The following is a 55,813-nucleotide window of genomic DNA, read 5'->3' as shown; positions in this document are numbered from 1 at the left end:
TACCTTGAACGGGAATTTGCAGGGAAACTCCAGCAGTTCATCAAACTTGGTATTCATTTACTCACCTTTTGCGTCATCACCGGGATGACTTCATCTTGGATGGCTAGTGGCCGATGGCCCGTGGAGGCCGCCATTTCAAGTCTATATGGGCACGGCTCATAACTATATGGGCGCTGCCCGGACCGGGATCAAGGCCAGGATCGGTCAGACAAGGATGGAAGTGCTGCTTTTTACCACAAATCAGGGTAAGGCGGAACCTGCAGTTTACAGGGTTATTCACTGCCTTTGCCGGTCACAGACAGCAGCGGCGCCTGTTGGCGCCGCTGTTTGGTGAGGATCGTGCGTTGGATTACTTGAACCAGCTGGTGACCAGCAGTACCAGGTAGTCCCACAGACGGCTCATCAAGCCACCTTCCTGCACCTCTTCCAGGGCAACCAGCGGCACCTGCTTGATCTCTTTGTCGCCCTGTTTCAGGAACACGGTACCGACGCGCTGCCCCTTGGCCAGCGGCGCTTTCAGTTCGCTGTCGAGCTGGAAATCAGCCTTCAGGTTGTTACCCTGACCGCGGGTGACCAGCACGGAGACATCTTTGTCGACGCCCAGTTTCACTTCCGGTTTGTCGCCCATCCAGATCTTCTGGGTGACCAGCTCGGTGCCTGCCTTGTACGGGGTCAGGCTCTGGAAGAAGCGGAAGCCGTAGGTGAGCAGTTTTTTGCTCTCGGCGGCGCGGGAGGCTTCGCTGCTGGCGCCCAGTACCACGGCGATCAGGCGCATGCCTTCGTTGTTGGTGGCAGAGGAGACCAGGTTATAGCCGACCTGGCTGACGTGGCCGGTCTTGATGCCATCCACCTGCAGGGATTGATCCCACAGCAGGCGGTTGCGGTTGTGCTGGGTGATGCCGTTGAAGACGAAGGATTTCTGGGAGTAGATCTTGTACTCCTCCGGCAGGTCGCGGATCAGCGCCTGACCCAGACGGGCCATGTCGTGAGCGGTACTGTAGTGACCTTCCGCATCCAGACCGTGCGGGTTCATGAAGTGGCTGTCGTTCATACCGAGCTTGGCGGCCCAGCTGTTCATCAGGCTGGCGAAGGAGTCGGTGCTGCCCGCCAAGAACTCGGCCATGGCGACGCAGGCGTCGTTGCCGGACTGGATGATGATGCCCTTGTTGAGGTCATCGACGGAGACCTGCTTGCCCACCTCGATAAACATCTTGGAGGAGTCGGAGTAGTTCTTGGACCAGGCGTTCTGGCTGATGGTCACCATGTCGGTGCGCTTGATGTTCCCCTTCAGCAGCTCCTGGCCGATGATGTAGGAGGTCATCATCTTGGTCAGACTGGCGGGCGGCAGACGCTCTTCGGCGTTCTGCTCGGCCAGCACCTGACCGGAGTAGTAGTCGATCAGAATATGGGCCTTGGCGGAGATCTCCGGCGCGGCGGGAACCACCATGGGCATGGCATTCGGGGTCGGTGTCGGCACCGGCGTATTGGCCTGGGCGGTTACGCTGATCAGTGAGGCCAGAAGAACTGAACGGGCAAATTTGGACATCTTGAAATTCCTGCGAGCCAGATGGGGATAAAATGCGGGCCTAACTATACCAGATGCGCCCGCAGGTTATAGCCCGAGATGGCGATCAGAACTGGTTTTTTATCCATCACTCCCTGTCATCACGCCATAAAACGACGTGATGACAGTGAGTAAGCGGTTAGTCACATCCGCAGCAAAAGGGGGTGATCAGGGCACGATAAAGGCCTGTTCCAGCCCGCCCTGACGCACTTTTTCCAGCACACTTGCCTGCTGGTCGGCGGCGACCGGGCCAATCAGCACCCGGAAAATGGCGCTATGGGCATCGATCCGGTAGGGCACGCCGTAACGCTGGGTCATCACCTTGCCCATCGCCTCGGCCCGATCCCGGGAGCCGCTGGCCAGTACCTGGATCATCTTGCCATCACCACTGCTGGCAGGCGCTGCGGCCTTGGCTGGCGCTGGATTGACAGGTGCCGCTTTGGCGGGCTTGGCGGCGGGTGCCTTGACGGGAGCTGGTTCGGCAGCGGGAGTGGCCATCGCCAGTGCGGTTGGTTCACCCAGGAAGCCATCTTGCGACAGCGTGTTGGAGGCCGCAGCCGGAGTGGTCGGAGTCATTTCGATGGGTTTCATCGGCTCCATGATCACCATCTGATCCGGGGTGTCGCTGATCAGCTCCAGCCGTACTCGGGCCTCACCACTATCGACCATCTCCAGCTGCTTGGCCGCTGCGTAGGAGAGGTCGATCAGGCGCGGGCTGTTGAACGGGCCGCGGTCGTTGACCCGCACTATGGTCTCCAGCCCGTTGTCCAGATTGGTGACCCGCACATAGCTAGGGATGGGCAGGTTGCGGTGGGCGGCACTGAACAGCTTGCTGTCCAGCACATCGCCGTTGGCGGTCTTCTGGCCGTCCAGATCCGACGACAACCAGCTGGCGGTGCCCTCTTCGCTGTAGTGTTTGATGTCGCGCCACACCTCATGCTTCTGCTTGCCGATCCAGTAGTCCCGGTTGCCGCTGGCACTCAGGGGCTCGGGGCGTGGAATGGCGCCGGTGGCTTGCGGGATCTCGATAACGGGTGGCTTGCTGACCGGTGCTTGCGGCTCGACGGGGGCGCTCTGTTCCGGCTGGCTGCTACAGGCGGCCAGCAACAAGCTCAGGCTGAGCGGGAGGAGTTTGTGACGAAGATGCATACGCTTCCTGAATGGCTTGGCTAAGTTGATACACCGCCATCGCGTAGAGTGGGCTGCGATTGTAACGGGTGATCACATAAAAGTTATGCCGTGCGACCCAGTATTCCGGTCCATCGGCTTGGGCAAACGCCAGCAACTTGACCGGCGTCTGTGGGGCCAGCGGCGTGGCGAGCTCAATCCCTGCCGCCGCCAGTTCTGACCACTGTTGTGTTAACTCGGGCTCAGGCCTGAGTAGAGGTTCGACCGCCATCAACCCGATCTGGGCCGGTTCCACCACGGATTCGCCCCAGCGCCACTGGTGGCTGGCAAAATAGTTGGCCACGCTGCCGATGGCATCGACCGGGTTGGCAAACAGATCCCGCTTGCCATCCCCGTCAAAGTCGACGGCGTAGTGGCGATAGCTGGAGGGCATGAACTGCCCCATCCCCATGGCCCCGGCGTAGGAGCCCTTGAGCTGCTCCAGCGACCACCCCTCTTCCCTTGCCAGCAACACCAGCTGGGCAAACTCCTTGGCAAAGAAGTCGCTGCGCTCCGGGTAGTGGAACCCCAGGGTGTAGAGGCTATCGAGCACCGGATGACGGCCCATCTGGCGACCGTAGAAGGTTTCTACCCCTATGATGGCCACGATGAGCGAGGCGGGCACCCGATAGGTCTGCTCCGCGCGGGCCAGTGTCTCGGCATGTTGCTGCCAGAACTGCTGGCCGTCACGGATGCGATCCGGGGTAACAAACAGCGGCCGGTAGCGATGCCAGGGCTTGGCCTCCCACGGCTTGCTGATGGTGTCGAGCACCTCCTGCCGTAACTGGGCGCGGGCGACGGCGGCCTGCAGCTCCGCCAGCGGCACCTGCTGCTGGTCGGCGAGCAGGGCCAACCGATCCGGCGACACGGCGGCGGTCGCCATCGTGGTGGCGAGGGAGAGCAGCAATCCAACCCGTCTCATCAGGCGAGCAGTCTTCTATGAGTCTGGATGGACATCAGGATACCGAATCCGGCCATCAGGGTCACCATGGAGGTACCGCCATAGCTCACCAGCGGCAGGGGCACCCCCACCACCGGCAGGATGCCGCTCACCATGCCCATGTTGACGAACACATAGACGAAGAAGGTGAGGGTGATGGCGCCGCCCAGTAGTCGCTCGAAGCTGTTCTGGGCCTGCATCGAGATAAACAGACAGCGGCTGATGACGTAGAGGTAGAGCACCAGCAGCAGGGCAACCCCCACCAGACCGAACTCCTCGCTGAATACCGCGAAGATGAAGTCGGTGTGGCGCTCGGGCAGGAACTCCAGCTGGGACTGGGTCCCTTGCAGCCACCCCTTGCCAAAGACGCCGCCGGAGCCGATGGCAATCTTGGACTGGATGATGTGATAGCCGCGGCCAAGCGGGTCTTTCTCCGGGTCGAGCAGCATCAGCACCCGCTGGCGCTGGTAGTCGTGCATCAGGAAGAACCAGAGCACCGGCATAAAGGCCAGCATCAGCAGGACCGCCAAGCCGATCAGCCACCAGCTGAGCCCCGCCAGGAAGATGACGAAGAAGCCGGAGGCTGCCACCAGAATGGAGGTGCCAAGGTCAGGCTGGGCGGCGATCAGCAGGGTGGGCAGCAGCACCATGATGAGGGCGATTACCACATGGCTGAACTTGGGGGGCAGCGAGTGGCGACTGAGCCAGGCGGCCACCATGATCGGCATGGAGAGCTTCATCACCTCGGAGGGCTGGAACTTCATAAAGCCCAGATCGAGCCAGCGCTGGGCCCCCTTGCCGATGTGGCCGAATACGTCCACCGCAATCAGCATCAGCACCACCACGGCGAACAGCGGCACCGACCAGCGGGCGTAGAGGGAGGGGGGCAGCTGGGCCAGGCCGATCATCAGGGCAAAGGCGAGACCACCGCGCACCAGCTGACGCACGATGGAGTCCATATCCTGACCGGAGGCGGAGTAGAGCACCACCATGGAGAGGGTCATCACGGCCAGCAGACCGAGCAGCAGGGGCAAGTCGATATGCAGCTTGTACCAGATGCTCTGCTGGCGGGCAGAATTACTCATTGGGAGCGACCTCACTCGGTTGGGACGGCTTTTCCGGTGCCGGTGGCAGTTGCGGATCAGGGGGCAGCAGATAGGCATCCAGCATCTGGCGTGCGATGGGCGATGCAGCTCGACCACCACCACCTCCGATGGAGTTTTCCAGTACCAGAGCTACCACCGCTTTGGGTGCCTCGAAGGGGGCATAAGCCACGAACAAAGCGTTATCGCGATGCTCCGCCTTGACCGTCTTGATGTTGTAAACCTGATTTTCCTTCAAACCGACTACCTGGGCTGTGCCCGATTTGCCGCCTGAGGAGTAAGGCGCCTTGGCAAACGAGTGACGGCCACTGCCTTCACTGCCATGGTTGACTCGCCACATCCCATCTTGCGCCACTTTCCAGAAGCTGTCGTTCTTGAGCTTGAGGGCGATATTGGGGTTGATGGGGGCATCGACCACCCCCGCCTGGGAGGCTGTGCTCTTGAGCAGGTGCGGGGTGACGTCGTGACCATTCTGGGTCAGGATGCTGATCGCCTTGGCCAGTTGGAGCGGGGTGGCGCTCCAGTAGCCCTGACCGATACCGACAGAGATGGTGTCCCCCTGATACCAGGGCTGGCGCCAACGGGCCATTTTCCAGTCACGGGACGGCATGACCCCCTTGGTCTCTTCATAAAGATCGACCCCTGTGTACTGACCGAAGCCAAACTTGGTCATGTAGCTGTGGATCTTGTCGATGCCGACCCGATAGGCGAGATCGTAGAAGTAGGTATCTGCCGAGACCTCGATGGCGCGATAGACATCGAGCCAGCCATGACCCCAGCGGCGCCAGTCGCGAAACTTCTTGGTGGTACCGGGAATGGAGAAGCTCGGGCCGCCGAAATAGCGGTAGCCCGGGGTGATGGCCCCCTCGTTGAGACCCATGATGGACATCATGGGCTTGACGGTGGAGGCAGGGGCATAAATGCCCTGAGTGGTGCGGTTCACCAGTGGTCGCGCCGGATCGTTGAGGAGCGCCGAGTAGTTGGCGCTGGAGATACCGGTCACGAACAGGTTGGGGTCATAGCTGGGGCTCGACTCCAGGGCCAGGATGGCGCCGGTTTTCGGGTCCATCATCACGATGGCTCCGCGCTGGCCAGCCAGCAGTTGCTGGGCCTTGAGCTGCATCCGGACGTCGATATTGAGGTAGATATCCTTGCCCGGAATAGGTGGCTGGAACTTGAGGGTGCGGACAATCCGGCCGCGGTTGTTCACCTCGACCTCCTGATAGCCCGCCACACCGTGCAGCTCATCTTCGTAATACTTCTCCACCCCCTGCTTGCCGATATCCTTGGTGGCCGCGTAGTTGGCGAGTTTTTCTTCCTTCTCGAGGCGCTCTACGTCACGGGTGTTGATCTTGGCCACATAGCCCAAAGCATGGGTGAGGGTGTCACCAAACGGGTAGTAGCGCTTGAGGTAGGCCTCGATGCTGGCGCCCGGGTAGTTATGCTGATTGACCGAGAAGAGGGCCACCTGATATTCGGTCAGCTTCTCGTAGAGGGCGACCGGCTTGAAGCGGCGCTGGCGCTTCACTTCGGCGAGGAACTTCTCCTTGGTGCCTTCCGGCAGACCCAGCAGGGTGATCAGCTGGTCGGCAGTTTTTTCGAGATCCTTGGTCTCTTCCGGCACGATTTCCAGACTGTAGACCGGGCGGTTTTCCGCCAGCAGCACACCGTTGGTGTCATAGATGAGGCCCCGTGGCGGTGCCACCGGCACCACGCGGATTCGGTTGGAGTTGGAGCGAGTCTGGTAGGTGTCGTAGGACTCGACCTGCAGATAATAGAGATTGCCCAGCAGCACCAGCATCAGCACGACGATGCCGATGTAGGCTACCAGGGTGCGCCGGAAGAACAGATTGCCCTCGGCACTGTGATCGCGCATTTCGATGCGTTGTTTCAGCATGCCTTTACCTCAAGACCCTTGGGGGCAATAAGAGCAGGAACTGCATTGTTCACTCTCTGTTATAGGGGTGAATATGAGAGGTGAGACTCCAGAGACGCATGGCTCACTCTCTATGATACGGATGATTGGTGGTGATGCTCCAGGCCCGATAGAGGCTCTCTGCCACCAGCACCCGCACTAGCGGATGGGGCAGGGTGAGCGGTGACAGTGACCAGCTCTGTTCGGCGGCAGCCTTGCACTCGGGTGACAAGCCTTCCGGCCCGCCTATCAGCAGGGCCACATCGCGGCCATCGAGTTTCCACGCCTCCAGCTGGGTAGCCAGCTGCTCCGTGGTCCAGGGCTTGCCCGGAATGTCGAGGGTGACGATGCGCGAGCGCCCTGCAGCCGCCAGCATGGCTTCCCCTTCCTTCTGCAGGATGCGGGGAATGTCGGCATTTTTGCCCCGTTTGCCTGCGCCAATCTCGACGAGTTCAAACGGCATGTCTTTGGGGAAGCGGCGACGATACTCTTCGAAGCCATGCTCTACCCAGGCGGGCATCTTGGTGCCCACCGCAATCAACTGGATCTTCATGGTCGTTACACTTGTGCTCTTATTGCGTATTCATTTGAGCGGCACCGCTCCACAGCTTTTCCAGTTGGTAGAAGTCACGATGTTCATCCTGCATCACATGCACGATCACCGAGCCCATATCTACCAGCACCCATTCACCGCTCAGTTGTCCTTCCACGCTCAGCAGATCCAGACCCGCGTGGCGGGCTTCGCTGGCCAGATGGTGGGCAATTGCGCTGACGTGACGACTGGAGTTGCCGGAACAGATGATCATGGTGTCAGTAATGCTGGATTTGCCGCGTACATCGAGGGTGATGATGTCGCGGCCTTTCATGTCATCGATCTTGTCGATGATAAAGGCATGCAATTCTTGGCCTTGCAATGAGTCTCTCCTGTATTCCGGCGCGCAGCGTTTGCGTCAGGGCGGCGGATTATATCATGGTCACTCCCGTTTCCCATCGGGTGGGGCGGGATTACGACAGGGGCTAGCGGCGGTTGGCGCGGTAGAGCCCCTGTTGATCAATATAGTGCGCAACCGACTCGGGCAAGAGGTAGCGGGTGTCTTGCCCCCCATCCAGCAATGCCCGCAGTCGGGTGGCTGACAGTTCGATGGGCTGGTTGTCCGCCAACCAGATATGGCCGGCCAGACGCTGATGCAGCGCGTTGGCATCTGTGGTGTGATGGCGCGCCAGCAACTGCGCCACCTCGGCCGGATAATCCGGTTGCCAGCCCGGCCGCACGCTCACCACCAGATGGGCATGGTCGAGCAGCTCCTGCCAGCGGTGCCAGCTTGGCAGGCTCAGCAGGGAATCCATCCCCATCAGAAAACAGAGCGGCGTATCGGGCAGTTCATGACGCAGCTCGATCAGGGTATCGATGGTGTAAGAGGGCTTGTCCCGTCTCAGCTCCCGCTCATCCACCACAAAGTGGTGGTTCTCTGCCGCCGCCAGTTTGACCATGGCGAGACGCTGTTCGCTGGAGCAGAACGGATTGGCGCGGTGGGGCGGGATATGGTTCGGGATCAGCCGCATCTCGGCCAGCCCGAGGGCATCGCGCGCCTCGATGGCCGGGCGCAGATGGCCGATATGGATAGGATCGAACGTGCCCCCCAGCAGGCCAATGGGCGCCTTCAGCACCGGCTGCTCTCCATCACCAGCGGCAGCGGGGTGCCATCACGAAAGCCGAGGGCAATGGTCTGCAGCATCAGCCACGCCTGTTCGGTATCGAAGCGGCGCTGGGCGTCGTCCAGCTGGGCCATCAGCTGCCACAGTTGCTGCAACTTGGCAAACGGCAGGCGGGTCAGTGCTTGCTGAATGAGCTGCTGGCGGCTCTGCCAGATGCGCAGGCGGCTGAAGTGCTCCCCCAGCGGCTGGCCGTTGCGCATCGCCAGCGAGAGTTCGGTCAGCTGCTCCAGCTCGCGGCAAAGGGTCCAGGCCAGCATCCCCGGCTCGGTACCTTCGGCCCGCAGAGCTGCCAGAATGCGCTGGGCCCGGTTCACCTTGCCCTCCAGCAGGGTATCGACCAGCTGGAACGGGGTGAAGTGGGCGTGGCGGATAATGGTCTCTTGCAGATAGGTGACGCTGATGGGCTGGGGCGGCGAGAGCAGGGTCAGCTTCTCGATCTCCTGGCTGGCGGCCAGCAGGTTGCCCTCGTAGGAGTGGCACATGAAGTTGATGGCATCCGGCAGCGCCTTGAGGCCGAAACGCGCAAAACGGGCGCTCATCCAGCGCGGGAAGAACTTGGGTTCCGGATGGTTGACCGGCACATAGGTGCCAATCTGGTAGAGCTTGTCGAACCAGGCTGCCTTCATCTGGGTCTGGTTGAGGCGACCGCCACTCAGCACCAGCAGCAGGTCGGGATGAAGCTGTTTGCCGATTTCGCTGATGCGGGCGGCCAGATCCTTGTCCACCTTGGCGGGCAGCTCCAGCTCGATGATCTGGCGGGCGGAGAAGAGGCTCATGGCCTGACAGGCATCGTAGACCTGATTCCAGTCCAGCCCCTGTTCCACCACGAAGGTGTGGCGCTCATCGAAACCCTGCTTGCGGGCGACCTGACGGATGGCATCGATGGCCTCCAGTCGCAACAGGGGCTCGTCGCCAAAAACGAGATAGCAGGGCCGAAGCCCTGCTTTGAGGTGGTCACCAAATTGTTCCGGGTAGATCCGCATCAGAAGCTGACCTGACTCAACTGCCGGATCACCTGATTGGCCGCCTGCTCCTGCATTTCGCGGTTGAGCTGCTCCTGCTCACGGGAGGAGGCGAGCGCTGCATCCGGCTTGTTGAGGAAGCTGCGGTTGAAGTTGATGGGGAAGACTTGAGTTGGCTTGCCCGGCACCGAGATGGTGAACTGGGTACCAAAGCCCAGCACATACTCGGTGTCGACCCCGAGGGCGTTGACCGAGGCAACCTGACTGGTGCTGCCTACGCCACCCAGAGTGAGCACCGGAATGCCCTCCTTGTCGGCCAGGGTCACGCCAGAGGCCTTCAGGCGGGTGGTAACCATCCGGTAGAAGTCGCTCTTGTTGTCGCCCACGACCTTCATGGTCATCAGCTCGCTCGGAATGCCGTTGCCGCGCATGTGAAAGCCGCAGCCTTGCAGCAGCAGACCAGCCAGCACGATGGCCATCCAGCGGGTGAAGATGGTGCCCATAGAAAATCCTCTTTGCATTAAGGGAAAGCGGCGGGCGCAGGGCCCGCCGTTATCATCCGTTTGCTGTCACAGATTGGCAATGATCAGTTGGCAACCGATCAGTTAGCAACGATGTTGAGCAGCTTGCCCGGTACATAGATCACCTTGCGCACGGTCAGGCCGTCGGTGAACTTCTGCACGGAGGCATCGGCCATCGCCAGCTTCTCGACGTCAGCCTGGCTGATCTCGGCCGGTACGGTCAGTTTGCCGCGCATCTTGCCGTTGATCTGCACCACCACCAGCTTCTCGGTCTCGACCATGGCCGCTTCATCGGCCACCGGCCAGGCAGCGTGATCGATGTCGTCGCCCTTGCCCAGCATCTTCCACAGCTCGAAGCCGATGTGCGGAGTGATGGGGTAGAGCATGACTACCACGGCTTCCAGCGCTTCCTGCATCAGGGCGCGGTCCTGCTCGTCGTTGCCCAGCTTGGAGAGATTGTTCATCAGCTCCATGATGGCGGCGATGGCGGTGTTGAAGGTCTGACGGCGACCCACGTCATCGCTCACCTTGGCGATGGTCTTGTGCAGTTCACGGCGAACCGCTTTCTGCTCGTTGGTGAGAGCCGCTACATCCAGTGCGGCAACGGCGCCACCGGAGACGTGTTCGAAGGTGACGCGCCACAGGCGACGCAGGAAGCGCTGGGCACCCTCTACGCCGGAGTCGGACCACTCTAGGGTCATCTCGGCCGGAGAGGCGAACATCATGAACAGACGGACGGTATCGGCGCCGTAACGCTCGACCATCAGCTGCGGGTCGATGCCGTTGTTCTTGGACTTGGACATCTTGGTCATGCCGGAGTGCATTACCTCACGACCTTCGTTGTCGATGGCCTTGGTGATACGACCCTTCTCGTCACGCTCTACCTTGACGTCAGTCGGGCTGACCCAGACGTTGCCGCCCTTCTCGTCTTTGTAGTAGAAGGCGTCAGCCAGCACCATGCCCTGGCAGAGCAGGCGCTTGAACGGCTCGTCGCTGTTGACCAGACCCGCGTCACGCAGCAGCTTGTGGAAGAAGCGGGCGTAGAGCAGGTGCATACAGGCGTGCTCGATACCGCCGATGTACTGATCCACCGGCAGCCAGTGGTTGGCAGCAGCCGGATCCAGCATGCCCTTGTCGTAGTCCGGGGAGCAGTAGCGCGCGTAGTACCAGGAGGACTCCATAAAGGTGTCGAAGGTATCGGTCTCGCGGAACGCTTCCTGACCGTTGTAAGTGGTCTTGGCCCACTCGGCATCAGCTTTGATCGGGCTCTGGATACCATCCATCACCACATCTTCCGGCAGCAGCACCGGCAGTTGGTCTTCCGGCGTCGGCACCACGGAGCCGTCAGCCAGGGTCAGCATCGGGATGGGGGCACCCCAGTAACGCTGACGAGAGACACCCCAGTCACGCAGACGGTAGTTGACGGTGCGCTTGCCTTTGCCCAGCCCTTCCAGCTTGCTGGCGATGGCATCGAAGGCGCCCTGGAAGTCGAGACCGTCAAACTCGCCGGAGTTGAACAGCACGCCCTTCTCGGTGTAAGCGGCGTCGCTCACGTCGACGTCGCCATCAACCGGCTTGATCACCGCCTTGATGTCGAGGCCATATTTGGTGGCGAACTCGAAGTCACGCTGATCGTGGGCTGGAACCGCCATCACGGCGCCGGTGCCGTAGTTCATCAGCACGAAGTTGGCGACCCAGACTGGTACCTTGCGGCCATCCAGCGGGTGAATGGCATAGAGGCCGGTGGCCATGCCCTTCTTCTCCATGGTGGCCAGTTCAGCTTCGGCTACCTTGGTGTTCTTGCACTCTTCGATGAAGGCGGCCAGCTCAGGATTGTTTTGGGCTGCCTGCAGCGCCAGCGGGTGACCGGCAGCGATACCGACATAGGTGACGCCCATGAAGGTGTCCGGACGGGTGGTGTAGACCTCCAGCTGCTCAGCCTGACCCTCGATAGCGAAGCTGATGTTGACCCCTTCGGAGCGGCCAATCCAGTTGCGCTGCATGGTCTTGACCATCTCCGGCCAGCCTTCCAGATTGTCGATGTCGTTGAGCAGCTCTTCGGCGTAGTCGGTGATCTTGATGAACCACTGGGGGATCTCTTTCTGTTCCACCGGGGTGTCACAGCGCCAGCAGCAGTTGTCGACAACCTGCTCGTTGGCCAGTACGGTCATGTCGTTCGGGCACCAGTTGACGGAGGAGGTCTTCTTGTAGACCAGACCCTTCTCGTAGAGCTTGGTGAAGAACCACTGTTCCCAGCGGTAGTAATCCGGTTTGCAGGTGGCGACTTCACGATCCCAGTCATAACCCAGACCCAGCATCTTCAGCTGGTTCTTCATGTATTCGATGTTTTCGTAGGTCCAGGGCGCCGGCGCGGTATTGTTTTTGATCGCGGCGTTCTCGGCCGGCAGACCGAATGCATCCCAACCTATGGGTTGCAGCACGTTCTTGCCATTGAGGCGTTGATAACGGGAGATCACATCACCTATGGTGTAGTTACGAACGTGCCCCATGTGTAGTCGACCAGACGGATAGGGGAACATGGACAGGCAGTAGAACTTCTCCTTGTCTACCTTCTCCACGGCCTTGAAGGTTTTCTTGGCATCCCAGTGCTTTTGCACTGCTGGTTCGATTGATTGGGGAACGTATTGCTCTTGCATTGGTGACATCCGGATCTGTGAAATGAATAGATAAATCAGCTGGGAAATCGCAATAGAATACCCATATCCTGCGGCGGCAACAACCGCCAGCGTCCCTTGGGCCTTAAGCCGGGCCAGATCAGGGTTTAGTAGAGGAGTTAGAGCCATGGACAAACGTCAAAAAGGGTACGAAGCCTTCATTGCCGAGCTGCAAAAACAGTGGCAAGAGACTGAAGAGTTCCAGGGGGAGCGCCTCAACCGGATGATTGCCAAGGTGCAGGCCTATCTGGAGGCGGCCAGCGACCTGACTCAGGACGAACTGGCGCTCATCGCCGAGTACGTGAAGCGGGATCTGGGCAACTATGACGAGGGGCGCCATGACGATAGTGCGCAGGTGGAAGAGTCTGCCTTTATATTGGCCCTCAAAGACACCGCCTGGTCCTGGCTGGCGGATGTGACCGACCGCGCCCAGGTGGAGTGGCGCGAGCTGGCCGACGAGCTGGAGCACAAGGGCGTCTATGAGGCGGGTGACTGGGTGGGGCTTGGGGTCATGGTGTGCGACCAGTGTGGCTGGCGTCATACTGTGCTGCATCCCCAGCAGCTCGATACTTGCCCCGAATGCGGCTGCGCCGAGTATCACCGCGAGCCGCTCTCGCCCTGAGTCAGGCCTCAAGGCGGACGAGATAACGAGAAAAAGGCGCCATTAGGCGCCTTTTTCTTACTTGCAGGTTTCGTCGGGACGTTTACTTGCCCGCGACGGAGAGGCCGCCAAAACGGATCTGCGGGGCGTAGAAGCCCTTGCCGTCGTTGTGGTGCAGGGTATCCCCGACCGCTTCCAGCTCGCCCAGCAGGCGGTAGAAGTTGCCTGCTACCGTGATGCCGCGCACCGGCTGCAGGCGAACTCCATCGCGACAGAGGAACCCTGACGCGCCAAAGGAGAAGTCGCCGCTCACCGCATCGGCACCGGAATGCAGGCCGTCCAGCTTGACCAGCTCCAGATAGTCACCGCTCTGCACCTCCGCTTCACAGTGAGGGCCCGCACCAAACACCAGATGGCGAGCGGTCACATCGAGGGCGCTGCGAGCGCCGCGGGCGGCCGAGCCGTTGCTGGCGACGCCAAAGTGGCGGGCAGTAGCGCTGTTGTGGAGCAGGGTCTTCAGCTCCCCTTCGCCAATCAGCAGCAGATCCGAGCTGGCCGCCCCCTCGCCATCAAACGCCTTGATGTTCATACCGCCAGGCATATAGACCCGGCTCTCCAGAGTGAGCCAGCGTGACGCCACGCTCTGGCCGACCTTGCTGCGCCACGGGTTGATCCCCTGCTGGGCCCACTTACCCGACAGCACGCCCTGAAAGCAGCCAAACAGGCTGGCGAAGCAGTTGGTGCTGAAGATGACGCTGTAGCGACCGCTCGGCACCGCTTCACCGGGCAGCAGACCATCGGCGATGGCGTAGATCTGCTCGATCAGGGCCTGACTATCCAGCTCGTCGAAGCGACGGCCATACTGCCCCTGCGAGTGCATCGACTGGCGGCCATCCCGCTCCACCAGCGCCGAGGTGTAGCAGCCGACGCTGAACTCGCCGTGCTGGCAGAGGGTGCCCTGACTGTTGGCGAGCCAGAGCTGGCTCTCCCCTTCGAAGAAGCTGTTGTAGGGGGCGCCGCTCACATCGGGCATGGCCAGCATGTCAGATTCCAGACGCAGGGCCAGAGCGATCTTCTCCTCAACCGGCGTGGTATCGGGCTGGTTGATCTCGGCGCAATCTGTGGTGATCCGGCTATTGGCCACCGAGATGCGCTGATCCGGATCCACCTTGGCAAAGCGGCTGGCATCGAGCGCATCCTGCAGCATGGCATCGAGCGCCAGCTCATCGAGGGATTCCGAGTAGGCGATGCCGACCCGACCCTCTTTGATCAGGCGAATGCCGAGCTGCTGGCTGCTGGTGACCTTGTATTCACCCAGCTCGCCCTTGTCTGCCTTGAGGGAGAAGGCCTTCTCCTGATTGGCGATGATGTCTGCCTCGGCACTGAGGTCGGCCACTTTATCCAGCAGGCGGGTGAGCAGTTGGTTAATGTCGAGTTGGCTCATCAGGCGTTCCCTCCCACCAGAATATTGTCCACTTTCAGCGCCGGCTGGCCCACCGAAGTGGGGACCGAGCCCGAGACTGAGCCGCACATACCGGCGGCCAGCGCCAGATTGCGGCCCACCATGGAGATCTCTTTCAGCACCTGCGGGCCGGTACCGATCAGGGTGGCTGATTTGAGCGGTCTGGTGATTTTGCCGTGCTCGATGAGGTATGCCTCCTGCACATTGAAGTTGAACTCGCCGGTGCCGGGCTGTACCGAGCCGCCCCCCATCTTCTTGGCGTAGATGCCATGTTCGACGGTGGCTAGCATATCGTCGAGGCTGTGGTTGCCCGGCTCGATATAGGTGTTGCGCATGCGCGAGGTGGGGGCGTACTTGTAGGATTCGCGCCGCCCGGAGCCGGTGCGGGCGTAGCCCGTTTTGAGGGCACCCATTCTGTCCACCAGAAAGCCGGTCAAGACGCCGTCCTTGATGAGCTGGGTATGCTGGGTCGCCATCCCCTCGTCATCGACGTTGATGGAGCCCCAGGCGTTGCCTTGCAGTCCCTCGTCCACCGCATTGACCACCGGATTGGCGATAAGCTGGCCCATCTTGTCGTGAAACACCGACGCCTTCTTGGCCACCGAGGTGGTCTCCAGCAGATGACCGCACGCCTCGTGGAAGATGACGCCGCCAAAGCCGTTCTCCATGATGACCGGCAGGGTGCCGCTCGGGCAGGGAGCCGCGCCCAGTTTCACCAGTGCCTGACGGGTGGCGGTGAGGGCCAGCTCGCGCGGATCGATGCGATCGGCATGCTCCCAGCCCATCAGGGCGCCGGGGGCCTCGTAACCGACGCTCTGCTCGCTCCCTTCCATGGCGATGGTCTGGGCCATGATGCGGTTGTAGTGGCGGCGATCGGCCACTTGCACTCCTTCGCTGTTGAAGATTTCCACCTCTTGCTCCCAGCCCAGCACGTTGCCGGAGAACTGGCTCACCTTGTCGCTCTCAGCGCGGGCCGCCGCATCCATGGCGTGCAGATAGGCGATCTTCTGCTCCAGCAGCTTGTCGGCCGACAGGGGCAGCGCCACCGGGTTGCGATCGCTCAGGCGGGTGAAATCGAAGGCGGTGGCGGTCACCACGGGGTCGCGGCGGTCTTTGGCCGCCAGCAGGGTGACGATGCGCAGCAGTTCGTCGCGGCTGGCCAGATTGGTGTAGCCGTAGAGCACCTTGTGGCCGTAACAGAGGCGCACACCGATGCCGAAATCGAGGCCACCGCTGATGTTCTCTATCTGGCTGGAGAGCAGGCTGAGCTGGCTGCGGCGCTTGCGCTCCACAAACAGCTCGGCAAAATCGGCACCCAGTGCCAGCGCGTGATCGAGCACGTCACGGGCAATAGCGGGGGCCAACAGGGAGAATGGGGTCATAGAATATCCTTTTCTGGTCTGTCCGTTTGCTTCCGACATCCGGCTCTGATTGTTATGGGATGTCGAGTCCATTGTTGCAGACCAGCACAAAAAAGTCGCTATAGCGTCATGCGATGATACCGATTGAGAAAATCGGTGCGATAACTGCGCCCGGCGGCCAGGGCCAGGCGCTCAGGATCGTTTTGCCAAAACGTGGGAAAGATCAGAGCAGGGCGTGGATTTCGCTCAGGATCTGCTCGACCCACTGCTCGATGCGCGGATCGGTCTGGTCATATTGGTTGGCATCGTCCAGCGCCAGCCCGACGAAGTGACGACCATCGTCGATCAGTGCCTTGGAGGCATCGAATTCGTACCCTTCGTTGGGCCAGTAGCCCACCAGCTTGACCCCTTTTGGCACTAGCTGATCGTGCAGCATGCCGAGGGCGTCCTGGAACCATTCGCCATAACCGAGCTGATCGCCGAGGCCAAACAGGGCCACGATGCGTCCCTCCAGATGGAGGTCGGCGATATCTTCCCAGCGGGACTCCCAGTCCTCCTGCAGTTCGCCAAAATCCCAGGTGGAGATGCCGAGGATCAGGATCTCGTAATCCTCCATCCGGCGCAGGGAGACATCCTTGATATTGTGAATATCCACCAGCTCGGGGCCGATGAGGGCGCGGATCTTCTCGGCAGCCATCTCGGTGTAGCAGGTGGTGGAACCGTAAAACAGACCAATCTTCATCGCTCTTCTCTCTGTTGGCGCTTTCTCGCGTGCTTTGGCGCGTTCTCGCATGCTCGTGTGGGCTGCGCCATGTTGGCAACACGATGGGTAACGTAAGGGGAGGGCGCCAGTCTAGCAGATTGCCATTCGACCTTCACCGCCCGGCAAGGGGTGTGGCAAACGTGCCTTATCTTTCCAATGAAAGTGCCTTGTCTTTCCAAGGAGTTGGCGCGTTACAATGGGCCATCGATCCCCTGATTGCAGCGCACCATGAGCAAGCCTGACCCACATCCCCTGATTGAACCCTTCCTCGACGCCCTCTGGCTGGAGCGGGGATTGTCTGACAACACGGTCAGCTCCTATCGCAGCGATCTGGAGAAGTTCTCCCTCTGGCTCGACGAGCAGGGGAGCTCGATGCTGCTGGCGGGGATGGACGAGATCCAGCACTACCTCGCCTGGCGGGTCGATCACCAGTTTGCAGCTAGCAGCACCGCCCGCTTCTTGTCGGCCCTGCGCCGTTTTTACCAGTATCTCAACCGCGAGAAGCTGCGCAGCGACGATCCGACCGTGCTGCTGGAGGGGCCCAAGCTGCCGAAAAAACTCCCCTCCGATTTAAGCGAAGCGGAAGTGGAGGCACTCTTGAGTGCGCCGCTGGTGGATGACCCGCTGGAGCTGCGGGACAAGGCGATGCTGGAGCTGCTCTACGCCACCGGCTTGCGGGTTTCCGAGCTGGTGGGGCTCACTGCCGAGCATGTCAGTTTGCGTCAGGGCTTGGTGCGCGTAGTGGGCAAGGGCAACAAGGAGCGGTTGGTGCCGATGGGCGAGGAGGCGATGCACTGGCTGGAGCGTTACTACCGGGAGGCCCGCACCCTGCTGCTGGGGGGCACCAGCTCGGATGTGGTGTTTCCCTCCAAGCAGGCCCGTATGATGACCCGCCAGACCTTCTGGCATCGCATCAAGCTCTATGCCCTGCGGGCCGGGATTAACGGCGAGCTGTCCCCCCATACCTTGCGCCACGCCTTCGCCACCCATCTGCTCAACCACGGCGCAGACCTGCGGGTTGTGCAGATGCTGCTGGGTCACGCGGATCTCTCCACCACCCAGATCTACACCCATGTGGCCAACGAACGGCTCAAGGCGCTGCACGGTGAGCACCACCCCCGCGCTTAAGCCCGTTGCAGCCGATTTTTGCCCGCTTGTTTAGCCTGATAAAGGGCTGCATCGGCGCGCGCCATCACTCTGTCTGGCGCATCATTCAGGGATTCGGCAATGCCACCGCTAAAGGAGACGCTTAAGCCCTTTTCACGCCAATCCTGTTGCCCCATGCTGATACGCCACTGCTCCATCAACTTCAGCGCGTTGGCAATATCCGTCTGTTCAAAAATAGCGACTAGCTCTTCCCCCCCAAAGCGGCACAGAGTTGCCTGTTGCTCCAGCAATTGGCTACCGAGCTGAGCGGTGCGCTTCAAAACGGCATCACCGATGGGATGACCATAGGTATCATTTATTTTTTTGAAGTTATCAATGTCGATAATAGCCAATATATATTGGCTATTTTCTTTATGTAGAGTGGCGAGCACCTCTTCCAAATGACGGCGGTTGTACAAGCCGGTTAATGCATCACGCAGCGATTTTTCTGTTTCGGCCTGCATTTTGTCTGAGATCATCACTATTTCATCCTCCAGCTCCTCTATACCAGCCAGCTTGGGGATAATAATTTGTTGCCCTGGAGGGGTGATACGCAATTGTCTAACAACTTGTACCAATGTGCTGATTGTATGCTCCAGACGTTGCCTGAAAATAATGGCAACCAGTGTGAATATCGATAGTGACAATATCAGAGTGATAAATATGGTAGGCAATATTTCACCAATCAGAATATCGCTCTTGAATGGAAATACAGTAATAACCAGCCATGATGGGTTGTTGTGAAGGGCGTGATATGAAATGAGATCACCATTTTCACTCATTAAGGTACCATTCCTGCCTTTCAATTCGGAAATCCATGGTTGGTCAAGTCGACTGCCGTTTTCCTGAGGGTCGCTGTGAGCCACAATCATCTTGCTGCCTCTGTCAAAGAGCATATATACAACATTGTTACTACTCTCCAGAATCCGCCCTATACGAGCTGAAAATACTTTCAAGTTCAGGTCGATGCCAATCACGCCAAGAAATTCCCCCTGGTTATTGAAAACAGCATGGGAAAGGGTGACGACCGGCGTTTTTTCAATCGCGTCAATGTAAGGGGAACTCCAGATATTGATGCCGGGATGGTCGATGGCATTGCGATACCATGGGCGTGCCGATTCTTTGAACTCAATCGGGGTAGGATGAAGAGAGAAATTGATATGCTTGTTATCCTGAAGCATGTAGTACACGGTTTTTATTGGGCCATCAGGGTAAAGAAGGTATTGCCAAATGTCGCGATAACGTTGTTTTAATTCCGGGGGAAGATCTCCATTATTCTCAGTAATGTCGGCAATGATGATATTTATTTGCCTCTCAACCGAAGAGAGTGAGTTATCCCATTGCTGCGCAGTACTATCGTTAAAAAATCTGGCGGTGCTTAGCAAGGTGTTTTTCTGCATAACAGAAAAAAGATACGCACTACCCAATGTGGTCAAAACAAGTGGCAGCGCAAGCAGCAAAAGAAAACGGAGAATAAAGCTGTGATTGGAGTTTGCAGCAGTGGAGGTTTGCATAGTCACGACGCCTATATAACTTTACGCCATCTAACCATAGCCCATAGGCATCGTGACACACATGCACACCAGTCTGGGGAGTCGGCTTAACGCTCCTGTTGAGATTTCAGCAGATCACGGATCTCGGTCAACAGCTCCTGATCCTTGGTCGGGCCTGCCGGTGCGGCGGCTTCCTCTTCCTGCTTTTTCTTCAGGGTGTTGATGGCCTTCAGTCCCATGAAGATGGCAAAGGAGATGATCAGAAAATCGATGATGGTCTGGATGAACTTGCCGTAGGCAATGACCACGGCGGGTGTTGTACCTTCTGCGGCCTTCAGGGTGACCGCCAGGTCGCTGAAGTCCACGCCGCCCAGGATCAGGCCGATGGGCGGCATGATCACGTCACCGACAAAAGAGGAGACAATTTTGCCGAAGGCGGCACCAATGATGATACCGACCGCCATATCGATGACGTTGCCGCGGGCGGCAAAGGCTTTGAACTCTTGAATCAGACTCATTATTTCCTCCGAAATTAAACAAGATAGCGCGTTGATTACCCTTGCCAAAGGGCGAACTCTTGTCAGGAAAAACAGAGGCTAAGCCGCGTTGTTCCTGTCGTCCTGACTAGCTTGCGGGCGTTATGAGTCCTTGGCAATCGGGGGGAACCATTTTTTTGGTACAAAGTGATATTAATTTTTTGGTAAGTAGCTGGTTGAATGATGAGCTGTGCTGCTGTAGTTTGCTGGGTCGATTCATTCATACCACGTGAGTAAACAAGTGAAGTATTTACTACTGGGAATGATGCTTTTGTGCACATTTGCTGCCAGAGCGGGGATGGATACCCAAGCCTTGAAACAGACCATCACAGCCCGGCTGGGGGTTCCCGTCTATCTGGTTGAACCGACCCCGATCGCGGGGTTGTACATGCTGGGCACCTCACAGGGGGTACTCTACAGCGATGCCAAAGGGGATTATGTGGTGCAGGGGGTCATGCTGGATATGACTCGCGACATGAAGAACCTGACCATCTCGGGTATGCGCGAGCAGCGCCGACTTGGGCTGGCGCAGGTGGCTCATGCCCCCATCGTGCTCAAGGCCCGTGATGAGCGTCACCGGGTTGCGCTGTTTCTCGGTGAGCAGGATGCCAAACGTCGTCAGCTCTCCGGCACCTTGCAACACTTGCAGGCATCCGGGGTGAGCGTGGCACTCTATCCGGTGATTGATCACGCCGAGCGGGCCGCCGACTGGTGCAGCGATCCCCTGCTGCAAAATGATCCGTTAAAAGCCTATTTGCCTCAAACGGCATGTAGTGAGACCCTTATCCAAAATATTGGCCTGAGCCAATGGTTGGGGGTCAAGGTACTGCCGGCCTGGGTCTCCTCCGACGGGGATCTGGTGCGCGGGTATCAGAGCCCCGAACAGCTGCTCAAGATACTGGATCATATTGATGTCCCTGCAAATCCGTCGTCGTCCGCGAGTTGATGATTCCCATCTGCCTGCCACCCTGCATCCCCTGCTTCGCCAAATCTTCGCCAGCCGTGGCGTAGAGGACCCCGCCCTGCTGGAGCGCAGCGCCAGCCAGCTGTTGCCGCCCCAGCGTCTCTATGGCATGGAGCAGGCGGTGCCGCTGCTGGCGGAGGCTCTGACTGCCCAGAAACGGATCCTGATTGTCGGCGACTTCGACTGCGATGGTGCCACCAGTTCGGCCCTGTGTGTGCTGGCCCTGCGCGCCATGGGCGGTCGCCATATCGATTTTCTGGTGCCCAACCGCTTCGAGTTTGGCTACGGCCTTACCCCCGAAATTGTCGAGCTGGCGGTGGCCCGTGGCGCCGAGTTTCTTATCACGGTGGATAACGGTATCTCCAGCATCGCCGGGGTGGCGGCAGCCAAGGCGGCGGGCATGCAGGTACTGGTTACCGATCACCATTTGCCGGGTCAGGAGCTGCCTGATGCCGATGCCATCGTCAACCCGAACCAGCGCGGTTGCGATTTCCCCTCCAAGTCGCTGGCCGGGGTGGGAGTCGCCTTCTATCTGATGGCGGCCCTCAATACCCATCTGCGTCAGCTCGGCTGGTACGAACGGCAAGGGTTACGCGCCCCCAATGTGGCGGATTACCTCGATCTGGTGGCCCTCGGCACGGTCGCAGATGTGGTGGCGCTCGATGGCAACAACCGCATTCTGGTTCATCAGGGCTTGCAGCGGATCCGGGCCGGGCGCTGTCGCCCCGGCATTCAGGCGCTGGTGGATGTGTCGGGTCGTGATGGTCGCCGCCTCACCGCCGCCGACCTCGGTTTTGCGCTGGGGCCGCGCCTCAATGCGGTTGGGCGCCTCGATGATATGTCCCTTGGGGTCGCCTGTCTGCTCTGCGATGATCTCAATCTGGCGCGCCAGCTTGCGGCCGAGATGGACAGCCTCAATCAGGAGCGCAAGGAGATCGAGCAGGGGATGCAGCAGGAGGCCCTCGCCACCCTGGAGCAGATCCGGTTTCGCGATGGCGAGGTGCCATCGGGCATAGTGCTGCACCGCAACGAGTGGCATCAGGGGGTGGTGGGGCTGGTGGCTTCCAAGGTGAAGGAGAAGTACTACCGCCCGGTCATTGCCTTTGCCGAGAGCAGCGAGACCGAGCTCAAGGGCTCCGGCCGCTCCATCCCCGGCGTGCACCTGCGCGATGCACTGGAACTGCTCGATACCCGCCATCCGGGCCTGATGGGCAAGTTTGGCGGCCACGCCATGGCGGCGGGGCTGACCCTGCCCAAGGCCAATATCGAGGCCTTCAGCCGCGCCTTTGAGGCGGTCATCAGCGAGCTGGTGACCCCCGAGCTGCTGACCGGAGTGCTGCTCACCGACGGCGAGTTGTTGCCGGATGAGCTCAACCTCGAGCTGGCGGAGCTGATTCGCGCCTCCGGCCCCTGGGGTCAGGCCTTCCCCGAGCCGCTGTTCGACGGCGAGTTCGTGCTGGTGCAGCAGCGGCTGGTGGGGGAGAAGCACCTCAAGATGATGCTGACAACCGATTCCGGTCATGCGGTGGATGCCATCGCTTTTGGCGTCGATCTCAAGCGCTGGCCCGATGCCTCGGTCAAGCGGGTGCGGCTTGTCTACCGGCTTGACGTCAACGAGTGGCGCGGCAACCGCAGCGTGCAGCTGCTGGTGGAGCATCTGGAGGCTGCCGGTCTCTGAGCCGGTTGCATCGCTGCTTTGTCGCAGATAGCGCTGACAACGGCCACCCTCGGGTGGCCGTTTTTGTTGGCAGATCTCTGGAAAAGGGCGTTGACCTGTCTATAGCTTTACAGTTTAAGCTCGTCTTTATCGGGTCACCTGAGGGCCCGCACCGTGAGTGATTGCCATGAAAATATCCGAACTGGCCCGCCGCTGCGGCCTCGCCCGCTCCACCCTGCTCTATTACGAGAAGCTGGGGGTGATTGCCGGTACCCGGGCCGCCAACGGCTATCGCCACTATGACGAGGGGGATCTGCAGCGACTGCAGATGGTGCAGGCCCTGCAGGCAGGTGGTCTCAGCCTCAAGCAGTGCCTCGCCTGTCTGGCTGGCGAGATAGATCAAGCGGCATTGCAGGCCCGGGTGAGGGAGCTGGATGAGGAGCTGGTGCGGATGCAGCGCGCCCGGGATCTGTTGGCGGATCTGACAGGGCTGCGCCCGCGCTCCGGTGAGGAATTCAAGGCCTGGCAGCTGCAACTGCAGCGCGAGGCACCGGAGGCCTACTTCGCGTGGGTGATGAAACAGGGTTTTAGCGAGAAAGATCGCTACCACTTGCAATGGTTGAGCAAAGACATGAATGAGCATGAGCGTTACATCAAGGACTTTATCCAGCTGCTGGATGGCATGAGTTACTGGGGGCCGGGGGATCGCGCCTTCACCCAGCAGCAGTTTGCCGCCTTGCCCATCCGGCCGCGCCGGATCCTTGACATGGGCTGCGGGCGCGGGGCCTCGACCATGGCGCTGGCTCAGGTGACCGATGCCGACATTGTGGCCATCGATCTGGAAGAGGAGGCGCTGGCCGCCGTGGCGCACTCCGCCCGTGCAGCGGGCTTTGAGCATGTCTCCACCCTCTGCGCCAACATGGCGGCACTGCCGGACGATCTGGCCCCGGCCGACCTCATCTGGGCAGAGGGGAGCGCTTACGTGATGGGGGTTGCTAATGCGCTGAAGGCGTGGCGTCCGCTGCTCGCGAGCCCGCAGGCTTGCATCGTGCTCAGTGATGCGGTCTGGCTGACCGATAACCCGCCCGAGGAGGCGTTGGCATTCTGGCAGCAGGATTATCCCGCCATGCAGACGCTGGCGGGCCTGCTTGAGACGATACAAGCGGCAGGCTATCGCTGCCTGTCACACACTCCGTTGCCGATGAGCGCCTGGAACAACTATCTGGACCCTATCGAGGTCAATCTGGTGCGCTATCGAGACGAGCTGGGGGAGAGTGCCGCCTGGCAGTACTTGAGCCGGGAAGTAGCCATCCACCGCCAATATCTGGGCAGTTACGGCTATGTGATCTGCTGCCTGCAGGCGATGTGAAGAGGATGGCTATTGCCATTGAGGGTGAGCCAGTGATCGGACGGGGGAGCAGATGCTCCCCCATTTGTTTTAGTTTTTAAATGCCAAATTCAGTGATAATTGAGTGTTTAGTGCTGATTTGCATGATTAGGTGAATATCAAAATCCAATAAAGCGATGGCTTGTGATATAATTATCCCCGCATTCCTGTCATCCCTGAAGGAGCTCGATCCTTGCCTCTTGCCAGTCGCTTACCCCCAAGCCGCATACAGCACGGTGCAATGGCCTTTGCCATCGCCTGCATTCTGTGGCTCGCTGCTTTTGCCGCAGCTGGGCTGAGCGCCGTTTCGCAGGGGCCATCTGCCGGGGCGACGGCGGGGATGGCACTGCAAGACCCGATCAACCAGCGTCTGGTCGACACGGTCGGCTTGCTGCCGGGCAACCAGTGGCGCCACGGGGTCGAGCAGGGGCGGCGGTTGGCGAAGGAGCGGGAAGGCCATCTCTATCAGATGCTGCTGGCCTGGTTCCAGTACGACATCCTCGGCCTGCTCTGTGGCCTGCTGTTCTTTGTGCCGCTGATCTATGTCAGACAAGCTTGTGGCCACGTTGGCTATCTGCATAAACGGCAACTCTGCGGCCACCATCTGCAATTTCGCTTCTGTCACGGCGACTAGCTCACCCGGCTGGCGGACGCTCATCCACGTTTTCACACGGATTTAACGCTCCCGATTGACTGACGGGGCAGGCTGACACCTGCAGCCTGCGCTCTATCGTCCGGTGCTGCGTCCGCGCTTTCTGTTGTTTCGTCCATGCTGCTGGCCATCGGCCAGAGGCAGACTTTCTCTTTGCGCAAACACCTGGTGAGCACACCTATGGACTACTACCTCAACCTGTTTATTCACTCAATCTTTGTCGAAAACCTCGCCCTGGCCTTCTTTCTGGGGATGTGTACCTTTCTGGCCGTCTCGAAGAACATCAACACCGCCTTTGGCCTTGGCATGACAATCCTGGTGGTGATGGTGATCGCCATTCCCCTGAACAACTTGATTTACCGCCATATCTTGCGGGCAGGCAGCACCTTTTTCGGGGAATTCGATCTGGGATTTCTCGATTACATCATCTACATCGGGGTGTTGGCGGCGCTGGTGCAGGTGATGGAGATGGTGCTCGACAAGTACGCTCCGGCGCTCTATCAGGCGCTCGGCATCTATCTGCCGCTGTTGACGGTGCATTGCGCCATCTTTGGCGGGGTGATGTTTATGGCGCAGCGGGATTACGATTTTATCGAGTCGCTGGTCTACAGCGTAGGTTCGGGGCTTGGCTGGCTGCTGGCCATTGTCGCCATGGCCGGTTTGCGCCAGAAACTGAAGTACGCCGATGTCCCCGAGGGGCTGCGGGGCATCGGCATCACCTTTATCGTGGCGGGGCTGATGTCCCTCGGCTTTATGTCCTTCTCCGGCATATCACTTTGATTGGAGATGAAAAAACGAGGCGCCTGCGGGCGCCTCGTTGTTTATCAGGGATTGCGGATGGCCATTACAGCTCGCGGGCCCAGGGATGAGCCTTGGGGCGCAGGGCCAGCGCCAGACCCAGCAGCAGCACGGTCAGGCCGTAGAGGGGCCAGCTGCCAAAGCGCATGTAGGGGGTCTCGCCGTGGGCGGGACGCACCTCGCTGCGCAGCACACCCGCTTCAAACTGCGGGATCTGGCCGATGATGCTGCCATCGATCTCGGTCACGATAGTGATACCGGTGTTGGTGTCCCGCAGCAGCGGACGAGCTAGCTCCAGCGCGCGCATCCGGGCGATCTCCATATGTTGCCACGGGCCGATGCTGGTGCCGAACCAGGCGTCGTTGGAGACGGTCAGCAGGAAGTCGGTATCGGCATTGACGTTGCGGCGCACCTCTTCCGGGAAGATGATCTCGTAGCAGATGGCGGCGGCAAACTTGAGCCCCTTGGCGATCAGGTTTGTCTGTACTTCGTCACCCCGGCTGAAAGAGGACATCGGCAGGTTGAAGAAGGGGGCGATGGGGCGCAACAGATCTTCAAACGGCACGAACTCGCCGATGGGCAGCAGGTGGTACTTGTTGTAGCGGTTGGAGTGGTTGTAGAAGTAGGACTCCTTGCCATCCGCATCCTGCACCCCCATGCCGAGCACGGTATTGTAGAAGCGCTGTTGCTGCTCGTCGTAGTGAATGATCCCAGCCAGCAGGCCGGTATCGTTCACCTTCATCGCCTTGTCCAGATTCTCCAGATAGGGGCCCATCGCCTTCTCGATGGCCGGGATCGCCGACTCCGGCCAGATGATGATGTCGGCATCCTGATTCTCGCGGCTCAAGTCCTGATAGGTGCGCACCGTGGGGGCCAGCGCCTCCGGATCCCACTTGAGGGACTGGGCGATATTGCCCTGCACCAGTGCCACCTTGACCGGTTCGCCACGGGTGACCCAGTTGAGCTGCATCAGACCGTGAGCACCTGCCACCAGCAGGGCAGGCACCGCCAGCCAGAGCGGGGAGCGGGATTTCCACACCAGCCAGATAGCGGAGGCGGACAGCAACAGGGCGAGGGTGATGCCCTGCACCCCGAGAATGGGAGCAAAGCCCTTGAGGGGGCCGTCGATCTGGCTGTAACCAAACCAGAGCCAGGGGAAGCCGGTCATCACCCAGCCACGTAGCCAGTCAGCCACCAACCAGAGGGCCGGGAAGGCGAGCAGCCAGCGGCTCCAGTGACGGCCGCCAAAGACGCGGGCAAAGACCCAGCAGGCGAGCGTCGGATAGAGTGCCAGATAGGCGGAGAGCCCGGCCAGCAGGACGAAGGCGACCGGCAGCGGGATGCCGCCAAACTCGGTCATGCTGACATGGATCCACCACAGCCCCGGCAAAAAGAGTCCCATGGCGTAGCCAAAACCGCGCCAGGCGGCCTGTTTCGGCGTTGCTTTGTCCAGCAGGGCGTAGAGGCCGAGCAGGGAGGGGATCACCAGCGGCCAGTAGCCGAAGGGGGAGAAGGCCAGCACTGCGATGGCACCAGAGGCCAATGCACTGAGGCTTAACAGAATTTTAGAAGTAACAGGGGATAATCTCACGGGCGATGGTGCTCGTCTTGGTGTGCAACTGGGGTCGAATGGCCGGTATCTTAACCTGTAAGCGGGGCAACGGCGAGCCTCGATGCCGGTGGCAGAGAGCACAACGCCCCGAGGTCGGGGCGTTGTTTCACACATCGAGCGGATCTGCCTATTGCGGCTCAGATTGCGCCGCCGCGTGGTGCTCGGGGATCTTCACCTGCAACTGCTGCAGACGGCGCCGGTCGGCATGCATAACCTTGAACAGGTAGCCATCCAGCTCGATCTCCTCGCCCTTCTTTGGCAGGTGGCTGAAGGCGTGCATCACCAGACCACCTACCGTATCCACCTCTTCATCGCTGAATTTGGTGCCGAAGAAGTCGTTGAAATCCTCGATCTCGGTCAGGGCGCTGATGGAGAAGACTCGCTTGCTGAGGCGGCGGATCTCGTCCGGCTCATCCTCGATGTCGTCAAACTCGTCGTCGATCTCGCCAACGATCAGTTCCAGTATGTCTTCGATGGTCACCAGACCGGAGACGCCACCAAATTCGTCGACCACGATGGCCATGTGGTAGCGCTCTTCACGGAACTCCTTGAGCAGACGGTCAACCCGTTTGCTTTCCGGCACGATCACCGTGGGGCGCAAGATTTTCTCGAGCTGCAGCGGCTCGCTGGCGTGATGGCCGCCAAACCCGAAGGGGAGAAGATCCTTGGCGAGCAGAATGCCCTCCACATGATCCTTGTCCTCGTTGATCACCGGGAAGCGGGAGTGACCGGACTCGATGATCACCGGCAGGATCGCATCCACCGGTTGGGACTTCTCGATGGTCACCATCTGGGAGCGGGGGATCATGATATCGCGCACGCGAAGATCGGCGATCTCCAGCACCCCCTCGATCATGTCCTTGGTGTCCTGATCGATGAGGTCGCGCTCTTCGGCATCGGCTATCACGTCTACCAAATCATTGCGGTCTTTTGGCTCGCCCTGGAAGAGTTGGCTGAGTTTGTCGAGCCAGGTTTTCTTCGGCGAGCCGGTACTAGGGTGATCGTCGGTCATTTTCTCTCTTGGTTACTCGTATGAACACACTTGAAATAGTTCGGGTTATATAAGGATGGCCATCTGCTGTTTCAAGTCGATGACCATCCGGTTCTTTACTCTTCGTCGTTCAGATAAGGATCGGCAAAACCGAGCTCCTGCATGATGTCGCGCTCAAGCGCTTCCATCTCTTCGGCTTCCTCATCCTCGATATGGTCATAACCTAGCAGATGCAGACTGCCGTGCACAACCATGTGGGCCCAGTGGGCCATCAGGGGCTTGCCCTGCTCCTCGGCCTCGCGCTCTACCACCTGACGGCAGATCACCAGATCGCCGAGCAGCGGCAGCTCCAGACCGGGTGGCGCCTCGAACGGGAAGGAGAGCACATTGGTGGGCTTGTCCTTGCCGCGATAGGTGAGGTTGAGCTCGTTGCTCTCCGCCTCGTCGACGATACGCACCGTCACTTCTGCCTCCTGCTGGAAGCCGAGAATGGTGCCGTCGAGCCAGCCCTGCAACTGGGCTTCGGTGGGCAGGCCGTCAGTGCTGGCGCTGGCCAGCTGCAGATCCAGGGTTACGCTCATTGCTCACTCTCTTTGCTGGCGTTTGTTTGGCCGGCCACCTTCTCGGCGGCCTGTTTGGCGTCGAACGCCTCATAGGCCTGCACGATACGGGCCACCACCGGGTGGCGCACCACGTCTTTGGACTCGAAGAAGTTGAACGACAGACCATCGACCCCTTGCAGCACTTCCAGCGCGTGGCGCAGGCCGGATTTGGCGTTGCGCGGCAGGTCTACCTGGGTGATGTCACCGGTGACCACTGCCTTGGAGTTGAAGCCGATGCGGGTGAGGAACATCTTCATCTGCTCGGTGGTGGTGTTCTGGGCCTCATCGAGAATGATAAAGGCGTCATTGAGGGTTCTTCCGCGCATATAGGCGAGCGGCGCCACCTCGATAATGTTGCGCTCCATCAGCTTCTCGACCCGCTCAAAACCCAGCATCTCGAACAGGGCGTCGTAGAGCGGGCGCAGGTAAGGATCCACCTTCTGGGAGAGATCGCCAGGCAGGAAGCCCAGCTTCTCGCCCGCTTCCACCGCCGGACGGGTCAGCAGAATGCGGCGAATTTCCTGACGCTCCAGCGCATCCACCGCCGCCGCGACCGCCAGATAGGTCTTGCCGGTACCGGCCGGGCCTATGCCGAAGCAGATATCGTGGCGCACGATATTGGCGATGTATTGGGCCTGATTGGGGCTGCGTGGTTTGATGAGACCGCGCTTGGTCTTGACCGTCACCTCCTTGCCATAGGGGATGCTCGGCGTCGGTTCGTCATCCTGCTCCAGCACCCGCGACTCCTGAATGGCCAGATGGACCATGTCGGGGGTGATGTCGGTCACCTTGCCACCCTTGAGGGGCTGTGTTTCCACATAGAGGTGCTTGAGGATGACGGCGGCGGCATCCAGCTGGGCCGGTTTGCCCACCAACTGGAAGTGGCTGTCACGGTAGCTGATCTCGACGCCGAGGCGGCGCTCCAGCTGCTTGATGTTGTCATCGAAGGGGCCGCACAAGCTGGCAAGGCGCTGGTTGTCGGCGGGCTCCAGATGCAGATTCAGGGTCGAGATGTGTCGGCTCAAAATATCCTCGTCTCAAGGCGCTCCCCATCCGCCGGGCGAATGGGGAGGAGGGGATTAATGGGGGGTGAAAGCGGCCACGCCCAGCTCGTCCGGCACGTTATCCGGGCGACGGGCCAGGATTTCGCTCGGGGCGGTGGCGATCCTCAGGTTCATCTCGCTCTCGCCGCGGATGAACTTGCCGCGCAGGGAGTTGGGACGCACCTCGGTGATCTCCACGTCGGCAAAGCCGCCGATCAGGGTGTGCTGGCCTTCGAAGTTGACCACCCGGTTGTTCTCGGTGCGGCCACACAGCTGCATCGGGTCGAGCTTGGAGGGCCCTTCCACCAGGATGCGCTGGGTGGTGCCCAGCATGGCGCGGCCAATCTGCATCGCCTGGTTGTTGATGACGTGCTGCAAGCGGGCCAGACGGGCTTTCTTCACTTCCATGTCGACATCGTCGGGCATGTCGGCGGCCGGGGTGCCCGGGCGCGGACTGAAGATGAAGCTGAAGCTCATGTCGAAACCCACATCCTCGATCAACTTCATGGTCGCTTCAAAGTCTTCGTCCGTCTCGTTCGGGAAGCCAACGATGAAGTCGGAGCTGATGGTGATGTCGGGACGGGCGGCACGCAGGCGACGGATCTTGGATTTGTACTCCAGGATGGTGTGCGGGCGCTTCATCATGGTCAGAATACGGTCGGAGCCGCTCTGCACCGGCAGGTGCAGGAAGCTGACCACTTCCGGGGTGTCTTTGTAGACTTCGATGATGTCGTCGGTGAACTCGATCGGGTGGCTGGTGGTGTAGCGAATGCGATCGATACCGTCGATGGCGGCCACCAGACGCAGCAGCTCGGCGAAGGTGCAGATGCCGCCATCAAAGGTCGGGCCGCGGTAAGCGTTGACGTTCTGACCGAGCAGGTTCACTTCGCGCACGCCCTGCTGGGCGAGCTGGGCGATTTCGTAGAGCACGTCGTCCAGTGGGCGGCTCACCTCTTCACCGCGGGTGTAGGGCACCACGCAGTAAGTACAGTATTTGGAGCAGCCTTCCATGATGGAGACGAACGCGGTAGCCCCTTCGGCGCGCGGTTCGGGCAGGCTGTCGAATTTTTCGATCTCGGGGAAGGCGATATCAACCTGGGCACCACGGCCCTCTTGCACTTCCTTGATCATGGCGGGCAGGCGATGCAGGGTCTGCGGGCCGAACACGATATCCACATAGGGAGCGCGCTGGCGAATCGCATCGCCCTCCTGAGAGGCAACGCAGCCACCCACGCCGATCACCAGACCGGGCTTTTTGGCCTTGAGCTTTTTCCAGCGTCCCAGCTGGTGGAACACCTTCTCCTGCGCTTTTTCGCGGATGGAGCAGGTATTGAGCAGCAAGACATCTGCCTCTTCGGGCTCTTCGGTAAGCGTGTAGCCATTGCTGGCATCCAACAGGTCGGCCATTTTGGACGAGTCATACTCGTTCATCTGGCAACCCCAGGTTTTAATGTGAAGTTTCTTGCTCATTGCTTCTCTTGACTTGTTTTGAAATCGGCATGGTCAAAGGACCGCGCATTTTACTCCGCAATCTGGATACTGCCTAGCTAATATCCAGCTGGCAATGGTGCTCACCCGATACCTGTTGCCAGCAAGCTCAATAAGCTTTCTCCTTGATTTGACGCAGCAATTCCCCGTTTGTCTCACTGTTTATCAGCCGCCCTTGCGCTATCATGCAGCCATCCGGTTCACGTCCGGGCGCTGTCGCCGGACGCACCCTTTCAGGAATAAATGTATGGAACAGTGTGATATCGCCATCGTCGGCGCCGGCATGGTGGGCGCCGCCACCGCCTGTCTGCTGGCGGCTCAGGGCCTCTCGGTGCGGGTCATCGAGACCCAACTGCCGGAGCATTACGCGCCGGAGCAGCCGCTGGATCTGCGGGTCTCCGCCATCAGTCAGGCCTCGGTGGCGCTGCTGGAGCAGGCCGGTGCCTGGCACCATCTGCAGCAGATGCGGCTCTGCCCCTACCGTCGGCTGGAGACCTGGGAGCTGGACGGTTTTGCCACCCGCTTCAATGCCGCCGACCTCGGCCTGCCCCAGCTCGGCTACATCATCGAAAACCGGCTGGTGCAGCTCGCCCTGCTCAAGCGGATGGAAGATTTTCCCACCATCCAGACCCACACCCCGGCGGCGGTGACCAGCCTGCGCCAGAGTGCGGATGAAGCTGTGCTGACTCTGGATGATGGCACCGAGCTGGTGGCCCGCTGGGTGCTGGCTTGCGACGGTGCCGAATCCCACACCCGCAAGCTGGCGGGTATCGGCGTATCGCGCTTCGAGTACCGCCAGCACTGCATGCTGATCAATATCGATACCGACTTTGCGCAGGAAGATATCACCTGGCAGCAGTTCACCCCGAGTGGCCCGCGGGCCTTCCTGCCATTACCAGGCCAGCACGGCTCTCTGGTGTGGTATGACAGCCCGGCCCGGATCCGCGCTCTGGCGGCCATGAGCAACGAAGGGCTTGCCGCCGAAGTGTGCCGCCACTTCCCGAGTCGGCTCGGCGGGTTCACCGTCACCGGCAAGGGGAGCTTCCCGCTGGTGCGCCGCCACGCCAACGACTATCACGCCGGTCGGGTGGTGTTGCTTGGCGATGCTGCCCACACCATCAACCCGCTGGCGGGGCAGGGGGTCAACCTCGGCTTCAAGGATGTGGCCTGCTGGGCGGCTCTGCTGCAAGGAGCTGGCGCCGACTGGCATCAGCTGGCGTTGGCCGAGCGTTACGAGCGACGCCGTCGTCCCGACAACCTGCTGATGCAGTCGGGGATGGATCTCTTCTACGGGGTATTCAGCAACGAGATTGGCCCCCTCAAGCTGGCCCGCAATCTGGCCCTCAATCTGGCGGACAAGGCGGGCCCGCTCAAGGAGATGGCGCTGCGCTATGCACTTGGGCTGGTTTGACAGGTAGAAACCAGATAGCACGGGTTGAATGCGCGAAGGAGCACAGGTGATGAACAAGGCACTGCTGGTGATCGATTTTATCAACGATATTGCCCACCCCGACGGGCGCATTGCCGCCTCCGCAGCCCATGTACTGGAGCAGGATGCCATCGCGCATGCCAATCAGGCGCTGGCCCATGCCCGCGCCAACGGCTGGCTGGTAGTGCTGATCAAGGTGGGCTTTGACGGCGGCTATCAGCTGCAGCCCAAGGGGTCTCCCATGTTTGGTCGCGCTCACCAGTTGGGGGCGCTCTCCTTGGCTGACAGCGGCACCGACTTTCATCCGGATCTGGATGTGCAACCCGGTGATCTGGTGCTAGCCAAGCCCAGGGTCAGCCCCTTCTATGGCACGGCGCTGGAGCCTGCGCTGCGGGCCAACCACATCGACCACCTCTATCTGTGCGGGGTGAGCACTAGCTGGGCCATTCAGGCGGCGGCGCGGGATGGTCACGATCGCGACTACGCCATCACCATTCTGGAGGATGCCTGCGCCGCCGCAGATGCCACCGAGCATCACACCTCGCTGCGGATGCTGGGCCGTATCGCCGAGATCATCAAGGTGTCCCGGCTGGCTTGATCCTTAACGCAGGCAGCACCCGAGCACCGTGTTGAGATTGACTCAGCGGCCCTCTGTCGGGCCGCAGCGCTTTTGGGCAACATGATTGTCGGGCAATATAGTGCTCACATGGATAACAACAAGGATGGACAGATGCGTTATCAGGGACGGATCGCGAGCTGGAACGAGGCGCGCGGCTTTGGATTTATTACGCCGGAGCAAAATGGCGCCGAGCAGATAATCAATGGATCACGCAGTGCAGGGCTGTTTGTGCATGTTACGGCGCTGCAATCAGATGGTCGCTTGCCCGAGCCGGGGGAGCGTGTCACCTATCTGATCGGCAGTGGCCAGGATGGCAAACCGAGGGCGTTACAGGTTTTTTTCCCCGATCGCCCGCTCACGTTGGCGGATGCAGTGCAGTCGGCCGCACCATCAGCAGCAAGATCAGCCGCATCATCGGCGGCGCCTGCATTTCGGGCGGCAAGTCAGCCGCCACGACCCACCTCGACCAGAGAGCGAAGTAACCCCTATCGACGTCGCAAGAGCAGTTGGAGTGGCAAACTGATCCCCCTGCTGGTGCTCGTCGGCCTCTTTTCCATCTATTCCCGTTTCTCGGCCGAGTCGATGGCGCCATTGCCGGTCTCATCTTTCAATCAGGAGGAGATCAGCACCTCGGTCAGCACGCCACAGACAACGACCTTTATTCGTCAGTGTGATGGTCGGCAGCATTGCTCCCAGATGACCTCCTGCGAGGAGGCAACCTGGTTTTTACAAAACTGCCCTGGTACCAAGATGGATGGGGAAGGAGATGGCATCCCCTGTGAAAATCAGTGGTGTGGTCATTAAATGTGACTTATCAGAGACATATGCTCATGATGTGCTCTTGTTATCCGGAACAGGGAAACTGGCCTGAAACCTTGCCGGATAGTGTTCGATGGTGAAATTTGGTCTCAGTTGGCTAAGTGGGAATGGGGTGCTTCACTCTATCTGCTGACTTAATTGTTAATAGATGGCGGTATGCCACTTTTGCCACAGGATGGCCATCATGGCGGATGATATACAGACACGGCAGAGTCACTTCGCCGAGCGAGCCCATCATCTGGCTGCGCTGCTGGATTCGCTGGAAGACCAGATATCGGTGATAGATCGGGATGGCGTGATCCATTACACCAATCTCGCCTGGGATCTGTTTGCCGAGCAAAACGGCATGCCCAGGGGATATAACTGGATTGGGGTCAATTACATGGGGGCTTGTGACGATGAATCCGAGCCCTCTGGATTGGCTGCCGTGGAGGGGATCCTCCGGGTTATCCGTCATCAGCAGGAGAAGTTCTATCTGGAATACCCCTGCCACAGCCCCGACACCCAGCGCTGGTTTATGATGCGAGTAGCGCCGGTACCCGGTCTTGATGCTGAATATTTTTCCATCGCCCATATCAATATCACCGAGCGCAAGCTGCTGGAGCTGGAAGTGGAAAGCCTCTCCTTCCACGATCCTTTGACCGGACTGGCTAATCGGCGGCTGTTCAACAGTTTTTTGCATAACGAGTGGCGGCGCAGCATGCGGGAACATACCCCGCTCTCCCTCATCATGCTGGACTTGGATAACTTCAAGGCGTGCAATGACCATCTTGGGCATCAGATGGGAGATGGCTCGCTCCAGCTGGTGGGCCATCTTCTGCAATCTTTCTGCCAGCGTCCTGCGGATCTGCCCTGCCGTTTTGGTGGTGACGAATTTGCCCTGATCCTCGGCAATACCGACCAAAATACGGCCCAGCGGATTGCGGAGGAGATCCGCCAGGCCATCAACGATCTCGACATCGTGGTGGCAAATAATATTCAGCTTAGCGCCAGTATTGGCATTGCCACCTACACGGCTGAGCAACTGCTGGAGGGAGAAGGGGCGTTGCTGGCCGCGGCCGATGCGGCGCTTTATTGCGCCAAGGGGGCGGGTAAAAACCGTAGTCACTGCGCCAGCTGTTGAGCCGCATTGCCGCTTTTGTCCTGCATGCGTCCCCTTGATGGGGGCGCACTGTTTTTTGGTTGGTCACGGTGTTAGCAACCAGCGAGCGTTGGTTTCAGCGCTCGGGTGTGGCCGACACCGGCAGGGGATGGCTGGTGATCACCTGCCTGACGAAGTGATCCCGGATGGGGTCGGCAAAGTCCGGATTCCATACCATGCTGACCTCCCACTCGGAGCTGGGACCAGAGAGGGGATAGAGGGTGACATCGGGCCCTGCGATAAAGCTGACGCTGCGCGGCAGGATGGCGTTGCCGATGCCCGCCGCGACCAGCGCCACCAGCGTCTGGATATCCTCGGCCTCCTGGACCATGCCGGTCAGCCGATTGGCGCCGAGAAAACCGGCGATCTGCTGGCTGAGCCCAGGGCAGCGGTGGCCCACCATCTGCAACAGGGGTTGACTGGTCAGTGCCTGCTGGACGTCGAATGCGGCCGGGTCTGGCTCGGTCATCCGTGTCGGCACCGCCAGCACCAGCCGGTCGATCAGCAGTCTGTGCTCCTGCAACTGGGGCATCTGAGGTCTGCGCATAAAGCCAAGCTGCAACTGGCCGGAGAGCAACTGCTCCTGCTGGATGGCGGAGGGCATATCCTGCAGATGGACCATCACGTCCGTGGCCTGCTGTTTGAAGCGGGCTACCAGCGCAGGGGCCAGTGCGAAACTCGACAGACCGAAGCCAATTTTGAGTCGACCGGCCACGCCGCTCGCCACCGCCAGCGCATGGCTTTCGAACTCCCGACCGTGCTCGACCAGCGCACTCGCCTGGGTGAGCAGCTGGGCGCCGAGCGCCGTCAGCTCGGCGCCGTGGCGGCCCCGTTTGAACAGGGTGCAGCCCAGCGTCTGCTCCAGCCCCTGGATCTGCTTGGTGAGGGCCGGCTGGGTGATAAAGAGGCGGCTGGCCGCTTCCCGGTAGTTGGCGGTGTCGGCCAGCGTCACAAACGCCTGTAGTTGCCTCAAGTCGAATTTCATTCCAATTGGTTATCCAAGGTGGCGATTTATTGATTATAAATTATCTAATCGCCTTGTTCTAATGGCTCGGCAAGGGGGGAATCGCCCTCCTCTGAACCGGAACAAGGAGCCATATCATGTCTACCCAACGCTATCTCTTTTTGATCAAGGGCACGCTGGTGCTGGCCCAGCCATTGGCGGCCCCGGAGACGGGGGAGCTGCTCGCCAGCTTGTTGCAACAGGGGTTTGTGGTCGGCCCCTTGCAAGTGTGGGCTGGCAGTACCGAGCAGGCGCTCGCTTGTTATGAGCGTGCAGCCCAGCAGCAGGCCTTTACCGATGCGCTCTCTGGCTCTCTGCCCGAGCTGGCCGGGGTGCCTGTGCCTGTATGAGTGCTGGCATGAACACGATCACCCTGTCGGTATCCGCCCTGCTGCTCGATATGGATGGCACTCTGGTCTGCTCGACCGGCGATGTGGAGAAGGTGTGGCGGCTCTGGTGTCAGTATCATCAGCTTGCCCCAGAGCCGGTACTGGCTATGTGCCACGGTATGCGCTCACGTGAGGTGATCCGGGCGCTTGCCCCGCAGCTGGATGTGGAGCGGGAAGCGGCGCGGCTCGACGAGCTGGAGATGCTGCATACCGGCGGCGATGCCATCGCAGGGGCTGGCGAGTTGCTGGGCCGCTTGTCGCCAGAGCTTTGGGCCATCGTGACCTCCGCCAGTGAACGGGTTGCCCGCCATCGCCTGAGTTGTGCCGGTTTGCCGCTGCCCAGCGTGCTGGTGGGGGCCGAAGAGGTGGTCAATGGCAAGCCCGATCCCGAGCCCTATCTGCTGGGGGCTGAACGGCTTGGCGTCTCGCCCGATTGTTGTCTGGTGTTCGAGGATGCCCCGGCCGGTATCGAGAGTGCCCTGCGTGCAGGTTGCACCGTGGTGCAGGTAGGAGGCGATGCGCCGCTCAATCCGGCGGTTGTGGCGGTGATCCGCAACTGGCGCGAGGTGAAGGTGGAGTTGGGGGAAGGTGAGTCCCTGTTGGTGACGCTGCTCACTTGAGCGGTGGATAGAGCGTATTTCGACCGCAGATTGCGGTATGAACCATCGCCATCAACACTGTATGTCGCAATAAAAACGCCCCCGAGATGCGGGGGCGTTTTGCCATCTGACCGTTATTTGAAGACGCGGAAACGGGTGGCGTCGTCGATAAAGGTCTTGTCGCCGGCCGGTTGCTTGATGCTGCCAAAAGGCATCTGGGCGCGCAGCAGCCAGCTGGCGGGCAGGTTCCACTCCTTGCGTACCGCCTCGTCGATCAGCGGATTGTAGTGCTGCAGGGAGGCGCCGACCTTCTCCTGCGCCAACGTCGTCCAGACCGCAAACTGGGCGATGCCGGTGGCATGTTCCGACCAGATGGGGAAGTTGTCTGCATAGAGGGCGAACTTTTGCTGCAGACCCTTGATGACGTCGGTGTCTTCGAAGAACAGCACGGTACCGAAACCTGCGCGGAAGCTGCCATCCACCTTGGCCTCACTCTGGGCGTAGGCCTCCGGCGGCACAATCTTTTTCAGCTCAGCTTTGACGATATCCCACAGCTTGTGGTGCTGGGCGCCAAACAGGATGACGGCACGGGAGCTCTGGGAGTTGAAAGAGGAGGGGCTGTGTCTGATGGCATCCTGAATCAGGGCCGTCAGCTGCTCCGGCGTATGGGACACCTGGTCGCCCAGGGCATAGATGGTACGACGTGCTTTGATCTGCTCGATAAACGGACTGCTCATAACATCTCCTTTGCTTGATAGTCACCGGGCGCCAGCCTTGTGGCCAGCCATCCCCTGTTGTTCAAGCTATAGACTATACCACCCGATTATCTTCCGAGCGTTTACATGCAGTGGTGACACTTTCAACTGAGGGTTAACACCCCGCACATAGGCGATCCTGTTGCTCCCCAGTGAACGGGGTTGAGGCGCGCTGAACTGCCAGCCCAGCTGAGATTGCGCCACCCAACCCTGCGCAGGTGACAGGAGCTGTCCGATCGCCAGTAGTTGGGGTGGGGCTGCGACAGCCTCCCACTCCTGCCGAGGGACACGCCATACCTGTGAAATAAAAATTTTCTTGTGGTTATTCAAGAGATTGAATTCGGACTTGCCGGTCACGCCTATTGCCGGGTTTCAAGTGAAAACCTGCTTGCCGCTAGTCACCCACTGGTTTGCTGCCTGCCGGTTTGTATAGTGCAGAGGAAATTAATCAGATTTGACAGGAGTACCCATGGAGATGAATTCGCGTGCTCTTCGCGCACTGGCACTGCTGGGCGCCTTGCTGGCTGGCAGCACGAACGTGCACGCCTCCGAGACCCTCAATACCATTTTGGGTGGCGGTGCAGGCGGGGTGGCGGGCACCATGATCGGCAAGGAGCTGGGGGGGGATACCGGTGCGCTGGTGGGAGCGGCATTGGGCGGCGCAGCTGGTGGTGCGGCGACGGCCAACAAGGGCAACAAGAATGAAGCGGCCCTTGGCGGTGCGGTGGGGGCGCTGGGCGGTGCCGCTATCGGCAAGAGTGTTGGTGGCGATACCGGTCAGCTGATCGGCGCCGGGGTCGGCGGGGCGAGTGGGTCGGCCATCGGTGCCAAGACGGGCGATGGCCACAAGAGCCAGGATCGCTATTACGATGATGACGATGATCATCACCATCACAAGCACCACAAGAAGTACAAAAGGCATAAGAAGCACAGATGGCATGACGACGATTGATGCGTATGCAGTGAGTGCGGAAGATGCAAAACGGGGCCTGTTGGTCCCGTTTTGCATGGTGTGGTCACTCGATTTTACGGTTACTCTCTCGTGCGGTTACACCAGCCGGTGCTGGCGGCGACCGGCGGCAAAGGCGTTGATGTTGTCGATAAGCTGGTCGGCCAGTCGCTGCATCGACTCCTCGCTGGCCCAGGCCACATGGGGGGTCAGAATGAAGTGGGGGTATTGCAGCGCCTTCATCAAGGGATGGTCGGGGGGCGGGGGTTCGACGCTCGCCACATCGAAACCGGCGCCACCGAGGCGGCCGTTGGCCAGCGCTTGCAGCAGCGCCTCCTCATCCACCAGCCCACCGCGGCCGACGTTGATCAGCAGGGCGCCCGGTTTCATCAGATCCAGCTCCCGCTCGCCAATGAGGTTGCGGGTGTAGGGGGTGAGCGGGCAGTGCAGGCTGATCACATCCGAACTTTGCAGCAACTCATCGAGGGGTAGGCGAGCCTCGTCGTGACTGGTGCCGACCTGGCTCTGGGCGTAACGCACTGTCATCCCCATCCCTTTGGCCCGCTCGCCGAGCGCCTGACCGAGCGTCCCTTTGCCGATGATGCCAAGCTGCTTGCCGTGCAGATCCATGATGTTGTGGTCGAAAAAGCAGAACTGGCCGCTCTGCTGCCAGCGCCCCTCCAGCAGCGACTGGCGCCAGCAGAAGAGGTTGCGCGACAGGGCCAGCATCAGCGCCATGGCGTGCTCCGGCACCGAGGGGCCCGAGTAATTGCGGATATTGCACACCCCGACGTTGGCGGCGCGGCACGCTTCCAGATCCACGTTGTCGCTGCCGGTGGCGGCCAGGGCGATGAGTTTGAGCTCCGGCAGCTGGGCCAGTTCGGCGGCGCCGATCCGTACTTTGTTGATGATGGCGATGCTGGCATCTTTGAGCCGTTCCACCACCTGTTCCGGGGTAGTACTTGGATAGCTCTGCCAGTGGTGGGGGAAGTCGGGGTGATGCAGGGTGATGCCCGCATCCAGGGTATCGCTGTCGAGAAATACGATTTGCTGCATGGACCTTCCTGCCATTTTTCTGGTGTCGAGGGGCCATGATGCCAAAGAGGATGCGGTCAGGGCCAGATCGTCGCCGTGGCAGGGTTGGGCTTTATCCGGCAGATGTGAGCTGGCGCGCGCTTTATTGCGCCACGGTGGCTGCTGGTTTAGAGCCAGCCCAGATGATTGAGCCAGCCCTGAATGCGGGTGGGGGTCTCCTCCAGCTCCATCAGGGCGTAGGGGCGATAGTTGAGCTTGTTGCTGCGGCGGCTCTCGCTTCTGCGGGCCTCGGCGGCCAGCAGGGGCCAGCGACCGCCATCCTCCTGATAGAGGTCCAGAGTGGGGATGGCCGCCTGAGCCACCTGTTTGGCCAGGGTCTGGTTGCTCTGCTGGTTGGGGAAGAAGCCATCGAGCAGCACCAGTGCATCGGGGGCGGGCAACTGTTCGCTGGCGATGAGGTTGGCAGTCCAGGCGGCGCCGGTACCTTGCGCCAGGATCAGCTTGAAGCCCCCCTCCTGCAGCTTGGCATCCGCCAGCTTGCTGATCCGCTCGGCAAACTGCTTGCGAAATGCATCGCTGTTTTTCGCTTTTTTCTCGGCGGCTGGGTCCAGTTCGGTCTGCTGGGGAGAGGGGAGGAGCAGCAGGGTATCAAAACCCAGCTGGCTGAGGGCACGGGTCAGTTGCCAGAGCTGGCCGCTGCGCTGCCAGTCGGGCAGTAAAATGGCGAGCCCCAGATAGTTTTCACTGTCGTGTTTGGCAAACAGCACCGTCTGCTTGTCGATTTGGGTAGCATCGGGCAACCCTTTCCAGTCGCTGGCTTGCCAGTGGTCGAGGGGCAGTGGCTCGGCAACGGGGGGGGCGACCTCGCTTGCCTCTGCCCCATGGCCAGCCAGCAAGGTCAATAACAGCAGTGATAAGGATAATCTGGCCATAGTGTGCTCCCCCGGTTATCTGGGTTAGCGGCTGCGGCGGGATTTTCTGAAGGCGGGCGGTGTGATGGCAACTCGGAGGCAATAAAAAAGCGAGCCGTTGGCTCGCTTTTTTGTAATCAATTCAAAGCGGTCAATTAGTTGACGCGACGCTTGAACTCACCGGTGCGGGTATCGATTTCGATCTTGTCACCGATCTCTACGAAAGCGGCAACAGCCAGCTCGTAGGTAGTGCCTTTCAGACGGGCAGGCTTGGTCACTTTACCGGAGGTGTCGCCACGGGCTGCCGGTTCGGTGTACTCAACTTCGCGCACGATGGTGGTCGGCAGTTCTACGGAGATGGCTTTCTCGTTGTAGAAAGTCACTTCACACAGATCTTCCATGCCGTCTACCAGGTAGTTCAGCACGTCACCCAGGTTGTCTTTCTCTACGTCGTACTGGTTGTACTCGGTGTCCATAAAGACATACAGGGGATCGGAGAAGTAGGAGTAGGTGCACTCTTTACGTTCCAGCTGAACAACGTCCAGCTTGTCGTCGGCCTTGAAGACGGTCTCGGTAGCGCTGCCGTTCAGCAGGCCCTTCAGCTTCATTTTGACCACGGCGGAGTTACGGCCGGATTTGTTGAATTCAGCCTTCTGAACCACCATCGGCTCGGTGCCGATCATGACTACGTTACCAGCGCGGATTTCCTGTGCGGTTTTCATGTAAAAAATTCCTGTTCGTGAAACGGACGGATAAAAACTGCCAGATTATATACGGCTTTCTAAAAATTTCACCAACCGTGTGACGAGATCCCCATCCCGGAGCAACTTCTGTGACCAGCTTCGCCCATGTTGCTGCCAAATGGCGCTATATCGGGGCCATTGGGCCCAAAGTTCGCCGCAATCTTCGCCACGGTTGAGAGCCAGATTAAAGCGGCGCAGCCATTGGCCGCACTCGGCGGGTAGATCGGATAAGTAGTGGTCAAGGAACTGCTCCAGCTTGACCAGATGGGCCTCCTCCTCCTGTTGGTAGATGTGCCAGAGGAAAGGACGAGCTGCCCACTGGGCCCGCACGAAGGAGTCCTCCCCACGCACCAGATTGAGATCGCAGGTCCACAGCAGTCGATCGTAGCCAGCCTGATCGGTCATCGGCAGCAGCTTGATGGTGAGGTTGCCCGAGTGGAGCAGATCCCCCGCTTTGGCTGCAGGGATGGCATCAGTCAGACCGGCACCGGTGAGCACATCGTTGAGAGAGCGCCCCAGCGGCAGCAGCAGGGTGACGGGCGTGGCGCTCTGGCACCAGCTCTCGACCAGACTCTTCAGCGCATCGCTCTCGTAGGTAAAGAGGCTGACCCGCAGCTCGTTCTCTTGTCTGGGCGGCAAACCGAGGCTGGCCCAGTAGTCTGCCAGTTCCGCTTCATCTTGTTGCCACTGCTCCCGTTCGGCGATGAGGTCGTGCTCGCACAAAAGGCCGCCGGTTTTAGCGGTAAAGCCCGGGAAGAAGAAGTATTTATTGAGGCTTTTATTGCCAACCCGCTGGGGCGAGGCGAGACCGTGGCAATCCTCGACCCAGCTCTCCGCCGAGAGGTACTCCAGATTGATCCAGCATGGGGATCTGGGTTGGCTCGCCATCAGCTCTATGAAGGGGGCGGGCAGCTCGCAGGCAAAGGCCTCGATCACTACCCTGGCCGGTGTCATGTCGCTCGGCAGGGTCTCATGCCAGTGCTGGATATAGATGCCCTCGACCCACTGGCCATCCTGCGCCGGGTCGAGCGCCGGACAGATGCGGGCGAAACTTGTCAGATCGTCCACCCAGAGCCGCACCTGAACCTCATTGCCATATGCCGCAATATTCCCCTCCCGTTTTAGCTGGCGGGCGAGTCGCCAGGTGACGCCGATGTCGCCGAAGTTGTCGACGACGCAGCAGAAGATGTCCCAGTCAAACGGGGGCAGGGGAGTTGTCATGGCTCGGGATCCCGGATGCAAAAAAACCGGTGCGCAGGGTAGCACACCGGTTGACTGGCTTCTAACCGTCAGCGCGTGACGGTCGCTGCGGCAGGTTACTCCTTGCCGTAGACGTTGTTCTCTTGCTCGCGTACCCGGATGAAGGTGGTGCGCTTGGTCAGCTCTTTCAGCTGGCTGGCGCCTACGTAGGTACAGGTGGAGCGCACGCCGCCCAGAATGTCGCGCACGGCGTTCTCGACCGGACCGCGGTAGGGCAGCAGTACGGTTTTACCCTCGGAGGCGCGGTATTCGGCGACGCCACCGGCGTGCTTGTCCATGGCGCTGGAGGAGCTCATGCCGTAGAACTTCATGAAGGGTTCGCCGTCTACATCGACGATCTCGCCACCGCACTCCTCGTGGGCTGCCAGCATGCCGCCCAGCATCACGAAGTCGGCGCCGCCGCCGAAGGCTTTGGCGACGTCGCCCGGGCAGGTGCAACCGCCGTCACCGACGATCTGGCCGCCGAGGCCGTGGGCCGCATCGGCACACTCGATGATGGCGGAGAGTTGCGGATAACCGACACCAGTCTTGACGCGAGTGGTGCAGACCGAGCCCGGGCCGATGCCGACCTTGACGATGTCGGCGCCGGAGAGGATCAGCTCTTCGACCATCTCGCCGGTCACCACGTTGCCCGCCAGAATGACGTGGTTGGGGCAGGCTTCACGAATTTTGCGCACGAACTCGACGAAGTGTTCGGAGTAGCCGTTGGCCACATCGACACAGATGAAGCGCAGCGCTTCGGACATGGCGAGGATCTGGCGGGTCTTGGCGAAATCTTCAGCCGAGGTGCCGGTGGAGACCATCACATGGCCCAGCAGCGCCGGATCGGTCTCGTTGACGAAAGCTTGCCACTGCTCAAGGCTGTAGTGCTTGTGTACCGCGGTCATCATCTCGAAACCGGCCAGCGTGCGCGCCATGGCGAAGCTGCCGACGGTATCCATGTTGGCGGCGATAACGGGTACGCCTTGCCATTGGGTTTGAGTGTGTTTGAAGGTGAACTGACGGGTCAGGCTTACTTGGGAACGACTCTTGAGAGTAGAGCGCTTGGGGCGGAACAGGACATCCTTGAAACCGAGCTTCAAGTCTTCTTCGATACGCATTACAAATTCCTTATTGAGCCTTGTTGAAAGTCACTTTTGCAGTGGCAAATTTTCGGCAGGCGCAAAAAAACCGGTGGTTTTCAGGCCCTCCGGTTTACAACAGTGTAGGCAAAAATCCCTTCAGAACAAGACTGATAATTTGTAAATCCTTGTGGTAGCCTTTGGCGTCACAACCTGAGGTTAACCACCAGTTTCATCCAGCACCGTTCGGTGCCTTGCTCTCCTTCGATACTCCCGCCCGCTTGGGCCGCCGTTCGGCCACTCTTTGTCGTCTCTCTCCTGACCCGCCAGATATTATCCAACTAACTGAAATAAATCGGATTGACCCACAATGGGACTGTGGTAGATCTGGGCGCAGGATTGACAAGGCAGGGCAGTAAAATGGGCAAGATGATGGTGGGGATCACCCTGATGCTGGCACTGTGTGGCAGTGCGCTGGCTGAGACCCCGACCAGCTATGGCTGGATCGAGAAGGGGCTTATTTTGCCTACCGGCGTGGCGGTGAAGATGAAGCTCGACACCGGGGCGCTCACCTCTTCCCTCGATGCACGCTCCATCACCAGATTCAAACGGGATGGCAAGCCCTGGGTGCGCTTCATGCTGGTGGTGACCGATACCGACAGCGGCAAACTGGTCAAGCAGCAGTTCGAGAGGCGGGTCGAGCGCAGCGTGACGGTACGTGGGGCGGGCGGCATGGAGCAGCGGCCAACGGTGACCATGTCCATCTGTCTGGGGGACAAGGTGTATGAGGAGTGGTTTACCCTGCGGGATCGCAGCAAGATGATCTATCCGGTGCTGCTGGGCCGCCGCTTGCTGGCGGAGCTGGGCCCGGTGGATGCCAGTCGAACCTTTACCGTGCAGCCAGATTGTCATTGAAAAAAACAGCCCGCATCGCGGGCTGTTTGCTTATCGCTTATCTTGCCGGAGGTTGCGGGAGCAGCACACTCACCTCCAGTCCTCCTTCCGGCCGGTTGTGGACATCGAGGTCGGCGCCGTGCAACTGGGCGATACGTGAAACGATGGCCATGCCGAGACCCACGCCATCCCCCTGCTGGGGATTGACTCGAAAGAAGCGTTCACACAGCCGGCTCAAGGCGTTGGTGGGGATGCCGGGGCCGTTGTCGCTCACATCCACCCTCACCCGGTTACCCTCTCGCAGTACCCGCACCCTGATCTCGCCCTCCGGCTGGGTATAGCGCAGCGCATTGTCGATCAGGTTGCTGAACAGCAGCTCGAGCAGGGTGGCCTGCCCCATCACCAGCTGCGGCACTTCACACTCCAGCGACAGCTGCTGATCCTTCTTGAGCGCGATGGGTGCCAGGGTCGCGAGGGTGCCTTGCAGCAGGTGTCCCACCTCCAGTTCGGTCAGTACCAGTCCCTGCTGGTTGTCGATACGGGCCTGGGTCAGCAGTTGGCGGATCAGCCGATCGCTGCGGTCGAGTGCCTGCAGCATTTTGTGCAAGGATTGCTGGCGGCTCTCTTCATCTTCGGCAGCCAGGGCATTTTCACTGTGGATCCGCAGCACCGCCAGCGGGGTGCGTAGCTCGTGGGCCGCCTCGTTGGTGAACTGCTTCTCCCGCTCTATGGTCTCTGCCAGCGCCTGCATCAGGCGGTTGATCTCGTTGGTGAGGGGGGTCAACTCCTGAGCGCTTATCTTGAGGCTGAGTGGGCTCAGGTTGGCGGGGTGGCGTTCGCTAATGGCCTGTGCCAGTTGGCGCAGTGGTGCCAGCCCGCGGGTGATGAGCCACCAGAGCAGGGCCAGCAGGAACGGCAGGGTGATCAGCAGCGGCAGCATGGTAAGGGTGGCCATCTTGCTGGCCAGTTCGCTGCGCTCGTCGTCCCGCTCGGCCACCACCAGCCAGGTCTGCTTCTGCTGGTTGTAGAGGGTGAAGGTGCGCCACTGATGTCCATCCTTCTCTACCGTGTTGAACCCGAGAGCCAGCTCAACCAGTGGCTGGGCCGGAGCGCTGGGGGCACGCAGCAGCAGGCCGCCCTTTTCATCGAGGAGCTGGAAGTAGAGGTTACGTTCGAACTCGTGGCCGTAGGGAGTGAGTTCCCGATCTTCGCCGGTCAGGTTGAGGCCGGGATCTTTTTGCCACTCGTCGGGATTTTGCGCCTCCCACTCCTGATAGACGGTGCCGTTGGCGGGCAGCTGCCCCTGCTGGGCCATATAGCGAGCCAGCAGCTGGTTGGTGATGCGCGCCGACTGGGCGAGGCGGGCATCAAACAGCTCCTCCATCTCGTGGCTTGCCTCCATGTAACCGATAAAGGCACTGATGGTGAGACTCAGGCTCACCAGCGTCAGGATACCGGTGAGCAGAAAGCGGCGAATGGAGCGGGGACGTTTCATCGTGCGGGTGTCCGGCTTGGCTGTTCGAGCTGGGGAATGATGTAGCCGACCCCGCGAATATTGCGGATGAGGTCGCTGTAGAACTTCTTGCGCAGATGGTGGATATGCACCTCTACCGCGTTGCTCTCGGCCCCTTCATCCCAGCCGTAGAGGCTCTGTTGCAGCTGATCCTTGCTCAGCACCCGGCCGCTCTGGCTGATCAGCTCCTGCAGCAATTTGTATTCGTGGGGGGTGAGTTTGACCGCTTCCCCCTGATAGGTGACCTGCTGGGATTCGGGATAGATAAGGATATCGCCATACTCCAGTACCGCCTGAGCCTGCCCCTTGCTGCGACGAACCAGGGCGCGCAGGCGGGCGTTGAGCTCCTGCAGGGCGAAGGGCTTGACCATGTAGTCGTCGGAGCCGGCATCAAGGCCGACCACCCGATCGTCCAGCGCATCGCGGGCGGTGAGGATCAGCACCGGCAACTGGTGGCCTTCACGCCGCAACTTGCGCAGCAGGCTGAGGCCATCGATGTCGGGCAGGTTGAGATCGAGGATCAGGGCGGCAAACTCGTCGCTCTTGAGGGCTGCCAGAGCGGGCAACCCCTGTTGCAGCCAGTCCACCGTGTAGCCGCTATGGCGCAGTGCATCCTGCATACCATCCCCCAGCATCACATCATCTTCCACCAGCAGGATCCGCATTCTTTTCTCCCTGTTTGTTGGGTGTCGCGATCTGGCTCAGCGCCAGGGCGTGCCGTGGCATAAACAACCCTGCCCACCAGTATGCAAGCTGGTGGGCAGAGTTTAAATAGTTCTTTGATCCATCAGGGTTTTATAGCTTGGCCAGCCGATCGCGGATCTCCATTCTGCGCCCTTCGTCGGCCACTTCGCGACCCGGGCGGGCCGGGGCGGCCAGCGCCTTGTCGAGGTAGGTTTTGGCCTCGGCCTTGCGACCCTGATCCAGCAGGAAGTCGCCATAGAAGAAGTTGGGGTCTATGCCATCCGGATTGATGGCCAGCGCCTGCTTGAGCAGCTGCTCTGCCTTTTCGTCATCGCCAAAGCCGACCGGCCAGCCGGGCACCTGATAGTAGAGGGAGCCCAGACTGGTGTAGGCAGAGCCGTCCAGCGCCTTGGGATCCTGTTTGAGCGCAAGCTCCAGCTTGGCCTTGGCCTCTTTCACCAGCCCCAGCGCTCCCAGCCCGCCCTTGGCGCCAGCCCAGGTGCTCTTGACGATGGCAGACCAGATCAGCAGATCGGCGCGAAAAGGCTCCTTGGCGCTGGCCGCTTCGGCTTGGGTGCTCAGGGTTCCGAGGCAGCTCTCTTTCGCCTTGCCGCTCTGTTGATACTGGCAGACGGCCCACTGTTGCTGGATGGGGACGAGGGCATCATCCGCGGCCATGACCGAGGAGGACCCCAGCAGGATGGCGATGGCACAAGAGGTCACTGATTGACGGAAAAAGTTCATATTAATGCTCCTTCTTGGTCGGGATCGGGCGGGACAAGGCTGGTTGTGGCGCACTGTTTGCGCCGGCATCAGCCGTCCCTGGCTGAAGATGACGGGCATAACGTTTGATGATCGGCAGCTGTCTGGCCAGCGCCTTGTCGACAATGCCGGGCAGCAGGGCGTTGAGCCGCACGAACAGTTTTTCCGGCCAGCCGAGCCAGCTGCGGCGGGTTTCGTTGCACAGGGCGATGACCGCCTCTTCGGCCACCTCCTGCGGGCTGTCGGTCTGGGTGCCGAGCGCTGCATTCATCTCGTAAGCCGCTTCGGAATTGAGTTTGGTGCGGGTGGCGCGGGGGGCAAAGTGCAGCACCTTGATGCCGCTCCCCTCCAGCTCCCGTCCCAGCGCTTCGCTAAAGCCGCGCAGGGCAAATTTGCTGGCGCAGTAGACGCTGTAACCGGGGTAGCCGATGCTGCCCAGGCTCGAGCCCATGTTCATGATGATCCCCGGCTTGCGCATGGTTGGCAGCAGGGCACGGGTGAGCTGGATGGGCGCCTCGATATTGAGCAGCAGTTGGCGCTCCACCTGCTCGAAGCTCTGATCTTCCAGCCAGGCAAACTGGTTGCAGCCAGCGTTGTTGATCAGGATGTCGATCCCGTCCTCCAGCGCAGGGTGTTGCAACAGCTTGGCCCGCTCCTGCGCAGAGCCGAGGTCGGCGAGCACCACCTGATGGCGCTCGGGATGAGGCAGTGACTTGCACAGTCGCTCCAGTGCGGGGCCGCGACGACCGTGCAGCAGCAGGTGGGCCCCCTGGGCCGCCAGCTCCTGCGCCAGTTCTTCACCTATGCCACCGCTGGCGCCGGTGAGCAGCACGAGTTTCCCTTCAAGGTTCATGGTATGGATTCCCTTTTTGCTGTCTGCTGCCGATTTACACAGTGGCGGTGAGGTTGTAGAGCATCTCGCCATAAAGGCGGTAGACCACCTTGGCCCCGTGGATGATGGCCGCCTGATCCGCCGGACTTTCGACCCGATCCATCAGGGATTCAAAGAACTTGAGGTGCTCCTGATCCAGGGCGCCGTGGGAACTGAGGTAGCTCATCGCCTGGGGTGGCAGGCCGAGACCCTTTTTCAGCTGGTCGGCGACGGTGAGGGCGATGGCCACGCTGGTGCCTTCCAGTACCTGCACCATGCCGAAGAAGCCCATGGGGTTGCCACGCTGGATCTGGTCGTAGAGGAAGGCCACCATCAGCTCGATGGGCAGCCCGGGCTGGCCGTGGCGCACCGCCTCGGCATCACCGCCACAGGCGCGGATATCGTTGAGGATCCACTCCTGATGGCTATACTCCTCGTCGATGTACTCGGCAATGGCGCCGCGCACCCACTCGTACTCCTGACCCAGCTTGCCGCCGGTTGCCATCAGCAGTGGAACTGTGTGGCGCACGTGGTAGTAAGCCTGCGCCAGAAAGGCGAGATAGGTGTCACGGCTGATATCGCCACGGCGACAGGCTTCGATGATGGGGGCGTTGAACAGATGCTCACGCTCCTGAGCAGTGGCTTGTTGCAGAGTCTGGTAGAAGCTCATGACGATTCTCCTGTAAGGCATTGGCTGATTTGCCGGGAAAAGTGTTGGTAAATCTCGTTGCGACGTGGGCGCCCGTTGGCGGTCAGCAGGCCGGGATGTTGATCCAGCGCCACCGGCAACCAGTGGTGCAGCCGGGCATAATCGGGCAGCCGCTGGTTCAGACCTGCGATCTGGCGGGGCAGATCCGCCTCTTTGCCCGGCAGGGGCTGGATCAGCGCCACGTTGGCAGGCTGACCATCGCCAAACACCACGATGCGGGCGATGGCGGGGCAGAGTTGGGCCTCGGCCTCCACCCACTCTGGCGAGAAGTTGCGGCCAAAGGCGGTGATCTGGACATTCTTCTTGCGACCGGTGATATGGAGGTAGCCCTCATCATCGAGATGACCCAGATCGCCGGTGGCGATCTGTTTGGGAGTTGGTTCGTTGCTGCCGAGATAGCCAAGCATGGCACTGCCGCTTACCATAATTTCGCCGTCGCTGGCGATGGTGACCTGACAGTGGGGCAGAGGGCGGCCGACGCTGCCGGGCTTGTCAGCATCCGGGCTGTTGAGCGCCACCACGGAGCCACACTCCGAGAGGCCATAACCTTCGTATACCGGCAGTCCGAGCTGGCGGGCATGTTTGATCAGGTCGGGGGCCACCTTGCCGCCACCGACGGCAATAAAGCGCAGGCTCTTGAGCTGCTGGGCCAGCGTCGGTGTGCTGGTGCAGAGCGCCAACAGCAGGCGCAGCAGTTCGGGCACCAGCACCAGACTGTGGGTCGACCAGCGCAACAGGGCCTCCCCCAGCATGGCCGCATTGAGCGAACTGGAACCGGTGAAACCGAGCTCCCCGAGGGACGGAATGCGGCTGCAGGCGCCGGTCAGCAGCGGCACATAGAGGCCGGTGATGTTCTCAAGCAGGGTCGCCAGCGGCAGCAGGGTCAGGTGTTTTTCCACCTTGGCTGGCGCGACCCGCTCGGCCAGCGCATGGCTCACCGCCATCATCTGGGTCAGTGACAGGCAGACGCCCTTGGGCTGGCCCGTGGTACCGGAGGTGTAGGTGATCTTGGCGGTGCCCTTGGGCAGCGCCGGTCGATTGGTCGGGGTATGGCGCCATAATGGCAGCTCGCCGGTGATCAGCGAGAGCGGCTCGGCGGCATGCCACCCCTGATGATGTGGGCCCACCAGCGCATCGGCGCCGCTGCTCTCCAGCAACCAGGCCTGCTGGGCCTGACTGAAGAAGTGGGGCACCGGAATGACCACGATATCGGCGCGGGTGCAGGCGAGATCCAGCAGCGCCCAGGGCAGGCCGTTGTCAAGTTGCAGCGCCAGACGGCTGATGTCGAGCTGTTGCAGCTGGCTGGCCAGACGCTGGATCTGTTGCCACAGGGTCTGGTAATCGAGCCGCTGCTGGCTGCTCAGCAGCGCAGGGGATTGCGGATTCTCGCGGGCATGTTTGGCGATGGCGTCGAACAGGCTCATTGAGCGCACCTTTTTTGATGGGGCTGGTTATCACTGCTCTTGCTGGCACCCTCAAACAGGGTCGGCATGGGGGCCAGCAGATTGAGCAGCAGGCTGCTCTGGGCCAGCACCTCGCGCCCCTGATTGATGTCACCCACCATCACCTTGGGTTGGCAGCGGTAGTACTCACCCCAGGCATCGGCGTCGGCTCCCACCTGATAGGCCTGGGCGGGGGCCAGCTCCACCGGATTGAGTTGCAGGCGGGCAAAGCTGTTGCGCAGCTTGGCTGTGCCGGTAAAGACCACGTAGTCGAGGGCGTTCTCACATAGCAGACGACACAGGGCCGCGAACATCAGGCGGGCATTGCCCGGTTCGCTGCAGGCCAGATTGCCCACTTCGATAATGCGGTTGCGTGCCGGATAGACCCCGAGGCGGGTATTGATGGCGGCCTCGATGGGTTGCTCCAGATACTGTTCCAGATAGAGAGGCCCCTCACTGGTATGATTGAGACCACAGGCGCCGACCAGCGTCCCGTCCGCCCGATAGAGCCCCAGTAGACAGGGGAGGAAATGGGGGATGCGGGCGTTGAATTCGAGGGTGTAGGCGGCCTGGATATAGGTTTGCAGCGCCATGACCTGCTGCGGGGACTTGGCTAGCAGCAATCGGTAGGGGGCCTGGATCTCGATGGTCATGGGTGACTCCTTCTCTTGCGATGGTTTGAGAGTAAAAGGGCAAACTTAAGAAACCCTTAAGGAGCAAAAAAAGTTGTCAGCGACGCGACGGGCAGGCAATCTGCGCCGCTGTTATCCAACAGGAAGCCCCCAAGAGGAACCGCCATGTCATCCACCGTCAGCTGCCCCCTGTGTGCCAGCCATCGCAGTTATCCCCTGCCGGTGGCGGGCAAGCGCTATCATCGCTGCCTCGCGTGCGAGCTGGTCTGGCTGGATCAGGCGGATCATCTGGATGAGGCGGCGGAGAAGGCGGTCTATGACGGTCATGACAACTGGGTGGATGATCCCCGTTATCGCACCTTTCTGATGCGGGCATTTGGCGAGGTATTGAGCCGGGTGCCAACCCCAGCCAGTGGCCTCGATTTTGGCTGCGGTCCTGGCCCAGCGCTGGTGGCGATGGGGCGTGAGGCGGGTTACCAGATGGCGGGGTATGACAAGTTCTATGCCGACTTTCCCGAGTTGCTGACGCGTCAGTATGACTTCATCACCAGTACCGAGGTGATTGAGCATATCGCCGAGCCGCGCACGGTGCTGGCGCAGTTGTGGGATAGCCTCAAGCCCGGTGGCCTGCTGGTGCTGCAGACCCAGCGGGTGCTCAGTGACGAGCGGTTTAAAAACTGGCGCTATCGCCACGACCCGACCCACATCGTCTTCTTTTCCGAGGCGTCGTTTCGGGTGCTGGCCGCTCGCTGGCAGGCCGAGCTCAGCTTCCCCCACGCCGATGTGGCGGTATTGCAGAAAGGCACGCCCTGAGGCGTGCCTTCGTCTGTTACTCGGCTGTTTCTTGCTCGGCTCTCGGTTACTCCTTGTAGCCCTTGTCCTGCCACTGGTAGTACATCAGGGCAGATTTGACGCCGATTGACTTGAACGGCTCTGGTGGCAGCCACATCGGCAGACTCTGCGCCGCGTGGTTGAACCAGGGGTGATCCTTGCCCTGATAGAGGCTGGCCACGATGTCGCCAAACAGGAAGGAGAGGTTGATGCCGTGGCCGTTGTAGCCGAGGGCGTAGTAGATGTTCTTGTGATCCCCCATTACCCCCACCGCTTCAGTGCTGTCGCCGGTCATGCCGAGTACCCCGTCCCACACCTGCTCAAATTTGATCCCCTTGAGGGCCGGATAGAGGGTCACCAGCTCGGTCATCATCATCTCGCTGACACGGTTGAGATCGCCCTTGTAGTTGAGGCCGTCGTTGAAGACGTACTCGGCATTGCCGCCACCGATGACGATGCGGTTATCCGGGGTCAACACCAGATGGAACAGGATGTTGCGGGTGTCGTAGTAGGGCACCCGACTCTGCCACTGGATGGCGGCCAGCTGCTTTTTGGTGAGCGGCTCGGTGACGGCGCTCTGGGCGTGTACCGGAAATACTCGCCCGCTGAAGTAGCCAAGTTTTGAGGTATAGCCGTTGGTCGCCAGCACTATGCTGTCGGCGGTCACCTTGTACTTGTCGGCCACATTGAGCTCGATCTGCTTGCCCTCCTTGATCCCCAGCACCGGGCTCTGCTCATAGATGGTGACGCCCGCCTGCTCCACCGCCTTGCGCAGGGCATTGACCAGTTTCATGGCGTGAACCTGACCGCCATTGGGGTCGTAGACCGCCCCCACGTAGCGGTCGGTGCCGAGTTTTTCCTCTGTGGTATCGGCGTTCCAGTACTGGAGCGGGATGCCGAGGCGATTGGCGGTTTTCACATAGTCGCGGTACTCGGCGATATCCTCCTCATCGAGGATCGCCTCCACATAGCCATCGAGCTTGAGGTCGGCCTCGACGCCGGTTGAGGCGACCAGCGCCTGCAGCTTGCGCATGCTGGCGACGGTGAGATCGTAGTGGCGCTTGCTCGCTTCCCCCTCCTCGTAGAGATCCATCACCTCGGAGCCCGGCAATACCATGCCGCCGTTGCGGCCCGAGGCGCCGCTGCCCACCTGCTTGGCCTCGAAGATGGCGATCTTGAGCGACGGATTGGCCTTGGCCAGATGCCAGGCACTGGAGAGGCCGCTGTAGCCACCACCTATGATGGCGATATCCACCGTCATGTCTTGCGCCAGCGGGGCACTCTCCTCTGCCGGTTTCTCCTTGAACCAGTAGCTGGTGTTGGGCTCAAAGTCGCTCATCTTGGGGCCGCAGGCGGCGAGGAAAAAACAGCTGATGCACATGGTCAACGCTCGTTGGCAAAGGGTGGTCGGATTCATCTTCTACTCCGGTTACAGATACAAAATGTCAAATCATTTCATCGGGTTGGGCGGTATTGACCCGGCGGCCTATGTCTCGCAGCCGGGCCAGCTGATCGGCAAGACCGGGCCCCTCATCCAGGCTGGTAACAAAGTTCCAGAGGTAGGTCATCACAGCATAGACATGGCCTGCCGAGACCTGGGGCTGGGCCATCAGCATGGTGATGGCCAGCAGGAACAGCAGGGAGGCGCTGATGCCGACCGCCAGAAAGGCGAGTGCCTCCCGATCCGAAATCCGGATACGGAGCCAGGCCAGCGCGCGGTAGTGGCGGGAGAGGCTGGCTGATTGGGCATGAGTGACCAGTTTGACTTCGTGTTCCAGCCGATCGTTGAGCCGCTCGTGCAGCAGCTGGTTTTTGCGCGAAAAGCCGGGCAGCAGCAGGCCGAACAGCAGCAATACCCCCATGCAGGCGATGCCGACCCAGAACTCGATCACCATCAGCATCACGGCCGCCCCGACGATGGAGATCAGGCTGGTGGCCATGATCGGGATATGTTTCTCGAAGAAGTCGACAAACTCCCGCGCCAGGGTGACCCGCGCCACTATGGTAGATTGCCCCTCCTGCTGCTGGCGTTGTGTCAGGATCACCGGCACCGCCAGTGCCGCATAGATATGGGTAAAGGCGCGGGTGTCGACCGCCCGGCGCAGGGCGCCGATGAGCCAGAACAGCAGCACGATCAGGGCGTAGCTTGAAGCCTGCCACCACTGGCCCTTGACGATGGCGTCGATGGCAAAGCCGGCGAACAGGGGATAGACCACCAGCAGGATGTTTTCGAGGGTCACCAGCGAGAAGGTGCCCGCCAGCTTGAGGGGATTGGCCCGCGCAATCGCCCCCAGCGAACGACCGGCCGAGTGTGGCAACGGCGTGGCCTGCTCGTCGCAACTGGCTGCCGAAGTGGTTGGTGTTGTCATGGGTTATCTCCTAAGATGTCGGAAACGCTAAGTTTGAGCGAGTGCTCAAAGTTTGTTTGAGCGACTGCTCAAAGTCAAGCAGAACGATGGATATCGCAGGAGGTCAGATGGCACGCCCATCAGCAGAACAGCGCAAAGAGATGATCATCGAGGCCGTACTGGCCCTGTTTCGAGAGAAGGGGATGGCGGCATCGTCAACCCGTGATATTGCCGAGCGCACCGGTCTGGCGCGCAGCCACGTCTACCACTACTTCAAGGATTGGAAGGAGCTCTGCCTCTGCGCCGTGGAGCGTTTCACCTATCAGGAGATCGCCGAGCAGCGGGAGTGGCTATTGCCGCTGCCGGCCCGCGAAGCGTTGCCGCTCTTTGTGCGGGACAACCTGCCGACCAGTCAGGATGCCTCCTGGGCCATCTACCTTGATGCCTGGAACGAGTCACTGCGCGACCCTGTGTTTGCCGAGAGCTACCGCAAAATCATTTTGGCGTGGCGCGAGGTGTTGGATCTGATCCTGCAAAAGGGGATCGACAGCGGCGAGTTTGTGGCGGGCGATGCCCGGCGACTGGCGCGCCAGATCACCTCCCTCATCAACGGCTATGCCGATGACCTGATTCTGGAGCCGACCCCCGAGACGGTAGAGGCCACTTATCAAGAGATCATGCTGGTGGTCAATCAGCTGGTCTTGCCCCCGGCCCACTCATAGCGGCGCAGGTACACAAGGGGGGAGGCATGCCAGCGTGGTGCCTCCCCCGGTTTTGTTGGCTATCCGCCGGGCGCGCGATGGTCAGATACCAGGGAGCGGTTGTTGATGTCGATTACCCATTTGTCACTGCAAGATGCCCGTCATCTGCAACTGGCGGCGCAGGGGCTGCTTGCCCCCCGTCGCAGCAAGGCGACCCCGGCTGATCTGCTGGCCACCATTCGCCGTATGGCGCTGCTGCAGATCGATACCATCTCGGTGGTGGCGCGCAGCCCATATCTGGTGCTCTTTAGCCGCCTTGGCCAGTACGAACCGCGTTGGCTGGAGCAGTTGCTGGCCGACGGCGAGATCTTCGAATATTGGGCCCACGAGGCCTGCTTTGTGCCCCGCGAGGATTACCGGCTGTTGCGCCATCGGATGCTCGACCCCGTCGCCATGGGGTGGAAGTTTTCGGCCAACTGGCTCGTTACCCATCAGCAGGAGATCGGTCAGCTGATCGAGCGTATTCGTCAGCACGGCCCGGTGCGGGCGGCTGACTTTGAACGCACAACCGGCAAGGGCAATGGCTGGTGGGAC

Annotated in this window: 56 protein-coding genes (2 of these 56 only partly in view); 18 read left to right on the top strand and 38 right to left on the bottom strand. The window is 60.4% G+C overall.

The annotated features are described in order from the left end of the window. From ybeD to leuS, 12 genes are all read right to left on the bottom strand, one after another. A protein-coding gene (ybeD, locus tag LRL22_RS09950; protein WP_005335178.1) for a DUF493 family protein YbeD crosses the window boundary here: on the bottom strand, positions 1–57 show its beginning. Its footprint begins 207 nt before the window's first position; only the first 57 of its 264 coding nucleotides appear in the window; the start codon lies at positions 55–57; its stop codon lies beyond the left edge, outside the window. Between the two features lie 292 nt (positions 58–349). Beyond that, complete coding sequence (locus tag LRL22_RS09945; protein WP_005335176.1) at positions 350–1,546, bottom strand: D-alanyl-D-alanine carboxypeptidase family protein; 1,197 nt, start codon at positions 1,544–1,546, stop codon at positions 350–352. A 186-nt stretch (positions 1,547–1,732) separates the two neighbouring features. Then, positions 1,733–2,713 carry a septal ring lytic transglycosylase RlpA family protein gene (locus tag LRL22_RS09940; RefSeq protein WP_270905307.1) on the bottom strand — a complete coding sequence of 327 codons (981 nt, stop codon included), beginning with the start codon at positions 2,711–2,713 and terminating at the stop codon, positions 1,733–1,735. Continuing rightward, entirely contained in the window at positions 2,655–3,653 is a 999-nt protein-coding gene (gene mltB / locus LRL22_RS09935) for a lytic murein transglycosylase B (RefSeq protein ID WP_270905306.1), read from the bottom strand. Before mltB ends, LRL22_RS09940 begins: the two co-directional genes overlap by 59 nt. Beyond that, positions 3,653–4,756, bottom strand: a complete 1,104-nt coding sequence (rodA, locus tag LRL22_RS09930) for a rod shape-determining protein RodA (protein ID WP_005335170.1) — start codon at positions 4,754–4,756, stop codon at positions 3,653–3,655. The genes mltB and rodA overlap by 1 nt, the downstream gene beginning before the upstream one ends. Further along, complete coding sequence (gene mrdA, locus LRL22_RS09925; protein WP_005335168.1) at positions 4,749–6,671, bottom strand: penicillin-binding protein 2; 1,923 nt, start codon at positions 6,669–6,671, stop codon at positions 4,749–4,751. Before mrdA ends, rodA begins: the two co-directional genes overlap by 8 nt. A gap of 103 nt (positions 6,672–6,774) precedes the next feature. Next, entirely contained in the window at positions 6,775–7,242 is a 468-nt protein-coding gene (gene rlmH, locus LRL22_RS09920) for a 23S rRNA (pseudouridine(1915)-N(3))-methyltransferase RlmH (RefSeq protein ID WP_208737822.1), read from the bottom strand. A 19-nt stretch (positions 7,243–7,261) separates the two neighbouring features. Continuing rightward, positions 7,262–7,603, bottom strand: coding sequence for a ribosome silencing factor (rsfS, locus tag LRL22_RS09915; protein WP_005335165.1), 342 nt, complete (start codon positions 7,601–7,603; stop codon positions 7,262–7,264). 103 nt (positions 7,604–7,706) lie between these two features. After that, positions 7,707–8,357 (bottom strand): nicotinate-nucleotide adenylyltransferase, encoded by a 651-nt coding sequence (gene nadD / locus LRL22_RS09910; protein ID WP_270905305.1) that lies wholly within the window; start codon positions 8,355–8,357, stop codon positions 7,707–7,709. Then, positions 8,351–9,388, bottom strand: coding sequence for a DNA polymerase III subunit delta (gene holA / locus LRL22_RS09905; protein ID WP_270905304.1), 1,038 nt, complete (start codon positions 9,386–9,388; stop codon positions 8,351–8,353). Before holA ends, nadD begins: the two co-directional genes overlap by 7 nt. Beyond that, positions 9,388–9,870, bottom strand: a complete 483-nt coding sequence (locus LRL22_RS09900; protein ID WP_144714343.1) for an LPS-assembly lipoprotein LptE — start codon at positions 9,868–9,870, stop codon at positions 9,388–9,390. Before LRL22_RS09900 ends, holA begins: the two co-directional genes overlap by 1 nt. 98 nt (positions 9,871–9,968) lie before the next feature. Then, positions 9,969–12,545: a leucine--tRNA ligase gene (leuS, locus tag LRL22_RS09895; RefSeq protein ID WP_270905303.1), complete on the bottom strand. Its 2,577-nt coding sequence runs from the start codon at positions 12,543–12,545 to the stop codon at positions 9,969–9,971. Positions 12,546–12,690: 145 nt separating this feature from the next. Here leuS and LRL22_RS09890 point away from each other — a divergent pair, with 145 nt between their 5' ends. Next, positions 12,691–13,185 carry a zinc ribbon-containing protein gene (locus LRL22_RS09890; RefSeq protein ID WP_270905302.1) on the top strand — a complete coding sequence of 165 codons (495 nt, stop codon included), beginning with the start codon at positions 12,691–12,693 and terminating at the stop codon, positions 13,183–13,185. A gap of 82 nt (positions 13,186–13,267) precedes the next feature. Here the strand turns inward: LRL22_RS09890 and LRL22_RS09885 are convergent, their stop codons facing one another. The 3 genes from LRL22_RS09885 to fldB all read right to left on the bottom strand — a co-directional run bounded on the left by LRL22_RS09885 (position 13,268) and on the right by fldB (position 16,729). Further along, the gene (locus tag LRL22_RS09885; RefSeq protein ID WP_270905301.1) at positions 13,268–14,608 is read right to left on the bottom strand and encodes a TldD/PmbA family protein; all 1,341 of its coding nucleotides are present in this window, start codon (positions 14,606–14,608) and stop codon (positions 13,268–13,270) included. Beyond that, positions 14,608–16,008 (bottom strand): TldD/PmbA family protein, encoded by a 1,401-nt coding sequence (locus LRL22_RS09880; RefSeq protein ID WP_270905300.1) that lies wholly within the window; start codon positions 16,006–16,008, stop codon positions 14,608–14,610. Before LRL22_RS09880 ends, LRL22_RS09885 begins: the two co-directional genes overlap by 1 nt. Positions 16,009–16,210: 202 nt before the next feature. Then, entirely contained in the window at positions 16,211–16,729 is a 519-nt protein-coding gene (gene fldB / locus LRL22_RS09875; RefSeq protein ID WP_005335151.1) for a flavodoxin FldB, read from the bottom strand. A gap of 249 nt (positions 16,730–16,978) precedes the next feature. Between fldB and xerD the strand changes: the two genes are divergently transcribed. Further along, positions 16,979–17,878, top strand: coding sequence for a site-specific tyrosine recombinase XerD (gene xerD / locus LRL22_RS09870; RefSeq protein ID WP_270905299.1), 900 nt, complete (start codon positions 16,979–16,981; stop codon positions 17,876–17,878). Here xerD and LRL22_RS09865 read toward each other — a convergent pair. After that, a complete protein-coding gene (locus LRL22_RS09865; RefSeq protein ID WP_270905298.1) occupies positions 17,875–19,410 on the bottom strand; it encodes a sensor domain-containing diguanylate cyclase in 1,536 nt (511 codons plus the stop codon). The two genes, xerD and LRL22_RS09865, sit on opposite strands and share 4 nt — an antisense overlap. 86 nt (positions 19,411–19,496) lie before the next feature. After that, complete coding sequence (mscL, locus tag LRL22_RS09860) at positions 19,497–19,907, bottom strand: large-conductance mechanosensitive channel protein MscL (RefSeq protein WP_005354103.1); 411 nt, start codon at positions 19,905–19,907, stop codon at positions 19,497–19,499. Between the two features lie 316 nt (positions 19,908–20,223). On the opposite strand from mscL, the gene LRL22_RS09855 reads away from it, so the two are divergent. From LRL22_RS09855 to nqrE, 5 genes are all read left to right on the top strand, one after another. Beyond that, positions 20,224–20,871, top strand: coding sequence for a disulfide isomerase DsbC N-terminal domain-containing protein (locus LRL22_RS09855; RefSeq protein ID WP_005335146.1), 648 nt, complete (start codon positions 20,224–20,226; stop codon positions 20,869–20,871). Next, complete coding sequence (gene recJ / locus LRL22_RS09850; RefSeq protein WP_201989867.1) at positions 20,837–22,567, top strand: single-stranded-DNA-specific exonuclease RecJ; 1,731 nt, start codon at positions 20,837–20,839, stop codon at positions 22,565–22,567. Before LRL22_RS09855 ends, recJ begins: the two co-directional genes overlap by 35 nt. A 166-nt stretch (positions 22,568–22,733) precedes the next feature. Next, the gene (locus tag LRL22_RS09845) at positions 22,734–23,915 is read left to right on the top strand and encodes a MerR family transcriptional regulator (protein WP_270905297.1); all 1,182 of its coding nucleotides are present in this window, start codon (positions 22,734–22,736) and stop codon (positions 23,913–23,915) included. Positions 23,916–24,174: 259 nt separating this feature from the next. Beyond that, positions 24,175–24,567, top strand: a complete 393-nt coding sequence (locus LRL22_RS09840) for a hypothetical protein (protein WP_064335663.1) — start codon at positions 24,175–24,177, stop codon at positions 24,565–24,567. A gap of 198 nt (positions 24,568–24,765) precedes the next feature. Next, entirely contained in the window at positions 24,766–25,365 is a 600-nt protein-coding gene (nqrE, locus tag LRL22_RS09835) for an NADH:ubiquinone reductase (Na(+)-transporting) subunit E (RefSeq protein ID WP_270905296.1), read from the top strand. Positions 25,366–25,429: 64 nt separating this feature from the next. On the opposite strand, the gene lnt is transcribed toward nqrE, so the two are convergent. The 5 genes from lnt to miaB form a co-directional block, all read right to left on the bottom strand. Next, positions 25,430–26,974: an apolipoprotein N-acyltransferase gene (gene lnt / locus LRL22_RS09830; protein ID WP_270905295.1), complete on the bottom strand. Its 1,545-nt coding sequence runs from the start codon at positions 26,972–26,974 to the stop codon at positions 25,430–25,432. Positions 26,975–27,122: 148 nt separating this feature from the next. After that, a complete protein-coding gene (corC, locus tag LRL22_RS09825; protein WP_005354092.1) occupies positions 27,123–28,007 on the bottom strand; it encodes a CNNM family magnesium/cobalt transport protein CorC in 885 nt (294 codons plus the stop codon). A 95-nt stretch (positions 28,008–28,102) separates the two neighbouring features. Continuing rightward, positions 28,103–28,567 carry an rRNA maturation RNase YbeY gene (ybeY, locus tag LRL22_RS09820; protein ID WP_005354089.1) on the bottom strand — a complete coding sequence of 155 codons (465 nt, stop codon included), beginning with the start codon at positions 28,565–28,567 and terminating at the stop codon, positions 28,103–28,105. Next, positions 28,564–29,613, bottom strand: coding sequence for a PhoH family protein (locus LRL22_RS09815; RefSeq protein ID WP_270905294.1), 1,050 nt, complete (start codon positions 29,611–29,613; stop codon positions 28,564–28,566). The genes ybeY and LRL22_RS09815 overlap by 4 nt, the downstream gene beginning before the upstream one ends. A 54-nt stretch (positions 29,614–29,667) precedes the next feature. Further along, positions 29,668–31,101, bottom strand: a complete 1,434-nt coding sequence (miaB, locus tag LRL22_RS09810) for a tRNA (N6-isopentenyl adenosine(37)-C2)-methylthiotransferase MiaB (RefSeq protein WP_184232846.1) — start codon at positions 31,099–31,101, stop codon at positions 29,668–29,670. A 265-nt stretch (positions 31,102–31,366) separates the two neighbouring features. Between miaB and LRL22_RS09805 the strand changes: the two genes are divergently transcribed. From LRL22_RS09805 to LRL22_RS09790, 4 genes are all read left to right on the top strand, one after another. After that, a complete protein-coding gene (locus tag LRL22_RS09805; protein ID WP_270905293.1) occupies positions 31,367–32,530 on the top strand; it encodes an FAD-dependent oxidoreductase in 1,164 nt (387 codons plus the stop codon). Between the two features lie 49 nt (positions 32,531–32,579). Continuing rightward, on the top strand, positions 32,580–33,146 hold the full coding sequence (locus LRL22_RS09800; protein WP_139473647.1) for a cysteine hydrolase family protein: 567 nt from the start codon (positions 32,580–32,582) through the stop codon (positions 33,144–33,146). A gap of 132 nt (positions 33,147–33,278) precedes the next feature. Further along, a complete protein-coding gene (locus LRL22_RS09795) occupies positions 33,279–33,971 on the top strand; it encodes a cold shock domain-containing protein (protein ID WP_270905341.1) in 693 nt (230 codons plus the stop codon). 199 nt (positions 33,972–34,170) lie between these two features. Next, on the top strand, positions 34,171–35,109 hold the full coding sequence (locus LRL22_RS09790) for a sensor domain-containing diguanylate cyclase (RefSeq protein ID WP_270905292.1): 939 nt from the start codon (positions 34,171–34,173) through the stop codon (positions 35,107–35,109). Between the two features lie 94 nt (positions 35,110–35,203). On the opposite strand, the gene LRL22_RS09785 is transcribed toward LRL22_RS09790, so the two are convergent. Beyond that, a complete protein-coding gene (locus LRL22_RS09785) occupies positions 35,204–36,112 on the bottom strand; it encodes a LysR family transcriptional regulator (RefSeq protein WP_270905291.1) in 909 nt (302 codons plus the stop codon). Positions 36,113–36,228: 116 nt separating this feature from the next. On the opposite strand from LRL22_RS09785, the gene LRL22_RS09780 reads away from it, so the two are divergent. Further along, entirely contained in the window at positions 36,229–36,480 is a 252-nt protein-coding gene (locus tag LRL22_RS09780; RefSeq protein WP_270905290.1) for a hypothetical protein, read from the top strand. A gap of 8 nt (positions 36,481–36,488) precedes the next feature. Next, complete coding sequence (locus tag LRL22_RS09775; RefSeq protein ID WP_270905289.1) at positions 36,489–37,139, top strand: HAD-IA family hydrolase; 651 nt, start codon at positions 36,489–36,491, stop codon at positions 37,137–37,139. A 113-nt stretch (positions 37,140–37,252) separates the two neighbouring features. On the opposite strand, the gene LRL22_RS09770 is transcribed toward LRL22_RS09775, so the two are convergent. Continuing rightward, entirely contained in the window at positions 37,253–37,855 is a 603-nt protein-coding gene (locus LRL22_RS09770) for a nitroreductase family protein (RefSeq protein WP_043822233.1), read from the bottom strand. A gap of 487 nt (positions 37,856–38,342) precedes the next feature. Here LRL22_RS09770 and LRL22_RS09765 point away from each other — a divergent pair, with 487 nt between their 5' ends. Further along, a complete protein-coding gene (locus LRL22_RS09765; RefSeq protein ID WP_270905288.1) occupies positions 38,343–38,825 on the top strand; it encodes a YMGG-like glycine zipper-containing protein in 483 nt (160 codons plus the stop codon). Between the two features lie 96 nt (positions 38,826–38,921). Here LRL22_RS09765 and LRL22_RS09760 read toward each other — a convergent pair whose 3' ends face one another. From LRL22_RS09760 to LRL22_RS09740, 5 genes are all read right to left on the bottom strand, one after another. Beyond that, positions 38,922–39,878: a D-2-hydroxyacid dehydrogenase gene (locus LRL22_RS09760; protein ID WP_043822240.1), complete on the bottom strand. Its 957-nt coding sequence runs from the start codon at positions 39,876–39,878 to the stop codon at positions 38,922–38,924. Positions 39,879–40,024: 146 nt separating this feature from the next. Beyond that, on the bottom strand, positions 40,025–40,789 hold the full coding sequence (locus LRL22_RS09755; protein ID WP_270905287.1) for a DUF3530 family protein: 765 nt from the start codon (positions 40,787–40,789) through the stop codon (positions 40,025–40,027). 134 nt (positions 40,790–40,923) lie between these two features. Continuing rightward, positions 40,924–41,490 carry an elongation factor P gene (efp, locus tag LRL22_RS09750; RefSeq protein ID WP_005335100.1) on the bottom strand — a complete coding sequence of 189 codons (567 nt, stop codon included), beginning with the start codon at positions 41,488–41,490 and terminating at the stop codon, positions 40,924–40,926. Between the two features lie 45 nt (positions 41,491–41,535). Beyond that, positions 41,536–42,732, bottom strand: coding sequence for an elongation factor P maturation arginine rhamnosyltransferase EarP (earP, locus tag LRL22_RS09745; protein WP_270905286.1), 1,197 nt, complete (start codon positions 42,730–42,732; stop codon positions 41,536–41,538). A 95-nt stretch (positions 42,733–42,827) separates the two neighbouring features. Next, on the bottom strand, positions 42,828–43,871 hold the full coding sequence (locus LRL22_RS09740; RefSeq protein WP_005348017.1) for a GMP reductase: 1,044 nt from the start codon (positions 43,869–43,871) through the stop codon (positions 42,828–42,830). 381 nt (positions 43,872–44,252) lie between these two features. On the opposite strand from LRL22_RS09740, the gene rloA3 reads away from it, so the two are divergent. After that, on the top strand, positions 44,253–44,747 hold the full coding sequence (gene rloA3, locus LRL22_RS09735) for a retropepsin-like aspartic peptidase RloA3 (RefSeq protein WP_270905285.1): 495 nt from the start codon (positions 44,253–44,255) through the stop codon (positions 44,745–44,747). A 37-nt stretch (positions 44,748–44,784) separates the two neighbouring features. Here the strand turns inward: rloA3 and LRL22_RS09730 are convergent, their stop codons facing one another. The 7 genes from LRL22_RS09730 to LRL22_RS09700 form a co-directional block, all read right to left on the bottom strand. Then, complete coding sequence (locus tag LRL22_RS09730; RefSeq protein WP_270905284.1) at positions 44,785–46,221, bottom strand: ATP-binding protein; 1,437 nt, start codon at positions 46,219–46,221, stop codon at positions 44,785–44,787. After that, positions 46,218–46,904, bottom strand: coding sequence for a response regulator (locus LRL22_RS09725; RefSeq protein WP_005335091.1), 687 nt, complete (start codon positions 46,902–46,904; stop codon positions 46,218–46,220). The genes LRL22_RS09730 and LRL22_RS09725 overlap by 4 nt, the downstream gene beginning before the upstream one ends. Positions 46,905–47,034: 130 nt before the next feature. Then, entirely contained in the window at positions 47,035–47,667 is a 633-nt protein-coding gene (locus LRL22_RS09720) for a tetratricopeptide repeat protein (RefSeq protein ID WP_425292793.1), read from the bottom strand. Position 47,668: 1 nt separating this feature from the next. Then, on the bottom strand, positions 47,669–48,538 hold the full coding sequence (locus tag LRL22_RS09715) for an SDR family oxidoreductase (RefSeq protein ID WP_128815032.1): 870 nt from the start codon (positions 48,536–48,538) through the stop codon (positions 47,669–47,671). A 34-nt stretch (positions 48,539–48,572) separates the two neighbouring features. Next, positions 48,573–49,226 (bottom strand): TenA family transcriptional regulator, encoded by a 654-nt coding sequence (locus LRL22_RS09710; RefSeq protein WP_270905283.1) that lies wholly within the window; start codon positions 49,224–49,226, stop codon positions 48,573–48,575. After that, positions 49,223–50,689: an AMP-dependent synthetase/ligase gene (locus LRL22_RS09705; RefSeq protein WP_270905282.1), complete on the bottom strand. Its 1,467-nt coding sequence runs from the start codon at positions 50,687–50,689 to the stop codon at positions 49,223–49,225. Before LRL22_RS09705 ends, LRL22_RS09710 begins: the two co-directional genes overlap by 4 nt. Continuing rightward, positions 50,686–51,360, bottom strand: coding sequence for a thermostable hemolysin (locus tag LRL22_RS09700; RefSeq protein ID WP_270905281.1), 675 nt, complete (start codon positions 51,358–51,360; stop codon positions 50,686–50,688). The genes LRL22_RS09705 and LRL22_RS09700 overlap by 4 nt, the downstream gene beginning before the upstream one ends. Positions 51,361–51,504: 144 nt before the next feature. Here LRL22_RS09700 and LRL22_RS09695 point away from each other — a divergent pair, with 144 nt between their 5' ends. Next, entirely contained in the window at positions 51,505–52,152 is a 648-nt protein-coding gene (locus tag LRL22_RS09695) for a class I SAM-dependent methyltransferase (RefSeq protein ID WP_270905280.1), read from the top strand. Between the two features lie 46 nt (positions 52,153–52,198). Here the strand turns inward: LRL22_RS09695 and LRL22_RS09690 are convergent, their stop codons facing one another. Together LRL22_RS09690 and LRL22_RS09685 are read right to left on the bottom strand one after the other, a co-directional pair. After that, positions 52,199–53,587, bottom strand: coding sequence for an NAD(P)/FAD-dependent oxidoreductase (locus tag LRL22_RS09690; RefSeq protein ID WP_270905279.1), 1,389 nt, complete (start codon positions 53,585–53,587; stop codon positions 52,199–52,201). Positions 53,588–53,615: 28 nt separating this feature from the next. After that, entirely contained in the window at positions 53,616–54,539 is a 924-nt protein-coding gene (locus tag LRL22_RS09685) for an ABC transporter six-transmembrane domain-containing protein (protein ID WP_270905278.1), read from the bottom strand. A 107-nt stretch (positions 54,540–54,646) separates the two neighbouring features. Between LRL22_RS09685 and LRL22_RS09680 the strand changes: the two genes are divergently transcribed. Both LRL22_RS09680 and LRL22_RS09675 read left to right on the top strand, forming a co-directional pair. Next, entirely contained in the window at positions 54,647–55,240 is a 594-nt protein-coding gene (locus tag LRL22_RS09680; protein WP_139733378.1) for a TetR/AcrR family transcriptional regulator, read from the top strand. 105 nt (positions 55,241–55,345) lie between these two features. Beyond that, positions 55,346–55,813, top strand: partial view of a winged helix-turn-helix domain-containing protein gene (locus LRL22_RS09675; RefSeq protein WP_270905277.1) — the start only. The gene runs 759 nt beyond the window's last position; the window shows 468 of its 1,227 coding nt (coding positions 1–468); it begins with the start codon at positions 55,346–55,348; its stop codon lies beyond the right edge, outside the window.

This window comes from Aeromonas sp. PI_26 (assembly GCF_027854445.1).
GTDB classification, from domain to species: domain Bacteria; phylum Pseudomonadota; class Gammaproteobacteria; order Enterobacterales; family Aeromonadaceae; genus Aeromonas; species Aeromonas veronii.
The sequence above is the reverse complement of the archived record's forward strand: the minus strand, read 5'-3'. Positions and strand labels throughout refer to the sequence as shown.

Bases quoted from the DNA above. Each gene is read 5' to 3' on its own strand.
- rloA3 (WP_270905285.1), top strand. From the start codon at position 44,253: ATGGGCAAGATGATGGTGGGGATCACCCTGATGCTGGCACTGTGTGGC.
- LRL22_RS09855 (WP_005335146.1), top strand. From the start codon at position 20,224: ATGGATACCCAAGCCTTGAAACAGACCATCACAGCCCGGCTGGGGGTT.
- LRL22_RS09690 (WP_270905279.1), bottom strand. From the start codon at position 53,587: ATGAATCCGACCACCCTTTGCCAACGAGCGTTGACCATGTGCATCAGC.
- LRL22_RS09700 (WP_270905281.1), bottom strand. From the start codon at position 51,360: ATGACCATCGAGATCCAGGCCCCCTACCGATTGCTGCTAGCCAAGTCC.
- LRL22_RS09865 (WP_270905298.1), bottom strand. From the start codon at position 19,410: ATGCAAACCTCCACTGCTGCAAACTCCAATCACAGCTTTATTCTCCGT.
- fldB (WP_005335151.1), bottom strand. From the start codon at position 16,729: ATGAAGATTGGTCTGTTTTACGGTTCCACCACCTGCTACACCGAGATG.
- rodA (WP_005335170.1), bottom strand. From the start codon at position 4,756: ATGAGTAATTCTGCCCGCCAGCAGAGCATCTGGTACAAGCTGCATATC.
- earP (WP_270905286.1), bottom strand. From the start codon at position 42,732: ATGACAACTCCCCTGCCCCCGTTTGACTGGGACATCTTCTGCTGCGTC.
- xerD (WP_270905299.1), top strand. From the start codon at position 16,979: ATGAGCAAGCCTGACCCACATCCCCTGATTGAACCCTTCCTCGACGCC.
- LRL22_RS09710 (WP_270905283.1), bottom strand. From the start codon at position 49,226: ATGAGCTTCTACCAGACTCTGCAACAAGCCACTGCTCAGGAGCGTGAG.
- corC (WP_005354092.1), bottom strand. From the start codon at position 28,007: ATGACCGACGATCACCCTAGTACCGGCTCGCCGAAGAAAACCTGGCTC.
- nqrE (WP_270905296.1), top strand. From the start codon at position 24,766: ATGGACTACTACCTCAACCTGTTTATTCACTCAATCTTTGTCGAAAAC.
- LRL22_RS09945 (WP_005335176.1), bottom strand. From the start codon at position 1,546: ATGTCCAAATTTGCCCGTTCAGTTCTTCTGGCCTCACTGATCAGCGTA.
- rlmH (WP_208737822.1), bottom strand. From the start codon at position 7,242: ATGAAGATCCAGTTGATTGCGGTGGGCACCAAGATGCCCGCCTGGGTA.
- ybeY (WP_005354089.1), bottom strand. From the start codon at position 28,567: ATGAGCGTAACCCTGGATCTGCAGCTGGCCAGCGCCAGCACTGACGGC.
- leuS (WP_270905303.1), bottom strand. From the start codon at position 12,545: ATGCAAGAGCAATACGTTCCCCAATCAATCGAACCAGCAGTGCAAAAG.
- efp (WP_005335100.1), bottom strand. From the start codon at position 41,490: ATGAAAACCGCACAGGAAATCCGCGCTGGTAACGTAGTCATGATCGGC.
- LRL22_RS09790 (WP_270905292.1), top strand. From the start codon at position 34,171: ATGGCGGATGATATACAGACACGGCAGAGTCACTTCGCCGAGCGAGCC.
- mrdA (WP_005335168.1), bottom strand. From the start codon at position 6,671: ATGCTGAAACAACGCATCGAAATGCGCGATCACAGTGCCGAGGGCAAT.
- LRL22_RS09800 (WP_139473647.1), top strand. From the start codon at position 32,580: ATGAACAAGGCACTGCTGGTGATCGATTTTATCAACGATATTGCCCAC.
- LRL22_RS09765 (WP_270905288.1), top strand. From the start codon at position 38,343: ATGGAGATGAATTCGCGTGCTCTTCGCGCACTGGCACTGCTGGGCGCC.
- LRL22_RS09725 (WP_005335091.1), bottom strand. From the start codon at position 46,904: ATGCGGATCCTGCTGGTGGAAGATGATGTGATGCTGGGGGATGGTATG.
- LRL22_RS09780 (WP_270905290.1), top strand. From the start codon at position 36,229: ATGTCTACCCAACGCTATCTCTTTTTGATCAAGGGCACGCTGGTGCTG.
- LRL22_RS09740 (WP_005348017.1), bottom strand. From the start codon at position 43,871: ATGCGTATCGAAGAAGACTTGAAGCTCGGTTTCAAGGATGTCCTGTTC.
- LRL22_RS09730 (WP_270905284.1), bottom strand. From the start codon at position 46,221: ATGAAACGTCCCCGCTCCATTCGCCGCTTTCTGCTCACCGGTATCCTG.
- LRL22_RS09795 (WP_270905341.1), top strand. From the start codon at position 33,279: ATGCGTTATCAGGGACGGATCGCGAGCTGGAACGAGGCGCGCGGCTTT.
- LRL22_RS09940 (WP_270905307.1), bottom strand. From the start codon at position 2,713: ATGCATCTTCGTCACAAACTCCTCCCGCTCAGCCTGAGCTTGTTGCTG.
- LRL22_RS09805 (WP_270905293.1), top strand. From the start codon at position 31,367: ATGGAACAGTGTGATATCGCCATCGTCGGCGCCGGCATGGTGGGCGCC.
- holA (WP_270905304.1), bottom strand. From the start codon at position 9,388: ATGCGGATCTACCCGGAACAATTTGGTGACCACCTCAAAGCAGGGCTT.
- LRL22_RS09685 (WP_270905278.1), bottom strand. From the start codon at position 54,539: ATGACAACACCAACCACTTCGGCAGCCAGTTGCGACGAGCAGGCCACG.
- recJ (WP_201989867.1), top strand. From the start codon at position 20,837: ATGTCCCTGCAAATCCGTCGTCGTCCGCGAGTTGATGATTCCCATCTG.
- LRL22_RS09840 (WP_064335663.1), top strand. From the start codon at position 24,175: ATGGCCTTTGCCATCGCCTGCATTCTGTGGCTCGCTGCTTTTGCCGCA.
- LRL22_RS09775 (WP_270905289.1), top strand. From the start codon at position 36,489: ATGAACACGATCACCCTGTCGGTATCCGCCCTGCTGCTCGATATGGAT.
- LRL22_RS09900 (WP_144714343.1), bottom strand. From the start codon at position 9,870: ATGGGCACCATCTTCACCCGCTGGATGGCCATCGTGCTGGCTGGTCTG.
- LRL22_RS09845 (WP_270905297.1), top strand. From the start codon at position 22,734: ATGAAAATATCCGAACTGGCCCGCCGCTGCGGCCTCGCCCGCTCCACC.
- LRL22_RS09695 (WP_270905280.1), top strand. From the start codon at position 51,505: ATGTCATCCACCGTCAGCTGCCCCCTGTGTGCCAGCCATCGCAGTTAT.
- LRL22_RS09755 (WP_270905287.1), bottom strand. From the start codon at position 40,789: ATGGCCAGATTATCCTTATCACTGCTGTTATTGACCTTGCTGGCTGGC.
- LRL22_RS09885 (WP_270905301.1), bottom strand. From the start codon at position 14,608: ATGAGCCAACTCGACATTAACCAACTGCTCACCCGCCTGCTGGATAAA.
- mscL (WP_005354103.1), bottom strand. From the start codon at position 19,907: ATGAGTCTGATTCAAGAGTTCAAAGCCTTTGCCGCCCGCGGCAACGTC.
- LRL22_RS09680 (WP_139733378.1), top strand. From the start codon at position 54,647: ATGGCACGCCCATCAGCAGAACAGCGCAAAGAGATGATCATCGAGGCC.
- mltB (WP_270905306.1), bottom strand. From the start codon at position 3,653: ATGAGACGGGTTGGATTGCTGCTCTCCCTCGCCACCACGATGGCGACC.
- LRL22_RS09720 (WP_425292793.1), bottom strand. From the start codon at position 47,667: ATGAACTTTTTCCGTCAATCAGTGACCTCTTGTGCCATCGCCATCCTG.
- LRL22_RS09770 (WP_043822233.1), bottom strand. From the start codon at position 37,855: ATGAGCAGTCCGTTTATCGAGCAGATCAAAGCACGTCGTACCATCTAT.
- LRL22_RS09880 (WP_270905300.1), bottom strand. From the start codon at position 16,008: ATGACCCCATTCTCCCTGTTGGCCCCCGCTATTGCCCGTGACGTGCTC.
- miaB (WP_184232846.1), bottom strand. From the start codon at position 31,101: ATGAGCAAGAAACTTCACATTAAAACCTGGGGTTGCCAGATGAACGAG.
- LRL22_RS09785 (WP_270905291.1), bottom strand. From the start codon at position 36,112: ATGAAATTCGACTTGAGGCAACTACAGGCGTTTGTGACGCTGGCCGAC.
- LRL22_RS09760 (WP_043822240.1), bottom strand. From the start codon at position 39,878: ATGCAGCAAATCGTATTTCTCGACAGCGATACCCTGGATGCGGGCATC.
- LRL22_RS09715 (WP_128815032.1), bottom strand. From the start codon at position 48,538: ATGAACCTTGAAGGGAAACTCGTGCTGCTCACCGGCGCCAGCGGTGGC.
- LRL22_RS09890 (WP_270905302.1), top strand. From the start codon at position 12,691: ATGGACAAACGTCAAAAAGGGTACGAAGCCTTCATTGCCGAGCTGCAA.
- LRL22_RS09705 (WP_270905282.1), bottom strand. From the start codon at position 50,689: ATGAGCCTGTTCGACGCCATCGCCAAACATGCCCGCGAGAATCCGCAA.